This window comes from Anabaena sp. CS-542/02, from assembly GCF_028331085.1.
Classification (GTDB): Bacteria; Cyanobacteriota; Cyanobacteriia; order Cyanobacteriales; family Nostocaceae; genus Anabaenopsis; species Anabaenopsis arnoldii.
On record NZ_JAQMTM010000021.1, the window covers coordinates 1 to 43,674 of the forward strand.

Annotated in this window: 36 protein-coding genes and 1 pseudogene; 22 read left to right on the forward strand and 15 right to left on the reverse strand. The window is 42.1% G+C overall.

Translation table 11 applies throughout. The features are described 5' to 3' along the window. The coding region (locus PN447_RS02000; protein WP_271760386.1) for a hypothetical protein at nucleotides 1–185 on the reverse strand (185 nt) is incomplete at its 3' end. 347 nt (nucleotides 186–532) lie between these two features. Then, nucleotides 533–766 (reverse strand): DUF3134 domain-containing protein, encoded by a 234-nt coding sequence (locus PN447_RS02005; RefSeq protein ID WP_271760387.1) that lies wholly within the window; start codon nucleotides 764–766, stop codon nucleotides 533–535. Nucleotides 767–974: 208 nt separating this feature from the next. Between PN447_RS02005 and PN447_RS02010 the strand changes: the two genes are divergently transcribed. After that, nucleotides 975–1,895, forward strand: a complete 921-nt coding sequence (locus PN447_RS02010) for a class I SAM-dependent methyltransferase (RefSeq protein ID WP_271760389.1) — start codon at nucleotides 975–977, stop codon at nucleotides 1,893–1,895. A 324-nt stretch (nucleotides 1,896–2,219) separates the two neighbouring features. Next, nucleotides 2,220–3,086 carry a 6-carboxytetrahydropterin synthase gene (locus tag PN447_RS02015; protein ID WP_271760391.1) on the forward strand — a complete coding sequence of 289 codons (867 nt, stop codon included), beginning with the start codon at nucleotides 2,220–2,222 and terminating at the stop codon, nucleotides 3,084–3,086. 265 nt (nucleotides 3,087–3,351) lie between these two features. Here PN447_RS02015 and murJ read toward each other — a convergent pair whose 3' ends face one another. The 3 genes from murJ to PN447_RS02030 all read right to left on the reverse strand — a co-directional run bounded on the left by murJ (nucleotide 3,352) and on the right by PN447_RS02030 (nucleotide 7,092). Beyond that, nucleotides 3,352–4,956 (reverse strand): murein biosynthesis integral membrane protein MurJ, encoded by a 1,605-nt coding sequence (gene murJ / locus PN447_RS02020; protein ID WP_271760392.1) that lies wholly within the window; start codon nucleotides 4,954–4,956, stop codon nucleotides 3,352–3,354. 19 nt (nucleotides 4,957–4,975) lie between these two features. Next, the gene (locus PN447_RS02025) at nucleotides 4,976–5,482 is read right to left on the reverse strand and encodes a pentapeptide repeat-containing protein (protein ID WP_271760393.1); all 507 of its coding nucleotides are present in this window, start codon (nucleotides 5,480–5,482) and stop codon (nucleotides 4,976–4,978) included. 104 nt (nucleotides 5,483–5,586) lie between these two features. Continuing rightward, nucleotides 5,587–7,092, reverse strand: coding sequence for an LCP family protein (locus PN447_RS02030; RefSeq protein WP_271760395.1), 1,506 nt, complete (start codon nucleotides 7,090–7,092; stop codon nucleotides 5,587–5,589). 115 nt (nucleotides 7,093–7,207) lie between these two features. Between PN447_RS02030 and PN447_RS02035 the strand changes: the two genes are divergently transcribed. The 5 genes from PN447_RS02035 (at nucleotide 7,208) to PN447_RS02055 (ending at nucleotide 13,089) form a co-directional block, all read left to right on the forward strand. Next, nucleotides 7,208–8,272, forward strand: coding sequence for a mannose-1-phosphate guanylyltransferase (locus tag PN447_RS02035; protein WP_271760397.1), 1,065 nt, complete (start codon nucleotides 7,208–7,210; stop codon nucleotides 8,270–8,272). 197 nt (nucleotides 8,273–8,469) lie between these two features. Further along, nucleotides 8,470–10,116 (forward strand): ABC1 kinase family protein, encoded by a 1,647-nt coding sequence (locus PN447_RS02040; RefSeq protein WP_271760399.1) that lies wholly within the window; start codon nucleotides 8,470–8,472, stop codon nucleotides 10,114–10,116. A 235-nt stretch (nucleotides 10,117–10,351) separates the two neighbouring features. Beyond that, nucleotides 10,352–11,332 (forward strand): ABC transporter ATP-binding protein, encoded by a 981-nt coding sequence (locus PN447_RS02045; protein ID WP_271760401.1) that lies wholly within the window; start codon nucleotides 10,352–10,354, stop codon nucleotides 11,330–11,332. A 5-nt stretch (nucleotides 11,333–11,337) separates the two neighbouring features. Further along, on the forward strand, nucleotides 11,338–12,126 hold the full coding sequence (locus PN447_RS02050) for an ABC transporter permease (RefSeq protein ID WP_271760403.1): 789 nt from the start codon (nucleotides 11,338–11,340) through the stop codon (nucleotides 12,124–12,126). A 114-nt stretch (nucleotides 12,127–12,240) separates the two neighbouring features. Beyond that, the gene (locus tag PN447_RS02055; protein WP_271760405.1) at nucleotides 12,241–13,089 is read left to right on the forward strand and encodes a DUF6920 family protein; all 849 of its coding nucleotides are present in this window, start codon (nucleotides 12,241–12,243) and stop codon (nucleotides 13,087–13,089) included. 157 nt (nucleotides 13,090–13,246) lie between these two features. Here PN447_RS02055 and guaA read toward each other — a convergent pair whose 3' ends face one another. From guaA to PN447_RS02080, 5 genes are all read right to left on the reverse strand, one after another. After that, nucleotides 13,247–14,866 (reverse strand): glutamine-hydrolyzing GMP synthase, encoded by a 1,620-nt coding sequence (guaA, locus tag PN447_RS02060; protein ID WP_271760407.1) that lies wholly within the window; start codon nucleotides 14,864–14,866, stop codon nucleotides 13,247–13,249. 221 nt (nucleotides 14,867–15,087) lie between these two features. After that, the gene (cbiD, locus tag PN447_RS02065; protein ID WP_271760409.1) at nucleotides 15,088–16,203 is read right to left on the reverse strand and encodes a cobalt-precorrin-5B (C(1))-methyltransferase CbiD; all 1,116 of its coding nucleotides are present in this window, start codon (nucleotides 16,201–16,203) and stop codon (nucleotides 15,088–15,090) included. 16 nt (nucleotides 16,204–16,219) lie between these two features. Continuing rightward, nucleotides 16,220–16,519 (reverse strand): DUF7734 family protein, encoded by a 300-nt coding sequence (locus PN447_RS02070; RefSeq protein ID WP_271760411.1) that lies wholly within the window; start codon nucleotides 16,517–16,519, stop codon nucleotides 16,220–16,222. A gap of 5 nt (nucleotides 16,520–16,524) precedes the next feature. Beyond that, the gene (locus PN447_RS02075) at nucleotides 16,525–17,118 is read right to left on the reverse strand and encodes a DUF3177 family protein (RefSeq protein ID WP_271760413.1); all 594 of its coding nucleotides are present in this window, start codon (nucleotides 17,116–17,118) and stop codon (nucleotides 16,525–16,527) included. 352 nt (nucleotides 17,119–17,470) lie between these two features. Next, nucleotides 17,471–17,704 carry a Calvin cycle protein CP12 gene (locus PN447_RS02080; protein WP_271760415.1) on the reverse strand — a complete coding sequence of 78 codons (234 nt, stop codon included), beginning with the start codon at nucleotides 17,702–17,704 and terminating at the stop codon, nucleotides 17,471–17,473. A 379-nt stretch (nucleotides 17,705–18,083) separates the two neighbouring features. Between PN447_RS02080 and PN447_RS02085 the strand changes: the two genes are divergently transcribed. Further along, nucleotides 18,084–19,313: an FIST signal transduction protein gene (locus tag PN447_RS02085; protein ID WP_271760417.1), complete on the forward strand. Its 1,230-nt coding sequence runs from the start codon at nucleotides 18,084–18,086 to the stop codon at nucleotides 19,311–19,313. Nucleotide 19,314: 1 nt separating this feature from the next. Here the strand turns inward: PN447_RS02085 and PN447_RS02090 are convergent, their stop codons facing one another. Then, complete coding sequence (locus tag PN447_RS02090) at nucleotides 19,315–20,415, reverse strand: metallophosphoesterase family protein (RefSeq protein ID WP_271760419.1); 1,101 nt, start codon at nucleotides 20,413–20,415, stop codon at nucleotides 19,315–19,317. A 290-nt stretch (nucleotides 20,416–20,705) separates the two neighbouring features. Between PN447_RS02090 and trmB the strand changes: the two genes are divergently transcribed. The 3 genes from trmB to PN447_RS02105 all read left to right on the forward strand — a co-directional run bounded on the left by trmB (nucleotide 20,706) and on the right by PN447_RS02105 (nucleotide 25,711). Further along, the gene (gene trmB / locus PN447_RS02095; RefSeq protein WP_271760421.1) at nucleotides 20,706–21,353 is read left to right on the forward strand and encodes a tRNA (guanosine(46)-N7)-methyltransferase TrmB; all 648 of its coding nucleotides are present in this window, start codon (nucleotides 20,706–20,708) and stop codon (nucleotides 21,351–21,353) included. A 47-nt stretch (nucleotides 21,354–21,400) separates the two neighbouring features. Then, the gene (gene ygfZ, locus PN447_RS02100) at nucleotides 21,401–22,384 is read left to right on the forward strand and encodes a CAF17-like 4Fe-4S cluster assembly/insertion protein YgfZ (RefSeq protein WP_271760423.1); all 984 of its coding nucleotides are present in this window, start codon (nucleotides 21,401–21,403) and stop codon (nucleotides 22,382–22,384) included. Nucleotides 22,385–22,507: 123 nt separating this feature from the next. Then, on the forward strand, nucleotides 22,508–25,711 hold the full coding sequence (locus PN447_RS02105; protein ID WP_271760424.1) for a glycoside hydrolase family 15 protein: 3,204 nt from the start codon (nucleotides 22,508–22,510) through the stop codon (nucleotides 25,709–25,711). 66 nt (nucleotides 25,712–25,777) lie between these two features. Here the strand turns inward: PN447_RS02105 and PN447_RS02110 are convergent, their stop codons facing one another. Next, complete coding sequence (locus PN447_RS02110) at nucleotides 25,778–26,059, reverse strand: YkvA family protein (protein ID WP_271760425.1); 282 nt, start codon at nucleotides 26,057–26,059, stop codon at nucleotides 25,778–25,780. A 215-nt stretch (nucleotides 26,060–26,274) separates the two neighbouring features. Between PN447_RS02110 and PN447_RS02115 the strand changes: the two genes are divergently transcribed. The 3 genes from PN447_RS02115 to PN447_RS02125 all read left to right on the forward strand — a co-directional run bounded on the left by PN447_RS02115 (nucleotide 26,275) and on the right by PN447_RS02125 (nucleotide 28,215). Further along, on the forward strand, nucleotides 26,275–27,015 hold the full coding sequence (locus tag PN447_RS02115; RefSeq protein WP_271760426.1) for a MotA/TolQ/ExbB proton channel family protein: 741 nt from the start codon (nucleotides 26,275–26,277) through the stop codon (nucleotides 27,013–27,015). A gap of 44 nt (nucleotides 27,016–27,059) precedes the next feature. Continuing rightward, nucleotides 27,060–27,629: an ExbD/TolR family protein gene (locus PN447_RS02120; protein ID WP_271760428.1), complete on the forward strand. Its 570-nt coding sequence runs from the start codon at nucleotides 27,060–27,062 to the stop codon at nucleotides 27,627–27,629. Between the two features lie 223 nt (nucleotides 27,630–27,852). Continuing rightward, the gene (locus PN447_RS02125) at nucleotides 27,853–28,215 is read left to right on the forward strand and encodes a phage holin family protein (protein ID WP_271760430.1); all 363 of its coding nucleotides are present in this window, start codon (nucleotides 27,853–27,855) and stop codon (nucleotides 28,213–28,215) included. Between the two features lie 122 nt (nucleotides 28,216–28,337). Here the strand turns inward: PN447_RS02125 and psb29 are convergent, their stop codons facing one another. Together psb29 and hemF are read right to left on the reverse strand one after the other, a co-directional pair. Next, nucleotides 28,338–29,045: a photosystem II biogenesis protein Psp29 gene (gene psb29, locus PN447_RS02130; protein WP_271760431.1), complete on the reverse strand. Its 708-nt coding sequence runs from the start codon at nucleotides 29,043–29,045 to the stop codon at nucleotides 28,338–28,340. 326 nt (nucleotides 29,046–29,371) lie between these two features. Beyond that, a complete protein-coding gene (hemF, locus tag PN447_RS02135) occupies nucleotides 29,372–30,418 on the reverse strand; it encodes an oxygen-dependent coproporphyrinogen oxidase (protein ID WP_271760432.1) in 1,047 nt (348 codons plus the stop codon). A gap of 355 nt (nucleotides 30,419–30,773) precedes the next feature. On the opposite strand from hemF, the pseudogene PN447_RS02140 reads away from it, so the two are divergent. The 3 genes and pseudogenes from PN447_RS02140 to rodA all read left to right on the forward strand — a co-directional run. Further along, a pseudogene (locus tag PN447_RS02140) lies at nucleotides 30,774–30,920 on the forward strand (SRPBCC family protein); the annotation flags it as partial. Between the two features lie 79 nt (nucleotides 30,921–30,999). After that, nucleotides 31,000–32,070: an Mrp/NBP35 family ATP-binding protein gene (locus tag PN447_RS02145; RefSeq protein ID WP_271760433.1), complete on the forward strand. Its 1,071-nt coding sequence runs from the start codon at nucleotides 31,000–31,002 to the stop codon at nucleotides 32,068–32,070. A gap of 72 nt (nucleotides 32,071–32,142) precedes the next feature. Continuing rightward, nucleotides 32,143–33,459 (forward strand): rod shape-determining protein RodA, encoded by a 1,317-nt coding sequence (gene rodA, locus PN447_RS02150; protein WP_271760435.1) that lies wholly within the window; start codon nucleotides 32,143–32,145, stop codon nucleotides 33,457–33,459. 10 nt (nucleotides 33,460–33,469) lie between these two features. Here rodA and PN447_RS02155 read toward each other — a convergent pair whose 3' ends face one another. After that, nucleotides 33,470–34,513 (reverse strand): mechanosensitive ion channel family protein, encoded by a 1,044-nt coding sequence (locus tag PN447_RS02155; protein ID WP_271760437.1) that lies wholly within the window; start codon nucleotides 34,511–34,513, stop codon nucleotides 33,470–33,472. 74 nt (nucleotides 34,514–34,587) lie between these two features. Here PN447_RS02155 and PN447_RS02160 point away from each other — a divergent pair, with 74 nt between their 5' ends. The 5 genes from PN447_RS02160 (at nucleotide 34,588) to PN447_RS02180 (ending at nucleotide 43,560) form a co-directional block, all read left to right on the forward strand. Then, on the forward strand, nucleotides 34,588–35,505 hold the full coding sequence (locus PN447_RS02160; RefSeq protein WP_271760439.1) for a histone deacetylase family protein: 918 nt from the start codon (nucleotides 34,588–34,590) through the stop codon (nucleotides 35,503–35,505). 92 nt (nucleotides 35,506–35,597) lie between these two features. Continuing rightward, nucleotides 35,598–39,791 carry a DEAD/DEAH box helicase gene (locus PN447_RS02165; protein ID WP_271760441.1) on the forward strand — a complete coding sequence of 1,398 codons (4,194 nt, stop codon included), beginning with the start codon at nucleotides 35,598–35,600 and terminating at the stop codon, nucleotides 39,789–39,791. After that, the gene (locus PN447_RS02170; RefSeq protein WP_271760443.1) at nucleotides 39,769–41,565 is read left to right on the forward strand and encodes a hypothetical protein; all 1,797 of its coding nucleotides are present in this window, start codon (nucleotides 39,769–39,771) and stop codon (nucleotides 41,563–41,565) included. Before PN447_RS02165 ends, PN447_RS02170 begins: the two co-directional genes overlap by 23 nt. A 155-nt stretch (nucleotides 41,566–41,720) precedes the next feature. After that, on the forward strand, nucleotides 41,721–42,860 hold the full coding sequence (gene gshA, locus PN447_RS02175; protein WP_271760444.1) for a glutamate--cysteine ligase: 1,140 nt from the start codon (nucleotides 41,721–41,723) through the stop codon (nucleotides 42,858–42,860). A 229-nt stretch (nucleotides 42,861–43,089) separates the two neighbouring features. Continuing rightward, nucleotides 43,090–43,560, forward strand: coding sequence for a tRNA (cytidine(34)-2'-O)-methyltransferase (locus PN447_RS02180; RefSeq protein WP_271760446.1), 471 nt, complete (start codon nucleotides 43,090–43,092; stop codon nucleotides 43,558–43,560). Nucleotides 43,561–43,674 lie beyond the last annotated feature (114 nt).

The following is a 43,674-nucleotide window of genomic DNA, read 5'->3' on the forward strand; positions in this document are numbered from 1 at the left end:
GGACAATGGTCTTTTAAGGGGCTATTTTTCTTACTAAAAATACAGACTTTGTACTGTTTTTCTCCCTTGTCACCTTGTCCACCTTGTCCACCAAGTCTTGTCCTTGTAAGAGGAGGGGACTGGATTTTATTGTTTTTTGTGCGGTCGGTGAGCGAAGTCGATAGCGATAGCGTGGCGTTAGCCATACATACCGTGTTCACCAATCCTTCCCATTCCCTATTCCCTATTCCCTATTCCCTGTTCACCAATCCTTCGGTGTTCCCTGTTCCCTGTTCCCCATTCCCTAAGATAAAAATTACCTGTTGAAAACTTATCAAACATCCTCTTAGATTGTCTCTTTAGAATAACTGTAAGTTTGTCATCTATCCTAGGGTAGAGATAAAAGCCCCCATCTAATAGGTATAGAGAAGAGACAGGGGTTCAAAACCCCCGTCTCATAGCAGAAGTCGGATAAATCCGACTAGATTTAGGCGTAATTAACAAGTTAATTTAGAATATCCAGGGGTGATTATTCAGTTCCGTGAAAAATCTGCTAATCTTCTAAGTCCATGCTGACATCATCTTCATCATGATCATAGTGAATATCATCAAGCTCAATCATGTCAGAAATTTCTTCTACTGAATTCAGTCCCCGATATTCTTGAGGTTCACGCTCTATAAGGCGACCATTTGACTTCAACCATTCTAGTAAAACAAACTCATTACTAGTACGAATTACGGTAGCTCGTTGGTTACGAGGTGCTTCACTCAAGGGGCCATTAGACATAATATAAAAACCTCAATTTTTAGGATCAAAACTAGACTGGCTGCAACTGACGTCATCCCTTATTAAGCGTCTCGACCATCTGTGAGACTAACACACACTCAGTTACTACATTTAGGTTAGCTACAATGGAATGTATTACTAGAGTAAACCTACACAATTGTATCATAGGTAAACAAGGCTGTTAAACCCAAACCAAACCCAAAACAATATGACTGCTGCGACAACAACTTCTATTGGTTTAGCCTCCCGTTTGGTAAATGGTATCCTGGCTATCAAACCTTTAGCCAGTGTAGCCAAGCATCAAGCTAGACAAATGATGATTAAACGCGCTGAAAAAATTGGCGTTCCCTGGACACAAGAAGTCAAAAGCTTACAGTCCCGTGATTGGACACCAGAACTCACAAAAGTTCACAATCCCCAGGTTGCTTACCCAGACTACTATCTCACCTCATTTCATGCTTACGACAGTGGTAATCTCAGTTGGCAAGCTGCTTTTGAAGTAAAACCCGCAGCCCATGCTGTTCATGCTAAAATCTGGCAGGATGCAGATACCCAAGGTGATGCTAAACTACGTCAGAGTTACCACGATATTCTCACAGCTTCCCTTCCCCATCCTCCTCAAGATATTCTAGATGTGGGATGTAGTGTAGGACTAAGTACCTTGGCTCTACAAGCAGTTTATCCCCAGTCTCAGATTACAGGTTTAGACCTATCGCCTTACTTTTTAGCCGTTGCTGACTACCACGCCCAACAATCTCAAGCTCACATCAATTGGCTCCATGCTCCCGCAGAATCTACTGGGTTACCAGATGCATCTTTTGACTTAGTTTCTATTTTCCTAATGTGCCACGAATTGCCCCAGTCAGCAACCCGAAATATTTTCGCAGAAATGCGCCGGGTGCTGCGTCCCGGTGGTCATTTAGGGATTATGGATATGAATCCCCAATCAGAAATATACAAGAAAATGCCCCCCTACATTTTGACCCTGCTCAAAAGTACTGAACCTTATTTAGATCAATATTTTGCTTTGGATATTGAGCAAGCCTTAGTTGATGCTGGTTTCCATGTTCCCACTATCACCAGCAACACCCCGCGTCACCGTACAATTATAGCTCAAGTCAGGTGCTGATTTGTAGATGTTGACTTCCGATACTTTTTTGCTAACTAATGATCACAAATACATAAACTGAGCAAAAATGCTTTGTAAATACCAGCCAAAACCTTTTTTGTTAAGGATACGACAGGATCAATCCCCTTGAGTCGTGTTTCATCCCCTCGCTCAAGCGTAGGGGTTATCACGCTCCCACTATGTTTTGATAGCGCAGCGCTGCTGTAAGCAGATCGCACAGCTAGTGAATATATTCTCAGTCACACAGTGATCCAGGAACCCAATTAGTTTATGCTGTAAATAGTGAAACTTTAAGAAATGTTGAGCTAGGTTTACAGAATACTCATGCAATGTATTGTTAATCGTCGCGCTCAGTTTTCGGCTAGTCATCGGTATTGGTTACCGGAACTGAGCGAAGCCGAGAATATTGAGAAATTTGGTGCTTGCTCTAGATTTCCCGGACATGGACACAACTATGTTTTATTTATCTCCATGGCTGGAGAACTGGATAAATATGGTATGGTACTTAACTTGTCTGATGTCAAACACGTAATTAAACGCGAAGTTACCAGCCAACTAGACTTCTCTTACCTTAATGATGTATGGGCAGAATTTCAAGAAAATCTCCCCACTACAGAAAATATTGCACGGGTGATCTGGCAGCGTCTAGCACCGCATTTACCCTTAGTCCGTGTGCAGTTATTTGAACATCCTCAACTTTGGGCAGATTATACAGGAGACGGAATGGAAGCTTACCTCAGCATCAGTACCCACTTTAGCGCCGCCCATCGGCTAGCTCATCCTCAACTGAGTAACGAAGAAAACTCGCAAATTTACGGAAAGTGCGCCCGTCCCCATGGTCACGGACATAACTACCATCTAGAAGTTACCGTTAAAGGGGAAATTGACCCACGCACCGGGATGATTGTCGATTTAGGGGCGCTGAATCAGGCTATTGAAGACCATGTAGTAGAACCATTTGACCATACCTTCTTAAACAAAGATATCCCGTTCTTTGCCGAAGTTGTCCCCACCGCTGAAAATATCGCCCTATATATCAGTAACTTACTGCGATCGCCCGTTGAAGAACTAGGTGCTCGACTGCACAAAATCAAACTAACCGAAAGTCCCAATAACTCTTGTGAAATCTACTGCACACAGTCAGATACAAATACTGTCAACGCGGTAAAATCTGAACCAGTTTTAGTTTAAACCTCAACCGGGACTACAACCCCTCCCTTCCAGAGGGGAGGGGGTCAGGGGGTGGGGTGTTTATTTCCCTCTCCCTTCCAGAATGTACAAAAACTGCTGATAAATTATACAGAGGGTAGTAAAGCCCGCTTAGATGATTATCAAGTCACCCAATTAGCGGAAGACACGGAAAAACTAAGTTTACTGCTTCTGGAAGGAAATAAACGGACTAGTCTCAGCATTTGTTTATCAACTTTTTTACTGAGAACATAAGCTTTAATTATTACTATCTCTTCAGCAATCTTTGACGCATCCCCACTGCAAAACTATTCACCTCTGGTATTTTCAAGCATGAGGCCATGATAGCAAAAACCAAGATAGCCACTAAACCCGATACACATAACTGTAACAGTTGAATAATTAACCCCTGTGTACCCAACAACTGCTGTAAACTAACTAAAGTACCAAAACTAGCAAAACCAGCCGCAACACTACCCGCGGTTAAACCCAAAATTGGTATACTCCACTCACGCCAAGGTAAACCATTGAGTTTACGGTCAAGTAACCATAATAGCATGACTACAGAACTAAAGTTTACACCTACGGTTGCTAAAACAATCCCAGTCGCCCCAAAAGGTTTAACCAAAATTGCATCAAGTACAGCGTTAAGGAAAATGTTAAAAGTACTAATCCTAAAAGGTGTTTGTCCATCTCCTAGAGCATAAAATACCCGTACCAACACATCCCGCCCTAAATATACAAACATCCCCACACCATAGGCAATCAGCAGGGATGAAACCAGCTGTGTGGCTTGTTGTTGGAAAGCACCCCGTTGATAAATTATCTCTACGATGGGGACAGATAACACCACCATTAACGCTCCTAATGGTAACATGGTGACGGCGGTGAGTAAAATTCCTTGGCGAATGCGTAACTTTAGGTCTGGCCAATGTTCGGGAGCCGCTAACTTAGCAAACATTGGTAATAAAGGTAACAAAATAATATTAGAGATAATACCCAGGGGAGTTTGCACTAGGAGATTGGCATAGTTAAACCCAGCGGCCGCACCGGGTATAGGACTAGCAAAGTAAAGGTCTGTGACGACATTAATCGGCATCATCCCGGAGGAAATAGTAGCTGGTGTCATAATTTTGATCATCTCTTGCACTCCAGGGGATTTAAAATCAAACCGCAGGCGCAATGTACCTAGTCCTAAGCGCCACTGAACAATTAACTGGGCTAACCATTGGAGAATTGCGCCCCCTAGGGTTCCCCAAGCTAAGACCATACCACCAATGAAGGCGTATTCTGGTTTAATAATATCTTCACCTAGTTGCCAGGTTAAGATGGCAATGCCGGCAATCACAGTTACACTGGATAATAGGGGACTGATGGAAAGTAACCAATATTGATTGGCGGCGTTGAGGGTACCAAAACCAATACCTATTAAACCCGCAAATAAAGCCATAGGTGCCATAATGCGGATCTGTTGAATGGCGATCGCCCTGGTAGTGGATTCTAACCCATAACCAACAATATCAATGATGGTATCAGCAAAGAAAATTTGAGCCAAGGTCACCAGTAGGAGTAATCCACCTACCAGAGTTGTTACCGTTTCTACCAGGGGGGCGCTTTCTGAGCGTGAGCGCTTGGCTAGAACACTGACAACCGCACTGTGTAATGGTCCATTGACCCCACCCAGTAAGATTAAGAGAAAACCCGGAATAATATAAGCGTAACTATAAGCAGTAGCCGCAGCCCCAACACCAAAAGCCGCGGCGATCGCCTGCTGTCGCACTAAACCAAAGACTTTACTAATTAATGTAGCCGCCGCTACTATCCCCGCAATTCCCGCCAAGGAACGAGGGGGTTTCTGGTCTTCTTGAGTCACTTACTATACCTGACAACTATTACCGACATCCTAAACTATCCCGTGTCGCCACCCCTGTAACCGGATTAATCCCCTCAGCGCGATCGCACATTAAAGAAACTTGATAGCGGTCTATCAAAGCATCCGTAAAATCAGCACCAGTGATGTCCGCATCAAAAAACCGACTCCGGGTCATAGTTGCTTCTGTAAAAATAGCATTCTTTAAATTTGCCCCATCCATAGTCACCCGGTCAACTAAAGCCCCTGTGAGATTTGCACCTTCCAAATTAGCATTTAATAACACCCCCTTAGTCAGAATCGCATTGCTTAAATTTGCGCCTTGGAAATTTGCTCCCCGCATTTCCGCCGCCACAAAAGTTACCCCAGATAAATCAATGTTGGAAAAATCACGATCTTGGAGACTAGCATTACTATAGTTGATTGTGCTAATTTGAGCCAAAACTGGTTGAGGATTAATTAGCACCCATAACCAAGTCAAAACCACAATTACCAGCCAACTGAATAATTTAAGTAAAAACTTTTGCATAACTCTAAAAACTTTGTTGATGATCATTAGCCAATAGTTTAGTAGACTATGATCCCTAGAGGGAAAGCAAAGTCAAATCATGACTAATGACTAATGACCAATGACTATTTCCAATCTTGACCAATACGAATGGTGATATCCGATTCTAAATCGCCAATTGCCGAAACATTAATTTTACCCAAGCCAATAATGTCATAAAGTTCAACTCCCGTGCGTCGGTTTCCTCTGTGAACAATAATCTGAGTCTGTCTGTGGGGGTCAGTCCAATCCGACACAGCATGAACATTTGTAAAACCTTTTTGTTTGAGATAGTAAATAACCTTTTCAGTCATCTGAGGTTGATTGGAAGCATTTTGAATGGCAATTCTCAGGTTTTGGACTGGACGTACATCAGCGTCAACATCAGGTACATCTATCCCCACATAATTATTCAATAGAGTCTGCTGTTTATTCAGATTCAGCCAATAACTATTGGGATCTTGACTAAAGCGGCTGAAATTACCAGGTAGAATGGTCATTTGCAAATTATCATCTTCCAGGTTCACCGAATAATTTACCAAGGCCATCATTTCTTCTATTTTGAGATTGGTATCAAAATATTTCCGCATCAGACGGGTTAAATGAGGTAATCTCGGTAAGACAGTGGGACTATTGACCTGTTGCATTAAGGCTTTAATTAGCACTTGCTGTCGTTGTACTCTTGGTAAGTCCCCTAATCCTGGTTCGCGGTATCGAGCAAATTTTTCTGCTTGTTCACCGTTGAGGGTTTGCCAACCACTGGGCAAATTAATGGATTGATGGCTATAATCTTGATATTGCATACCTTGAGGTACAAAAACATCAACCCCACCCAATTGATCAACTAACTGCCTTAACCCACTAGTGGAAATACGTAGATATCTATCTATAGGAGCATTATTTAAAGTCCGGCTAACTACCCGTGCTGCTAAAACAGGCCCCCCTTGAGCATTGGCTTCAGACACCTTAGTTAAACCTCTTTCTGGGATACCAATCATGGTATCCCTGGGAATTGACAAGACCCGCATAGTTTTATTACTAGGGTTGAGTCTGACCAGCAACATGGTATCACTGGTTCCTGTAAAACTTTCCGGAGAGCCATCAATACTACCTGGCACCGGATCAACTCCCATAATCAAAATATTCATCGGTCGTGACAGCTTATACTGGGAAATTTTGCCCCATAATTCCCCAGGTAAGGGTGTTTTCTGATCATCTCCACCAGAAAATCCCAATTCTTCATCTGTTCGGTCAAGATTACTCCATAGTGGAGTCCACAGCGCCAAACTCGATACTAACAGACCTGAAAAAACGATCCCCACCACGGTCGTCAATGTCCACAGTAGCCATCGAGGTACACTCAAGCCTAACCTTTGGTAAATATCCCGGGGAATTACACCCACAGACTCAACAACACTCGGGGAAATAGTTTCTGGTTCGTGGGATACTATCTCCAGTTCGGATGGTGATGGCTGTTGAATCCCCAGATCATTTTCTCCCCATGATACCTGTTGAGTTCTTTCCTGTACTTCAAACTCTGGTAATTCTTGAAAGGTCACCTGATTTTCTAACCATTGAAATTGTTTAATCACAAATTATCTCCCCAATCAACCACTACCTTAAGGTCTGTTAATCGCATCCACAAATCCTGCCAGTCCAAAAGCTCACTGTACACTGATAATGATCTGACCTAAGTGTGTAGATAACATGAGTAATTCACTCTTCCCTGTAATTCTCGCGGGTGGCAAAGGTGAGCGTTTTTGGCCCCTCAGTCGCCAAAACCGACCTAAGCAATTTTTAAGCCTTGATGGTAGCTCTAGAAGTCTCTTACAAGCAACCGCCGATAGGTTATTAGCGGTTACCACTGGCTGGAATGACCTCTGGGTCATTACTTCTAGTCAGATAGCCGGAGGTGTCAGACAACAACTACCCCAACTGCCATCTCAAAATTTACTCATTGAGTCCCAGAGACGAGATACAGCCGCTGCTGTTGCCTGGGCAAGTTTAGAAATTAAGCGGCGTTACGGAGAAGATGCTATCATCGGCTTTTTTCCCTCTGACCACTGGATAGCTGACCAAGAAGCATTTGTACATACCTTAAGGGCTGCTACCGAGCTAGCGGCCAGCACAGAGGCCATTGTCACTCTGGGGATCAAGCCTACTTTCCCATCAACTGGTTACGGCTATATTGAACAAGGCGAAAATATTGGTAGATTTAATGATTTGCCAGCCTATCACGTCAGCCGCTTTACTGAAAAGCCTAACCGTGAAACAGCAGAAACTTTTCTATCTACGGGGCGTTTTAGCTGGAATAGCGGAATGTTCGTATTTCGAGCCGGGGTGGTTCTCAAGGAACTCTATACCCATGCGCCAGAAATTATTGAACCATTAGAACAACGAGGCCCTGATGTATATCCTCAGTTGCTTAAACAGAGTATAGACTATGCTCTCATGGAAAAAACAAATTTAGCATATGTCTTACCAGTTGAATTTGGTTGGGATGACTTGGGAGATTGGAATGCACTGGAGCGCTTACTGAAAAAACCTGAGAATCCGAATGTAGAACTAGCTACCCATGTGGCATTGGATACCCATGGTGCTATTGTTTATGCTACCAATTCAGAGGATGTAATTGTTACTATTGGTTTAGAGGATGTTGTGATTGTGCGCGATCGCAATGTAACTCTTGTAGTCAAGAAAGACCGCACTCAAGAAATTAAACAGATTCTCAAAACCCTTGCAGATGATCCCCGATTTACTGAACTGCTATAAATCCTAGGCTCTGAGAGTTAAAACCCCAAGCAGAGGCTAAGGATTGGTTGCATTCATTATAACTGATATGTGTGTTGGCAAGACTTAGGGAGCAGGGAATAGTAGCGCCCCGGTCATGAGACTTTGATTTTAGACCCGTGCTGTACTATCTCGATTCCCTACTTCCCCTCTTCCCCCTCTCCCCCTATTTCCCCAGAATGTTCCTTACCCAAACTGTTCCCCGTCAAAGAGAAATTATCGAAGTAGTCCTCCGCAATGGCTGGGACTATATGCGCAGACTACTCACCGGTGGTCAAGCTGATGAACCTCAACTACCCACACCTGCGGTTTTAAAGAATATCCTGGTGGATTTGGGCCCAGTTTATGTCAAACTCGGTCAACTACTTTCCACCCGGCCAGACCTACTCAGCGCCGCCTACATTGAGGAGTTATCCAGTCTCCAGGACGAAGTACCCCCAGTTCCCTGGTCAGAAATAGAAGTATTAATTCGTCAGCAGCTAAAAGACTCACTCGAAGAAACATTCAGCACAGTTAATCATGTCCCTGTAGCGGCCGGATCAATCGCTCAGACTCATCGAGCTACATTAGTAGATGGTCGAGAAGTTGCTCTCAAGGTACAACGTCCGGGAATTGATCTCACCGTTACTCAAGATATCGTTTTAATTCAAGGTATTGCTGATTTAGTAGCGCGCACAGAGTTTGGGCAAACTTACGAAATCAAAGCGATCGCCGCTGAATTTACCAAAGCTTTAGAAGACGAGTTAGATTTTACACTGGAAGCAGGTTTTACAGACCAGCTGCGAGGTAATTTATCCCGTAGTCGCTGGTTTGACCCCACCCAACTGGTTGTTGCACAAATCTTCTGGGAATTGACCACCCAGAAATTATTAGTCATGGAATGGCTAGATGGAGTACCTTTACTGGACGCGAACTTAATCCCCAAGCAAAAAGGTAACGATGCTCACACCCAACGCCGGGAAATCACTACTTTGCTATTTCGGGCTTTTTTCCAGCAAATATATATTGATGGCTTCTTCCATGCTGACCCCCATCCTGGAAACTTATTTTATCTCGCAGATGGTCGCATTGCGCTTTTAGACTGTGGAATGGTGGGCAGACTTGATCCCCGCACCCAGCAGATCCTCACAGAAATGCTTTTAGCCATCATTGATTTAGATGCGGGTCGATGCGCTCAACTAACTTTACAGTTAGCAGATTCTTCTGGTCTGGTGATTTTGTCCCAGTTAGAAAATGATTATGATCGCATGTTGAGGAAGTATCATCATGTCAGCTTGAGTGATATGAATTTCAGTCACATAATTTATGAAATTCTCCAACTGTCCCGTCAAAATAAAATTCGCTTACCCAGCAATATGGGCTTATATGCCAAAACCCTGGCTAACTTAGAAGGGGTAGCTCGTGTATTCAACCCACAGGTGAATTTATTTGACGAAATCCAGCCATTAATTACAGACTTGTTTCGACGACAACTACTAGGGAGTAATCCACTACCATCACTCTTAAGAACTGCCCTAGATATTAAGAGTCTATCATTACAATCTCCCCGGCAAATTGAACTATTATTAGAGCGAGTTACTTCGGAAACCTTACAGTGGAATCTCTCACTGCGTGGTTTAGATGGTATGCGGCGCACTCTGGATGACGCAGCTAACAGATTATCTTTTAGTATTTTAGTAGGTTCTCTGATTATGGGAGCCGCTATTATTTCCACCAAAGCCCAAACTACTCAACTGTCATTTTTAAGTAGTGTTCTGTTTGCTGCTGCTAGTTTATTAGGTTTGTGGCTAGTTATTAGTATTTTACGCTCTGGGCGTTTAAAGTAACTGTTGAAAAAAACCTCCTAAAATCTACTGATGTCAAAATGGGTCATATTTCTTGTATTTATAAGAGGATGTTTGATAAGTTTTCAACAGGTAATTTTTATCTTAGGGAATGGGGAACACGGTTCGACTTCGCTCACCGACCGCACAAAAAACAATAAAATCCAGTCCCCTCCCCTTACAAGGGGAGGGTTAGGGTGGGATAATTTTGGATCTCACCGCTACAGGAAAATGCTATATGTCAATTATTACTGTTGAAAATCTGTGTAAATTTTACCCAGTGGCGGTTAAGGATCCGGGGATAAAAGGCACGCTCACCCACTTTTTCCGGCGCACTTACCGCTCTATTAAAGCAGTAGAGGATGTTTCCTTTGAAATTTCCCCCGGTGAGGTGGTGGGTTTTTTGGGACCCAATGGTGCTGGTAAAACTACGACCCTGAAAATGCTCACAGGGCTGATTCATCCTTCTGGCGGTACAGTTAGAGTGGCCGGATACGTGCCATTTCTGCGCCAAGAAAGATTTCTGCAAAAAATTACCTTGGTCATGGGTCAAAAACAGCAGTTACTCTGGGACTTACCAGCCCTAGATTCTTTGAAAATCAACGCTGCTGTTTACAACATCTCAAATCAAGAATTTCACAGAAGGGTTGGGGAATTTACACAGATGTTGAATCTAGAAGGAAAGCTGACCCAACCAGTGCGGAAATTATCTTTAGGTGAACGGATGAAAGCCGAACTGTTAGCAGCACTGTTGCATCATCCTCATGTATTGTTTCTCGATGAACCGACACTGGGACTAGATGTAAATGCTCAGGTGGCGGTACGGGATTTTTTACGGGAGTATAATCGCCGTTATCAAGCTACTGTGTTATTAACTAGTCATTACATGGCTGATATTACTGCTTTATGTCAGCGGGTACTATTGATTCACCAAGGAAAGCTGATGTATGACGGTAGTTTAGATGGATTGGTGGCAAATTTCGCACCTTACCGCGAAATCCATATTGAGTTAACCGAGCCGCTACCTAGAGAAAAACTCATGTTATACGGTGATGTCCAGTCCCTAAAGGGGCGTGCAGTGAGCTTTATCGTACCACGAGAAACCCTGACCAGTACAGTATCTCAAATTCTGGCAGATTTAGAAGTCATCGATTTAACAGTGACTGAGCCACCAATAGAAGAGGTGATTGGTAGAGTTTTTCAGGCGGGAGTGGTGTAATTTCAGTGAAAAAAATTCTTAGGAAAATCTTGACTTTGCTGTCTGTTTACTACGCCTATATGGTGGAGTATCGGGCGGAATTGATTTTATGGGTTTTGGCTGGCGCTTTACCTATTATCTTGATGGGTGTGTGGATACAGGCGGCCCAGGGTGGCGAGTTTGCTCTGACACCTGCAGATTTTGCCCGCTACTTTATCACGGTTTTCTTTGTGCGACAAGTTACTGTTGTTTGGGTAATTTGGGAGTTTGAAAAGGAGATAGTGCAGGGTAAGCTATCATCCCGCTTATTGCAACCCCTAGATCCAGTCTGGCACCATGTCGCTGCTCATCTCTCCGAAAGGGTGGCTCGTCTACCTTTTGCACTACTACTAGTTTTTTTGTTTTTTACCCTCTATCCTCAAGCTGTTTGGTTACCTAGTTGGTGGCAATTATTACTATTTTCTATTGCATGTATACTCAGTTTTATTTTACGGTTTGTGATTCAGTATACTTTTGCTATGTTCGCCTTTTGGACAGAACGCGCTAGTGCTTTGGAAAACTTCTGGTTTCTATTTTATTTATTTTTGTCGGGCTTAATTGCACCTTTGGATGTTTTTCCCGAAACTGTGCGCACAGTAGTTATGTTTACGCCTTTCCCTTATTTGATTCATTTCCCAGTTAGTCTTTTGGTGGGGTTACCTGTTGATGTTGCGGGGGGATTTTTAGCCATTTTAGCCTGGATATTCATATTTTTCGCGGTAAACCGCCTGCTGTGGCGTGGGGGACTAAAACGTTATTCTGGTATGGGTGCCTAAAATAACGTCACATTTTACTAACCAAAGGGGAGGTTTTTGGTAAATTTTAAAGGTGAGTGGTGTCAAAACACACATTTATATGTTATTTAATTTATATTTATCAGGTGTGTTTTTATGTCTATCAACATCCTCATTGGCATTTTTATACTGTTGGCGATCGCATTTTTGAGTCTGATCATCCTCAAAATCAGAACTAATCGCCAGGTCAATCAAATGTGGCGATTGTGTTCCCTGTGTTCTTCACAAGCCTCCCCGACACAGGAATACTTCAGTGAAGACATGATTACCGGATTACCACCCACTGTACAGCGTTACTTTCTACACGCTATTGCTCCAGGGACACCCTTAGCTCATGCTAATCAATTAAAGATGCAGGGGCGCTTGAGATTGGGAGCGGATAAATCTTGGCTTTCCATGCGTTGTCAAGAACTCATCACCTCACAAGGATTTGTGTGGAAAGCCATCATCGGTGGTAAATTATTACAGCTTAATGGTGCTGATTATTACATGATTAATGGTTTAGGGCGAGTGCAATTTGGACTCTGGGGATTAATCCCGATTATCAACGTACATGATCGGAATACTCTTCGTTCTAGCATTGGGCGCTTAGTACAGGAATTTGTCTGGTTACCATCCGCCTTGTTACCCCAGCAGGGCGTAGAGTGGCGAGAAATTTCTGATGACACCATTGAAGCCAGACTGAAGATAAATGATGAACCCGTTACCCTCACCCTAGTCGTTGATACTGATGGCAAAGTTTTAGAAATTTCTTCACCCCGTTGGGGAAATCATACAAACAATCGCAAATGGCGCTATATTCCCTTTGGCGGTAAATGTCACGCAGATCAAACTTTTGGTGGTTTTACCATTCCTTCTCAGGTCAATGTTGGTTGGTGGTTTGGTACAGAACGTTACTTTGACTTTTTTAAATGCACAATTAAACACGCTAAATTTCAATCTTAGTCAATTGGCTTATGGTTCACGGAATTGCGACCAGGATGTTATGACTATAGACACCGTGGAGCATGGTGGCTGATGCTACAGGAAATTGAAAACAAGATGAGGACACAGACCTATGTGTGTTGATCTGTGTCCATCTGTGGTTGAAATTAACCCGACATCATTCCCACTCTATAGTTCCAGGGGGCTTAGAAGTAATATCATAAACCACACGGTTAACCCCCTTCACCTCATTAACAATGCGATTAGAAATTTCTTCCAAGATATCGTAAGGTATCCGCGCCCAGTCAGCCGTCATACCATCTTCACTCGTGACAATACGCAGAACGATAGGATAAGCATAAGTGCGTTTATCCCCCATTACGCCTACACTGCGAATTGGTAGTAACACAGCAAATGCTTGCCAAACATCATGGTATAAACCACGCTTGTTAATTTCTTGACGCACAACCAAATCAGCATCACGGAGAATATTCAACCGTTCGGGGGTGACTTCCCCTAAAATGCGAATTGCTAAACCAGGACCGGGGAAAGGTTGGCGTTGTACAATTTCTTCTGGTAAGCCAATGGAACGCCCAACTTTACGGACTTCATCTTTAAACAGTTTCCGCAATGGTTCCACCAGTTTAAACCGCAGGTCTTTGGGTAAACCTCCAACGTTGTGATGACTCTTAATTTTTACTGCTACTCGTTCCCCTGTTTGCGGGTCTACGTTAGTATCAGCGGACTCGATCACATCTGGATACAGAGTACCCTGGGCTAAATAGTCAAAATGTCCCAGGCGTTTAGATGTTTCTTCAAATACCTGGATAAACTCATGTCCAATACGCCGGCGCTTTTCTTCTGGGTCTGTTACCCCAGCAATCATCGACAAAAAGCGATCGCGAGCACTAACATATTCTACAGGAATATGAAACTGTTCTTTAAATAGTTTCAGTAACCGTTCCGGCTCCAACTTACGCATAAAGCCTTGGTCAATAAACACACAGGTCAATTGTTCCCCAATAGCTTTATACAACAAAAAGGCCAGGGTAGAAGAATCCACACCCCCAGACAAAGCTAAAAGTACCCGCTTATCACCTACTCTGGCGCGAATTTCCCGAATTGCTTCTTCTACAAAAGCCTCTGTAGTCCATGTGGGTTCGCAATCGCAGATATGATAGACAAAGTTACGAATTAAGGCCAGTCCCCCCAGAGAATGTACTACTTCAGGATGGAACTGGACACCATAAAGTTTTCTTTTGTGGTCAGCAATGGCGGCACAGGGTGTATTATCTGTGTGTGCCAACACTTCAAACCCTGGTGGCATTTTGGTCACTGAATCTCCGTGACTCATCCACATGGTAGTACCATCTTCCACATTAGTCAGTAAGTCTGTGGGGTCATCTATATATAGTGATGCTTTACCATACTCTCCTCGCTCTGCTTTAGCCACTTCCCCATGGAGTTGGTTAACCATCAACTGCATACCATAGCAGACACCCAGGACAGGAATACCTAAATTCCAGATTTCTTGGTCGCAATGGGGGGCGTGTTCCACATAAACTGATCCCGGTCCACCAGAGAGAATGATCCCCTTGGGATTTAATTTGCGTAATTGTTCGGATGTTGTGCGATAAGATAGCACTTCTGAGTATACTTGAGTCTCGCGGATTCTGCGCGCAATCAGTTCAGAATATTGGGAGCCGAAGTCGAGAATTACAATCATTTGACGATCTAGCCCCCCCAAATTGTCTATTTGAGGTGCTTGTTCGGTTGGTAGAGTCACCGATGTATTCATGGGGAGTTGTAAATGTAAGGTAAACAGTCGCTCTATAGCCTAAGTGAAAACCATTCATTCCCTGCTGATGCTGGTAAATGGCTGAGTTGATCCCCAACAAACGCAAGGTTAAATGCGCTTGCTAGACAATGTTGATGGCATAGTTTTAAAAGAATAACTGATCCAAGGATGGATACTGAAAAAAATATTTATGGGGATTATTTATGATTATTCATATTAAACTAACACAATTTTTCCATTAACATGCAACCGATTTTGCTCTTGATGAGAATTTGCCGATCGCGATCAAACAGAACCGAGCCGCACAGTGTTGCTGCTGCGCCTCTGGTACTATGACTTTGAATGTATGCTTGGGAACGAGTATCAATAGCCTGAGCGATCGCAGTATAAACTTGATTAACCCAATCACTACCCGTCACAGTATCCAAGGTTCTTAAGTATTTTAATGCAGCCTCAGCCGTAGGACTTTCAAAAACAGACTGTATATCGTGGGAATTTAAACCCACGAAGGCACAATGGGCGGCTAAAATTTCCCGACGGCCATCAGCCAACTGGTGATGAGTATGAAAAATCCCCCCAGCCAATTTCATCAGTTTTCCGTGATAACCAAATAACAAGATTTCCTTCACACCCAACACATCTGCTGCTACTAACATTGGCCCCAACCAGTTAGCAGTTTTTACCATTTGTTCAGGATTGATTCCCAGTTGACGCGCCAAATCTAGACCATTTTCGCCGATGCAAAATACCAAATTTTCAAACCGACTGGCTTTATGTTCTAACTCAGTGCGGAAAGCTGTTAATTGCTCTGGTGTGCTTAAAGGTTGAGAAATACCAGTTGTCCCCAACAGCGAAAGACCTTCCACCACACCAAAAGCAGGATTAGAAGTGCGCACAGCCAGCGATCGCCCGAATGGTAGAATAATATTGACAGTGATTTTCTCATCAGCTGCTAGCATCCGCCGTAGATTTTCTTGTAGCAACCTGTGAGCATAAGCATAAATCGCCGGCTGATAGTCCGCATTTAGCTGTTTACCAATTCCTTCCCCACCTTGAATAATTACAGGCTCCCCATCGCCCACACGCCATTGCACCAGGGCCCAAATTGGTGTATTTCTGGTTAAATCCAGATTATCACCTGGTTCGCTGCGGGTAATTGCCAAAGCCATATGATCAGATAGACCTGCTACCTGTTCAATGGGTATTTCTGCCATTTCTGCGGGTGAAATCAAGTCCACCGACACAGATGTTAGAGCTTGGTCATGGCGTAACCAGTGTAACGCCGCCATAGCAGAAGCACAGGCAAAAACCGGGAGAGTGTATCCAGAAACAGACATGATAATTAAATGATTATTACACACCAACTGCTGACAGTAGATCTTCCATAGCTTCCCCAGAAAGTCCTTTTTGGATATAATTGGGAGCTTCAGGATTGTAAGGGCTTTGGATGCGGTCAATATTCAAAATTACCGCCTCGTCCGGGATAACTTGTACATCCGGGTCAAATGCAGTTGGGCGCATCAAGGAACTAGAGAAACCTTTAAAAATAGCAACTTTATCTTGATAATTGGCGATTTCCAATGTTACCAGCAGAACTTCTTGGGGGCGTTTGGTGGTGTATTGTTCCAAGCGTTTACCAATGCAATTATTCATCTCAACTAGTGTTGTACTGCTGAACGTCCTTGTTTTCCTAGCTTCACAAGTACAAAGTAGGTTAAGTACACTACATAGATTAATAAACTCAGTATAGCCAAAAAACCGAGAAACACAGGTGTGCTATTCTCATGGAAATATTGTTTAAACAGTAAGGGCGCTTCCAACCAAACTTGACAATAGGGAGTTTTGATAGCACTTTCCGAGACAGCACACCCTAAAAAAGGCACAAGAGCAATTGCACCCAAAATAGAATAAATAGTCACACCCCAGCGCCAAGAGGTAAAAATCAGTTTTAAAGGGCTACTTTGCTGGTAATCAATTTCATCATTGAGGTCTAGCCAAAACCAGAGGGAAATAGGAATGAGAATCCGCCCGATGAACCCAGATATAAAGCTGATTGGGTACTGACCAATCATTAAATAGACGGTGATGGCTAATAGACTGGATACCCGCCAGTAAATGGTCAACAGGTGCTGTATTGCTTCGGCTTTTTGTACAAATGCCCAAATTAGTAGAATTACAGGAATAAATACTAAAAATAATAATGCCAGTCGATAGTCAACCCAGACATACTGGCGAAACCAAACTTCATTCATAATTTTTTCTGAGGTTAGCAATAATAAATTTCAATCAATTATTCACCGGATGGGTTTAATTTCTAGTTAAAAAAAAACAAGCAACTGGGAGAAGTTAAAGTTTAATATCTTGCATCAGCCCAAAGCATCATCGGCACAGTTAAGGAACTTGCGCCGAATTTATGAACTAGCAACCCCAGGGAAGCCCAACCTTAACCTCTGGTATCATATGAATCTAGTATAAATAATATACTGACCCAAACCTCAGATGATTAAAAGAGATGGATTTCGATTTAATCTAGGGTTAGCTTCAAGGAGCAAGATAACAGTAAGTAGATATAGTTGCTTGCTTATTCTGATAAAACTTTACTTTTTAGTCGTCGTAAACCCTGCACTCAAGAGCGTCTGGGTTATCATCACAGTACTGTTCTAGTGAATTTTTTGGCTTCTTGTTACGCTGGTGCGAGGCTTCAGCTTGCAGTTCTTCGACTGCATCCCAAGCAGCGGCACACTCAGCAGAGTTACTACCGGAAATATCACAGACAGCACGAGCTTGTTCTATTTCGCCTTGGATTTTATCTTGGATTTTTTCTTGGGTGTCGCTCATAGTTTAGTCTCTTTGTGTGCTTTGCGTCCTAGTATATAAAAACTTTCAGAATGGAGTCTTGTTGTCGGCTCGTCCACCATTCTAACTACTTAACCTGTTACGTTAAGTATTTTAGCTTAATCATCCATGATCAATACAAAATTAAAGGAACAACAACAAGGTAAACTAAAGACAGGCATTTTTAAGAGTCCTGATGGCAGGGGGTAAATATCAGCCAAGAGTAGAATTAATCGCGCTGTTATATTGTATAATAAGTTTCCTAAGTACCAATATCAGATCATCTGGTGTCAATGTATGGTACTTCAATATATGTAGTAGGGGAAAAATCACATACTACTAATACTACTAACTATAGTAACAAAAAAACAGCCTAAAATTCATGGCAGAGCAAATGCAGTGGGCAAATGCCCTATCAACCCGTCCTTCTTTAGAAGCAGCTATTACAGATGTAGTAGAACAGGCTATGTCGTCATTAACAGTACCTGCGGATTTGGGGGTGATCTTCATTTCGTCTGCTTTTGCGAGTGAGTATTCCCGAGTTTTACCCCTGTTGGCTGAAAAACTTTCCGTACCTGTAATCATTGGGTGTAGTGGTCTGGGGGTAATTGGGACTACAGCTACAGGCGAACCTCAAGAATTAGAGGGAGAACCTGCTATTAGTCTTACCTTGGGATATCTACCAGGTGTGAATGTGGAAGTTTTTCATGTGCTCGGAGAAGAATTACCTGACATGGATAGTTCACCAGATGCTTGGATAGATTTAATTGGTGTGCAACCATCACCTACCCCCCAATTTATTTTACTGTCTAGTGCCTTTTCTTCAAGAATCAATGATTTATTGCAGGGGTTAGATTTTGCCTACCCTGGCTCGGTAATAGTCGGGGGACAGGCTAGCTCTGGGGGTGGAAGTAGTCAAATATCTCTATTTTGTAGTCATGATGCCCAGGGGATACATCAACGCCTGTATCGTGAGGGGACGGTAGGCTTGGTTTTGAGTGGCAATATTATTTTAGAAACCATTGTAGCTCAAGGATGCCGACCCATCGGCCAGCCAATGCAGGTCACAAAGGCTGAACGTAATATCATTCTGGAACTAGATCAAAAAGTGCCGCTGATGGTTTTACGAGATTTGATTGCTAGCCTGAGTGAAGAAGAGCGGATATTGGCACAGCGTTCTCTGTTTGTGGGTCTAGTGATGGACCAGTTTAAGCTATCTTTACAACAGGGAGATTTTTTAATTCGTAGCATCTTGGGGGTAGATCCGTCTGCTGGAGCGATCGCCATTGGCGATGTCATCCGTCCTGGTCAACGCCTACAATTCCAACTGCGTGATGCCCAAGCCTCCGCTGAAGACTTAGAATTACTCTTAGAAAGGTATCAAAAGCAAGAAAATTTACCACCGGCGGCGGCTTTCATATTTTCCTGTCTGGGTCGTGGTCAAGGTCTTTATGGCCAATCCAATTTTGATTCGGAGTTATTTAGTCGCTACATTCATCATATACCTATAGGTGGCTTCTTCTGTAATGGGGAAATAGGGCCTGTTGGTGGGAATACTTTTGTACATGGCTATACCTCAGTTTTTGCAATTTGTCGCCCGATGATTAGTTAACCTACCCTAACAGGAGAGTGCTGTGGTTATCAATTAGGGTAGGAATACCACTAGTCATCGCACCATAGGTCTGAAGATGGCGACGTACTTCTAAGGGAAATTGCGGATACTCTAATAAAGCGTCTCCATCGGCAACATTGGCCCAAAAGTCCCGCAGATCAGGAGCTATTTTTTCTGCTACTGTCAATGGGAGGTTTAAGGGGTGCTGAGTTAATAACTTCACCAGGAAGGGGAAAGAGCGATCGCCCATCCACTGACGTGATAAATTTTGCAGATGGGGGAAATCAGGTACTGTTTCTACCCGGTGTGATTGAATTTGTAACCACTCTCTACCGTAGTTATCCTCTTGAAACTGGAAAACCCGGTACGGATGAGGATAACTCACTAAGGAACCAGTGGTAATATCATAAACCCCTTGGGAGTAAGCAACATCCTGAATGTGTAAATGCCCTGTAAATACTAATTTAACGCCATAATTACGCAGAACTTGCAATAATTGCCCAGAATTTTCCAACATATAGCGCTTACCTATAGGATGGCGCGATTGTTCCGGTAGATGCTCAATCACATTATGATGTACCATTACCAGCACCAATTCATTACCTGCTGCTGTGAGTACCTCTTCTAACCATGTCAGTTGTTGAGTATCCAAACGCCCTACTTGCTCACCCTGTTCATTAAAAAAGTTAGAATTGAGTCCAACTAGTCGTACTCCTGGCAACAGTTGCTGTGTATAGTAAAGTTGGTCAGGATTTTCGTAGCCAAACTTGCGGTAATATTGGGGAAAATCAGCAAACCCAATTGATTGCTCATTGGCCATCACCACAGGAACATCATGATTACCAGGAACAACATAGGTGGGAAAAGGTAGCTTCCCTAATCTTTCTTGCAACCAGATATGATTTTCCGGTTCACTGTGCTGAGTTAAATCTCCGGGAAGCAAGAGGAAATCTATATTAAGTTGTGTTAAGTGTTCTATGGCGCTTTCAAAAGCAGGGATACTCACCTCCACCAGATGAAATCGGCTAGGATGATCCCAGATAGTATGAGGAAGGGTAATATGTAGGTCGCTAACTACGGCAAAGCGAAAATTTAAAGCCATTGATTTGGAGGATAATGTTAAAAACTAGATACAAAAACTCTTTTATAAAAAGTATAACCCTTGCTGGTAAAACCTGTTATAAGTGATCATTTGTAACGGTTTCCTAATTCGTGAAAACAGTTAAAATAGCTCAAAGTATTAAAATATCAACTGATAATTATTGAGTTATCTAATAGTTGTAAAGCCCAGAAAGTGTAAATTCATGGGAAAATGACAGGCTATAAAATGGCAGAATTAGAAGATTTGTCAGATTAAAATAAAGTTGGTAACTAATAAAAGGAGTATTAATTTTGGCAGTAGTCAGAGTGCGACAACACGTTAACCCACTGGCAAGAAAGTATCAAACGCCGGCAAATGCTATAGAATGGGAAAAGGTTTATACACAGCCAAACCAACCACTACATCTAGATATTGGCTGCGCTAGGGGCAGATTTTTGTTGAAAATGGCGCAGATAGAAACCAACTGGAATTTTCTGGGTTTGGAAATTCGAGAACCTTTGGTAGTGGAGGCGAACCAGTTACTATGTGAGTTTGGTTTAACTAATCTCCATTATTTATTTTGCAATGTAAATAACTCATTGCGATCGCTGTTATCCTCGTTAACTCCGGGAACTTTACAGCGTGTAACTATTCAATTTCCAGACCCTTGGTTTAAAAGCCGCCATGCTAAACGCCGGGTAGTACAACCCGAACTAGTGGCTGAATTAGCTGATTATCTGACCGTTGGGGGGGTTGTGTTTTTGCAGTCAGATGTTGAGTTTGTCGCCACTCAAATGCGCGACCAGTTTGCTGAAAATCCCGCATTTGAGAGACTTGGTACAGAAGAATGGTTAACAGAAAACCCTTTACCAGTACCCACAGAAAGGGAAATAGCGACTCAAAACAAAGGTGAATCGGTATATAGGGCTGCATTTGTGAGAAAAATTGTAGTAACCTAATTAAATGTAAGCCTAATAACTGTAAAACAGGGCAACTCTTCATCACCATGTCAACATCTGCAACTGACGCTCAACACACAGCAGCCATTCAAGCCGCAACAGAAGGGGTTGCTGTATGCGATCGCTCCCACTGGGGGCGTATACGAGTTTCTGATGATGACCGAATCCGGTTTTTACACAATCAAAGCACCAACGATTTTCACAGCCTCAAGCCAGGCCAGGGCTGTGATACTGTGATGGTATCATCCACCGCTCGCACCATTGACCTGGTAACTGCATACATTTTAGAGGATGCAGTGCTGTTACTTACCTCCCCTAGCCGTCGGGAGTTGCTGATGCAATGGTTAGACCGGTATATCTTTTTTGCTGATCAAGTGCAATTGACAGATGTCACAGATGAAACATCGACATTGAGCCTCATGGGTGCCAAGAGTCATACTATTGTAGAACAGCTGGGTGCTGGTGCAATTATCGGTCAGGCCTATGGTAATCATCAACTAGTTAACGGACTCATGATTGCCGTGGGTAGTGGCTTGACGACACCGGGATATACAATTATTATGCCAGCTGCACAGAAAGAGAAAATATGGCAACAGATTGTAGCACTAGGGGCGGTAGAATTGAGGAATAGTGCCTGGGAAACATTACGGATTTTACAAGGAAGACCAGCCCCCGATGCAGAACTAACAGATGATTATAACCCCCTAGAAGTTGGCTTATGGCAAACAATTTCCTTTAACAAAGGTTGCTACATCGGTCAAGAAACCATCGCCAGGCTCAATACATATAAAGGTGTAAAACAGCACCTATGGGGCATAATTCTGAATGCACCTGCATCAGTGGGGAGTGCGATCGCCATTGGCGATGAAAAAGTCGGTAAACTTACTAGTTACACCGCAACCGTGAATGGTCACTTTGGACTAGGTTATATTCGCAGCAAGGCTGGTGGTATTGGCTTAAAAGTCCAGATAGGACAAGCAGAAGGTGAAGTAGTAAAAGTACCCTTTGTTTCTCACCAATACCCTCAATAACCCAGAGGGCTTATATACAAAATCTGTCAATCATGACAGACCCATCTGTGGTTAATTGCTCTCCTGTGATCCATACAATTTACCCCACATATTCTTACGCCTGAATTTCCTAAAATTAAGATTATGCAAACAGTCACCGAACTGCAAACAAGACTCGAACATTACTACCAGCAAATCAAGACAATCATCCTCGCGCGTCAGAATCCAATTACCGGGTTGCTTCCTGCGAGTACAGCCATCACCGCCCACGGTGATTATACAGATGCTTGGGTAAGAGATAATGTTTACAGCATTTTAGCAGTTTGGGGTTTAGCACTGGCATATCGCAAGACTGACGAAGACAAGGGACGTACCTATGAACTAGAGCATAGTGTCACCAAATTGATGCGGGGACTACTATTTGCGATGTTGCGTCAATCCCATAAAGTAGAGACATTTAAACATACTCAGTCACTCCTGGATGGCTTACACGCCAAATACAACACAGCTACCGCCGACATTGTCGTTGGGGATGATGAATGGGGACATTTACAAATTGATGCTACATCTATATTTTTACTGATGCTGGCACAAATGACCGCTTCAGGATTGCAAATTATTTACACCATTGATGAAGTAAATTTTATCCAAAATCTGGTTTACTACATTGGACGCGCTTACCGGACACCAGATTATGGCATTTGGGAACGAGGTAATAAAATTAATCATGGTAGTGCTGAACTCAATGCTAGTTCCGTGGGTATGGCGAAATCCGCCTTAGAAGCTATCAATGGTCTAAATTTGTTTGGTGTGCGTGGTGGTGAAGCATCAGTTATTCATGTCCTACCAGATGAAATTGCTCGCGCCCGAATTACCTTAGAATCTTTATTACCTAGAGAATCAGCTTCTAAAGAAATTGATGGCGCACTGTTAAGTATTATTAGTTATCCTGCTTTTGCAGTAGAAAATGTGCAATTACGCGATCGCACATTTAATGATATTATTCGTAAACTCCAAGGAAAGTATGGCTGCAAACGCTTCTTGCGGGATGGACACCAAACCGTTTTAGAAGACAGCCAACGCTTGCACTATGAACCTTGGGAACTGAAGCAATTTGAGCATATTGAATGCGAGTGGCCGTTATTTTTTACTTACTTATTTCTCGATGGGTTGTTCCGTGGTGACAGTCAGCAAGTCAAAGAGTACCAGGAACGTTTGGAGTCATTACTCATTCAACGTGATGGCGTGGGTTTATTACCAGAACTATATTATGTCTCAGCCGAAAATGTAGCAGCGGAAAAATTAACGCCCCACAGTCAAACTCGCTTACCTAATGAAAACATCCCCTTAGTCTGGGCGCAAAGTTTATATTTTCTCGGTCAACTATTAGATGAAGGATTAATCGCAGTGGGGGATATTGACCCCTTAGGAAGACATTTATGTATAGGTAAAAAACGCGAGGCTTTAGTACAAATCGCCTTACTAGCTGAGGATGAGGAATTACAAGCTAAACTAGAAGTCCATGGAATTGAAACTCAAACACCGAAGCAAGTAGAACCAATCCAAGTCAGAAAAGCCGAGGAACTTTCGGCTATTTATACTCAAATTGGACGTAATGATAAACTGGGTTTAACTGGTCGTCCTGTGCGGCGGTTACGGAGTTTGAACACATCTCGATTTTTTCGGATTCACGGAGAGACAATTGTATTTTTACCTTCGTTTTTAGATTCCCAACAGTTTTATTTAACCCTTGATTATCATTTTTTACTGGATCAAATCAGAAGTGAACTCGCTTATATTCGAGATTATTGGATTGATTTAGGTCGTCCTACTCTAACTTTAATGTTAACCCATAGCATGTTAGAAATCGGTTCTGAGGCTTTATTAGAACTGATGCAGGAACTTAAAGATGGTGTGTGTAATGGTGTAAAGGTAAAATTGGGACGACTCAATCAACTGATGCTAACAGCGGGGATGCAAAGAATTGATTTTCTCCCAGATGCAGATTTCTCCCAATCGCCAATGCAAAATGCTGCCCCCCCTTGCTATTATCTGGCTTATCATCCTGGGGGACGGTTAGGAAATACCCAAGAATTTCAGATGGAGTGCGAGACTAACTTGCGATTTTTGCTGGCTTCTTTGCGCTCATCGTCAAATATCTATGAACAAATAGAGTTATTACAAACTTTAACTCGGTTGGAGGGATTAACTTTTGATACAGGTATTGGGGGTCCACAGCATACTGTAACCGTGGCTGATTTACTGGATGAAGTCTACACCAAAGCCGGTAATTTAGGTATTTGGGCGGTGGTACGTCGCGCTGCTGGATTAAGACAAATGGTTGATATTGGCTTATCAGATACAGTCACGAGTATTTTGGTCAGAGGTAAACAAATTGCTGTGGGTAGAGCTTACAGTCAGTCATCACTGATGATAGTGCCTATGTCCCACCGAGAAATTACTGAGAAAATAAATCATTTCTGTCGGGAAGATATCCGCGATCGCGTCCTCACACAAGAAATTATTATCTATCTTGGGGTGTTAATGCGATCGGAACCTCAACTGTTTAAAGGTTTACTAACTCTGAGAGTCGGCTATCTGATCTTATTAATTACCAGTGAATTAGCACAAGAGTTGGGTGTCACCCAAGATGAAGCCTATGAACAATTGATGGAACTGTCACCCTTTGAAGTGAAAATGCGCTTGCATCAAGTATTAAGAGGTTATACAGGTATTAGTAAATTATTACGCCAACAGGAATCACTGCACATCAAGCAAAAAGAAAGCGATATTGCTTGGGTAGTGCTACCGACAAACGAAAAAGAACAAAGCACAGTCCCCCCTGGTGGTTGGCGGAGATTTCGCCAAGCCGAAGGAGCATTAAACCGAGTCCCTAAAGACTTCTTCCAGCAGGTTTGGCTATTAATGAAACATTGTAAAGGAATTGTGATTGGCGATAAACTAGAGCGTCGCAATCGTTTAGATAGTGAATTAATTTTATCAGAAATGACAGCCGGGGAAAAGAACTTTGCCCTGAGAGTTGAGCATTTACTCAATAAAATTGAGGCTCCAGAATACCGCCAAGTCAATGTTGAAGCCTTGATGGAATTAGCCACAATTGTCGCCAATAATCCCAGCTTACAAATTGAGGAGTATATAGTTTTAGATGTATTAATTGGTCATGCTGTGCGATTAGCATGGTTAGAACAACATCCCGAACGAGGCGATCGCTATGATGAAGATAAAGCTTCAGCCTGGCAATGCTTTTATAATACCTCTCCTCAAGATTGTGTAAGTTATATATTGAAAGCCTTAAGATTCTTAACAGAATTTGTCAAAGATATTTAAATCTAGATTCACGCCAAGGAGTCGCAGAGAAATATCCGTCTTTGCGTACCTTGGCGTTGAAATTTTTCAATCCACAGACACCGCATCAACATCAACAGTTTCAGTACTAGGTTGTTCAGAACCCTGACGCGCCTTCCAACCTGAGAGAACTAACCCAGACACCTCGGAAAAAACTATAGACAGAAGTAAAAAGTCATCAATTTGTCCGAGAATGGGTATGAAGTCGGGAGAGATATCTATAGGGCTGAGAATATAAACCAGTGTCCCTAAAATCACCCACCAACGATAAATAGGATTACGTAGCAAATTACGATACCAATTGTATAGTAATTGGATTGGAAATTTCATGTGTTTACCCTCCAGTTATTATTGATTTTGACAAACTTTCAGATAAATTCCCGGTAGGAATAACCGTCCCAGGTAGTATGGAAGACGCTAGTAATTTTCCTGGGCTAAATATTTGCCGGAAGATTTTGTACACGAATATGTAATTATGCATTAATCTTGAGAATTAAAATGCTTTGGAATAGTTGCTGTTGAAATCGAAAGAGGAACCCTAACCAGTGGATATTTTAGATTTGTTTGAAAAGGGCGGCCCGGCTATGTGGCCTTTGCTGGCGCTGTCGATTCTATCTATAAGTGTGATTTTTGAGCGTCTGTGGTTCTGGCTAAGAATTATGACCCAAGAAAACCAAATTGTGGATCGTGTATTAAATACTGCCAAAGATAGTTGGGAAGTAGCGGCGGATATTGCTAGAAAGTCCCGCCATCAACCCATTGGACGCTTTCTTTATGCCCCCTTAAGCTTACACAAAAGTGATCCGGAAACCTTTAGATTAGCACTGGAGTCCACCGCCGAAGATGAATTAGCCGGGATGCGCCGGGGTGAAAAACTCTTAGAAGTTATCATCGCCCTGTCTCCTCTGTTGGGATTGCTGGGTACGGTTTTGGGTTTGATCCAATCTTTGCGTTCAATTCGCATTGGTGATTTAGGAACCGAATCTACGGCTGGTGTCACTACTGGTATTGGTGAATCTTTAATTAGTACCGCTACTGGCTTAATAGTGGCCATTATCAGTTTGGTCTTTTATCGCCTATTTCAAAGTTTTGTAGTTGACCAGGTGAAAATTTTTCGTAAAGCGGGTAATGACATGGAATTGTTATATCGCCAGTCTCCCCCTGACTATGAAAAAATTCATTCTCTCATGGTTGCCGAGTCTTTACAAGACAGTAATACTCCTCCGCCCAGGGGAGATAAAAACCCTTTTGGTGAAGCTCCTCAACCCCCCAATGCAACTGAGTAGTTAGATTCTGAGAAATAGTTAAAAATTCTACACCCAAACCAGGTATGAAAATTAATTTACAGAGTCCAGTTGAAGAAACACAAATTCAAATCCTCCCCTTAATTGATGTCGTTTTTTGCATCCTGACGTTTTTTCTGTTGGCGGCTTTGCAATTTACTCGACAACAGGCGATTAATATTGATTTACCTAAAGCTAGTACAAGTACAGCCACTGGTCTCACCTCACAGAGTGCGACTCGTATTATCACTCTTGATGCTATAGGTAATCTTTACATAGAAAAGCAGCCTGTACAACGAGATCAGTTAGTACAAAACTTAAGGCAATATCTCGCGGCTAACCCTAGTGGAGCTTTGGTGTTAAATGCATCTCGTACAGCAACCTATAATGATGTAATTTCAATTTTAGACTTGATGCGGCAAGTAGGTGGCGATCGCGTTTCTCTGGGAATTATACCAGGACCCGCCCCATTAACCAGTGACTCATTTAGTCTACCTAATTTTCCCATGGCACCAGTTCCAGGGGTGAATCCTGATGTCCTGTCGCCAGTGTTACCCAATGAACCAGCACCCCAAGTCCCTATAGCACCTGAAACTACTCCCACACCGCAAAGGTAATATAAAAGTATAGAAATTCTCCCGTAACCCCTCTCCTGAGCCAGCAGAGGGGTCTATTTTCATTCCAATTCCCAGGGGTTAAAGCTAAAGATATCTGGAATAAAGTATGTTTAGATAAAAATATCTGTTAATTTATAAATAATTGGTTAAGCTTCAAAAATTTATCCCTGGTCAGACTTAGTAATTTAGCGCCGATCACCGTTCACGTTTCAAGGGTTGTGGCATGAATATTGTGACGCTTTTAATTGTTTGGGTAGTAACATCTATCAGCTTATTGATTATTAGTAAGCTCCCTTTGGGAGTGGAAATTGACTCTCCACAAAAGGCATTTTTTTCCGCAGCAGTTCTGGGTATTGTCACAGCAGTAGTGAGACCTATTTTAAGCCTCATATTTACAGTACCCGATTTACTGACCTTCAACTTATTATCCGGCATTTTCACCTTTATGATTGCCGTTGTGTGTTTTAGTATTGCGGCTTGGTTAGTAGAGGGGTTCCGCTTACGTTTTGGCATCTGGAGTGCTGTACTAGGAGCTTTTGCCTTGACTATCATCAACAGCCTGATTTACAAATTATTAGGTGTTTAGGAAAAAAGGATTAATTCGTAGTTCGTAATTCCTAATTAATTGAGGTAGCAACTCCTCAACTTATGAATGGAAACAATCAAATTTGTTCCTGAGCAAGAACTACGAATTACGAATTATAGTGACTATTCGGTTACAGATGGGGGAGCAACTGGGGTAGTAGTTTGTTGTTGACGCTGTTCGCGTTTCTTGCGATCAGCAGATACCATATCTGCCATAACTACCAGGGCTTGAGCCATCTTTTCCAGATTAGAACTGTATAGTTCCAAATCCTTAGTAAGTTTTTCATCAGATAGATGTAAACCAGCCGCAATGCTTTTTAATGCTTCGGTTCGTTGTTTTTCGTCCTTGACTAGCTCAGGAGCCGACTGTTCTAATAATGTGAATAAACCAACCGCAAATAAGCGGCTGTATTTAAACTGGGAATTGTTAGCGATCGCTTGGAGTTGTCCTTGTAAATCAGGATCTCGATCTAAATGAGTGGTTTGGCTTAACCAAGCAATTAAATCCTGTACTAGTAGGTCTTGGGCTAAGGCTTGCAGCCGTTGGGCATCCTCTCGGTAACGTTGCGGTTCTTGTTCCACAGCCTGACATAAGGCATTAAAAATCGATTCCTGATCTCGTTCCGGTTGGTAGCCTTGCATAAAGCGGTCAAAGCTGGTGACTACACCCAAGGCATAAATTGGATTGTAGGTAAAACCACTATTGACTGATAGCAGATGCATTTCCACCATCAACTCTTCTACTACCCGACGATAAATGGTGTTAATCGGTCGGGTGTGCAGCGAGTAAAAAGTTCGTTTTGTATCTGAGACAGTACGGACGTTATTCACGAATAAAATGTTAAGAATGTTAAGAGCGACGTTATTACATTTTGTCGCTTAAAGGTGACTTTGCCAAGTTCAGGTTTCCGATCCGTATCATTTATAAGTTTTTGTCCAAATTTAATTGCCTTGGGTAAGTATTGACTTTGGTTTGTCTATGGACATCTTTAGCCCTTGTTTGGCGAGCCAGCTAATATTTTGACAATCCCACAAAGATTTGAGATTTTGAAACGGATACAGGAAAACCACAGGAGGATTGATTTGACACTCTGCTCCCCATCCCTGGACGTTGATCCCCATCTGACATGAGTCTAGATGGGGACTTCCCTGCGGTTTTATTGAGTTTTAGTTGTCCAGTTGACCCAATCTTGAGGTTTGAGGAAAATTTCATACAACTCGGCTTCTGGAGTATTGGGTTCTGGCTGGTAACCGTATTCCCAACGGACCAAAGGAGGTAAAGACATGAGAATAGATTCTGTACGTCCGTTGGTTTGGAGTCCAAAAATAGTGCCTCGGTCATAAACCAAGTTAAATTCTACATACCTACCGCGACGATAGAGTTGGAAATTCCGTTCGCGATCGCCATATTCCATTTCCCGTCGCCGTTCCACAATGGGCGTGTATGCAGGCAAAAATGCCCGGCCACAATCTTGCACCAAAGCAAATAAATCTTCCCAATTGCGGGTTGATGGTGCCCCCACTTGTTGGCTATAAATAGCTGCCTGTCCATTGGGGTCATGACCGCGATATAACATACCCTGGCCATCTTGGTAATCCAAAAATATCCCACCGACACCACGGTTTTCGTTCCGATGTTTCAAGTAAAAATATTCATCACACCAGCGCTTAAACACCGGGTAATACTCCGGGTGATGTTGGTCACAAGCTTGCTTAAGTGTGTTATGAAAATGCGCGGCATCTTCAGCAAAGGGGTAATAAGGAGTTAAATCAGCACCGCCACCGAACCACCACACTGGGCCGGCTTCAAAATAGCGGTAATTCAGGTGAACTGTGGGCACATAAGGATTGCGGGGGTGTAGTACCAGTGAAGTACCTGTAGCATAAAAACCCTGTCCTGAGGCTTCTGGGCGTTGGGCTAAAATTGATGGGGGTAGATGAGAACCCCAAACTTCAGAGAAATTTACACCAGCTTGTTCAAATACTGCACCATCACGCAGCACACGCGATCGCCCGCCACCTCCTTCCGGACGTTCCCAACTATCCTCATGAAACTTACCTACACCATCTACTGCTGCCAGTTTTTGGGTAATTTCATCTTGTAACTGTTTCATAAACTGACTTACCCTCGACTGAGAATCAGTTGGAGGTAAAGACTGGGATGGTGTTGCGTCTACAGTTGGCGTTTGCGAATTAGTCAACATAGATTCCGAGACTTAAATTACATTTTCTAAAAAGCCACAAACTTGTTAATTCTCAAATTTGTGGACAAATCCAGCCAATTTATCGGCTTAATTTGCCTAATCTGCTTTTGTCTTACTTGTCAGCATTTACAAGATTGATGGGCATGACTAGAGTTATTTTCCCTCAAATGCGTATAGGCTTGTATATTAACTGAGTTTTTTTTGTACTTCTTGATGTAAACATTCTGGTATCAACACTAGACTCTGGTGAATGACTCTATGAGCGATCTCTACTTTGAGGTAATCTGATTCACCATACCAGAGTCATCAGCAGGTGCATAGGAAGGAGGATGAGGTAAATGCGAAGTTGGTTATCGGTTGGTTGTCCCCTCTGATTTGGTCATTATCACGCCCTTATGCAGATCGTGTGGCACGTTCCTTAGTGGAATACGTAGAAAAGGCTGCATTAGCAACAGTCTCAGGGAAGAAAAAATCACTCCATGATAGTTGTTTTGATTTTTAGGGAATCCAGACCACTTTCCAAACAAAGTTAAGATCATGTTAGATGATCATAAAATTTTCTTAAATTTTGTTACAAGAGTATGTACGATGTTCTTGATTCCGAGTCAGTTTTAGCAGTTTTGCGACCAGTAGAAGACCCAGAACTCCGCAAGAGTTTGGTGGAACTGAATATGATTCGCAACGTCAAAATTGAGGATGGCAAGGTTAGCTTTACTTTGGTGTTAACCACACCAGCTTGTCCCCTACGTGAATTTATCGTTGAAGATTGCAAAAAAGCGATTAAACAGCTACCTAGTGTTACAGAGGTAAGTGTAGATGTCACCGCAGAAACACCCCAACAAAAAAGCTTACCAGATAGGACTGGAATTACTGGTGTGAAGAATATTCTGGCTGTTTCGAGTGGTAAAGGCGGTGTTGGTAAAAGCACAGTAGCGGTGAATGTAGCTGTAGCTTTAGCACAAACAGGGGCAAAAGTGGGATTGCTAGATGCCGATATTTACGGACCTAATGACCCAACTATGCTGGGGCTAGCTGATGCTGAAATTGTTGTGCGTTCCACAGACAACGGTGACATTCTCGAACCGGCTTTTAATCACGGTGTCAAATTAGTCTCAATGGGCTTTTTGATTGACCCAGACCAGCCAGTGATTTGGCGCGGTCCCATGCTCAATGGTGTGATTCGCCAGTTTCTCTATCAAGTGGAATGGGGACAACTGGATTATTTAATCGTCGATATGCCACCGGGAACCGGTGACGCTCAATTAACTTTAACCCAGGCAGTGCCGATGTCAGGGGCTGTAATTGTTACTACACCGCAAAATGTCGCCCTGTTAGATTCACGTAAAGGTTTGCGAATGTTCCAGCAAATGAATGTCCCTGTGTTGGGAATCGTAGAAAATATGAGCTACTTTATTCCCCCAGATATGCCAGATAAGCAGTATGACATCTTTGGTTCCGGTGGCGGTTCCAAGACAGCATCCGAGTTGGGAGTACCTTTACTGGGATGCATTCCTCTGGAGATTTCCACCAGAGTAGGCGGCGATATTGGTGTACCAATAGTTATAGCAGATCCAGATTCAGCCTCAGCACAAGCATTAAAAGCGATCGCTCTAAATATCGCTGGTAAAATATCAGTTGCCGCTCTGACATAATCAAGTAGTTCTTTTTTTATTCCTGGGTAATAGCCCAGGAATGCAGATTCAATATTAAAGATAAATTTGCACATGATCTTCAAACGTTTTATCCCCCAAACTCGCCGGCAATATTGGCTTAATTCCTGGCAGCAAATGGATTGGCTGCTATTTTGGCTGACTATAGGCATTAGTACATTTGGTGGCTTAATGATATTGAGTACGGAATTAAGACAACCGGTGACTGACTGGTTCTGGCACTGGTTGGTAGCAGGCATTGGCGCTGTGATAGCCTTGTTTTTAGCTCGTAGCCGTTATGAAAATCTGATTCAGTGGCATTGGGTAACATACGCACTCACAAATCTCAGTCTGATCGCGGTCATGATCATTGGTACCAGCGCCAAAGGAGCGCAGCGATGGATTAGCATTGGTGGGTTTAACGTCCAGCCTTCGGAATTTGCCAAAATCGGAGTGATTATCACCTTAGCGGCTGTATTGCACAAGCGCACAGCGTCTACCTTGGAAAGTGTATTTCGGACTTTGGCAATTACTGCTATTCCTTGGGGATTAGTATTTTTACAGCCAGATTTGGCCACATCTTTGGTATTTGGCGCCATCGTCTTAGGAATGCTGTACTGGGCAAATGCTCATCCTGGCTGGCTGGTGCTGATGATTTCGCCGATAATTTCTGCTATTCTGTTTAGTATAAATTGGCCTTTGTCAGAGCCAGTAAATGTATTTAACATATTATCTTTCGGAGTTTTAGGGTTAGTTTGGGTAGTGGCTATGGGTATTGTAGGGTGGTATACTCTCCCCTGGCGTAAATCTGCCCTCAATGGTATTGGCGCATCAGTTCTCAACTTGTTAGGTGGTGAATTGGGAGTTTTTGTCTGGGAGTATATATTGAGGGATTATCAGAAAAACCGCCTAACTGTATTTCTCAGACCTGGACAGGATATTTTTGGAGTTGGCTATCATCAACACCAGTCTCGCATCGCTATAGGTGCTGGTGAAGTTTGGGGATGGGGTTTGTTTAAAGGTCCGATGACACAACTAAATTTTGTTCCCGAACAACATACAGACTTTATTTTCTCCGCCGTGGGGGAAGAACTGGGTTTTGTGGGTTGTTTAGTGGTGCTTTTCGTCTTCTGTTTGATCTGCTTTCGCCTATTGCGTATAGCTGAAACTGCTAAAGATAACTTTGGCTCATTGTTGGCTATTGGTGTTTTGTCAATGATTCTCTTTCAGTTATTTGTTAACGTAGGAATGACTGTTGGTTTAGCCCCTGTAGCAGGAATTCCCCTACCTTGGATGAGTTACGGACGTTCGGCTATGTTGACCAATTTCATTGCTTTAGGTTTAGTGGAGTCGGTAGCTAATTTTCGACAACGAAAAAAGTATTATTTTTGACGGCGGTGAATTAGTTTACATCAAGATTTGAATTTTCAGATCCCTGATTATGGAAATAAACCTCTCTGATAGGAAAGGGGATTTGGATTCCTTCTTGTTGATAGCGTTTATGTAATTTTTTAATTAGTAAGTGTCTCGCAATGCGCTGGTCAAAATATTCATTTACCCGCATAGATAATTTAAAATCTATACTAAAATCATTAAAGGTATGAAATCTAATAATAGGTTCATTTTCTATTAACTCCGGGGCAATTTCTGCCACCACTTCTTTGGCTACTTCTACAGTCACTATTTCTACTTTTTCTAAATCACTTTCGTAACCGACACCGATATCCATGATTAAAGTAATTGCCTTAGCTGGTAGGTGATAGTTAGTAAAAATCGCTGATGCTAGGCGAGAATTAGGAACAACAATAATATTATTTTTAATCTCTTTAATAGTTGTATTCCGCCAATTGATATCTGTAACATACCCTTCATATCCATCATCTAATTTCAGATAATCTCCAGTTCTCACTTGCTTAGAGATAATCAGATAAAAACCAGAAAATAAATTAGCCAATGTATCTTGGAGCGCCAAACCAACGGCTAAACCACCAACTCCTAAAGTTGTGACTATCGGTGTAATTTGCACACCTATAGTTTGCAGGAGGATGAGTATTCCCAAGATGAAAACACTAATCTTAGCTAAATTAGAAATTAAAGATGCAGGTACTCCTGCTGTTCTCTGTATGAATAAATTTACAAAACCAGCAGTCAATCTAGCTAAGACTAAGGTGACTGAGTAAAGTAATAAAATGGTAATTATTTTTTGCAGGATAATTTTAAGATCATTGTTGATATTCAGGGAAGAATACAAAAAAGCACCAGAGAAACCTGCTAGCAAAAACCAAAAAAATGTCATGCGGTGTAAAGCTGTAAATATGATTTCACCGCCTGGTATCTGCTTTTCAAGAACAAATTCTCTGAGTTTTTTAAAAAAAACTTTTTCACCAATCAATCCAGCCATCCAGCCAAGGAGAATAAATACTATTGGTACAATCCATTGCTGCATAATTAATTTAGAGTTTTATATTTTTGCTAAATTCTAGCTTGTCTATTTGCCTGATTTACTGGTAATTTTAGATTATGGAACTGCCAATTATTTACCATCCAGATTATATTACATCATTACCACCAGGGCATCGCTTCCCGATGTCCAAGTTCCGACAACTCTATGAATTGCTGTTAGCTGACGGTGTAGCGCAAACAGCACAATTTCACACACCATTACCCCCACCCCGCGAGTTAATTAAGTTGGTTCATACTCCAGAATATGTTCAAGCTTACTGTGAAGGAACGCTAGAACCAAAAGCACAGCGTCGTATTGGCTTACCGTGGAGTCCAGCACTGGTAAATCGTACTTGCGTCGCGGTTGGTGGTACAATACTTACTGCCCAGATGGCACTGAGTCAGGGTTTAGCTTGTAATACAGCTGGTGGTACTCATCATGCTTTTCCTAGTTATGGTTCTGGTTTTTGTATTTTCAACGATTTAGCGATCGCTTGTCGAGTGTTACAAAAACTCGGACTTGTGCAAAAAGTTCTGATTGTGGATTTAGATGTGCATCAAGGGGATGGTACCGCTGTCATTTTCCAAACAGATGAGAGTGTATTTACTTTCTCCATGCACTGTGAAGTTAATTTTCCTGGTACTAAACAAACCAGTGATTTGGATGTTCCCCTGAGGGTCGGAATGGAAGATGATGAATATTTACAAACTTTGGCGAATTATTTACCAGATTTGCTGTCCAACATTCGCCCTGATTTAGTATTATACGATGCAGGGGTAGATATTCATATCGGCGATCGCTTAGGAAAATTAGCCCTGAGTGATACGGGAGTTTTCCGCCGGGAAATGCAGGTTTTAAGTACCTGCGTGGGTGCTGGTTATCCTGTAGCTTGTGTTATTGGAGGGGGTTACGCTGATGATATGAGGTCTCTGGTTTGGCGACACTCTTTGTTACATCGTGCTGCTACTCAGGTTTATCATCAGTATAGGCTATAAATTAGTTCCCCACCTTGGCGCAGTGGTTCTTTGTTTTTTTTCCCAGGTGCTAAACTATATTATCTCACACATCAGTAAATTCCAGTGTATCTATGCCCACTTTTTCCCACACGCAAAATTACCAAACATGGAGTTATAAATGTGTTAATTCAGTGGCTCAAAATGAGATAATTGATTTACTGGGTGAGGAAGTTTGTCTGTTTTATGTGCGTCGTCAAGGTCTGGGAAAACATCAAGATGAGGAAATTTGGCAGTTAACAATTGCCACTGATAAAGATGATTTTCCCTTACCTAAAAAGCTGGAAAACCAAGGCAAAACATTAGGTTTGATTGCTGCTATTTCCCAGGATGGAATAGGCGGTTTAAAAATTTTATCCATTCGGTTTTTGCCACTTTCCCGGGGACAGGCTGATGGTTACTCTGTTGGTTTTACCTTACGTTTGCTGTCTCATGCTCAACATCGTTTAGGTATTCCTAAAGTTGCATTAGCACGCATGGGCAAAATGCCTATTTGCGGTGATCATATACCGACAGAAGAACAGTTACAAGCCTGGAAAGCATTTTTACAAGTTGAGGAAAATATTGCTAAATCCCGTCAGTTTTGTGTGGCGTTTATCAGTAATAATTATGGGCGGAATAGCAGAGATATTACCTTTGAAGTAGATGTTACCTCGGCTACTCTCGATGGTGCTGAACAAAATTATTTAAATGTCTCCAGTTTCTGGGAACGGGTAAAACGTTCCAAAAACCAAGAAGTTAAACTTTCGGAAACTGTTCCTACAGGAAAACTAACTTACAAAATTCCTCAACTAGGTACAATTGATCAAGTTGATGTGAAAAATTGTTTAATCAAAGTCAAGTTAGAACGGGAAGTATCGGAATATATCGCTACACAACGTTATCAAATACCAGTGAAGGGATTTTTATTTTTTGATGCTGCTGGTGATATTCAACAAGTTAGGCGCAAGAAGGAAGCTTTGGAACAATTAAAGCAGGGACACACTCAAAATCCTTACTTGGGTAACTTTTTATTCGATGCTTCCCAGTCCAGGTGTATTAAAAAAACTGTGTCACTGCAAGGGGATGATTTATTATTATCTTCTGCTAATGCTGGACAAAAAGCAGCTGTGGAGAAGGTCTTAGCAGCTGAAGATTTAGTTCTCATCCAAGGTCCCCCCGGTACTGGTAAAACTACTGTAATTGCAGAAATTTGTTATCAAATAGCCCTGCGGGGTGGACGTACTCTTATCGCTTCTCAAGCTAATTTAGCGGTGGATAATGCTCTGAGTCGATTAGTTCACAACCCAGTTATCCGCGCGATACGCAAAGGACGCGCCCACAAAGTGGGGGAGGAAGGACAGCCATTCTTAGAGGATCAAGTTATTGGTACATGGCTAGAAAATACGGCGAATGACTGTGAAAATAGTCTGGCTAAACGTCGGGAAAATGTGAAAATATTTGCTGATTTGTTGTTAGCATTCCCACAATTTACAGATTATTTACAGTTAGAAGAGGAACTAAATCAGCAACAAAATCAATTAAATCAGCAAAAGCAAATTTTAGCAGCAACCTGTAAAAATATAGCAGACATTTATCAGGAAAGTTTATCTGAAAAAATTCAGCTAGAATCTATTCGATTAGGCTTAGATTATGTACTCAAAAATGCCCCCAATATTAATTGGGAAGCACCAGAAGTTAAAAATTATTTACCACAGCTTCATTTATATACAGAAAATAATAGTTCGGTCGCGGATTTCTTGACAAATGTGGTTAAAGCTATCAAGTGGACTGATAAACTGGGTTTAGTCCGTCCTGCTCATGGTGCATTTGGTTTAGGATTTTGGTTGTGTGAAAATGTAGCTGTTCAATTAGCTGATTTTAAAACAGCATTCCATTACGCCCAAGATATAATTGTGGCAATGTCGGAGGTTGTCAACACAGTATCTCCGATTTCCCAATATCCTTCAAAAGACATTAATGAGCAGGAATTTGTAGCTAAACAGCAAAATTTACAGCAGACAATTCAAGGTTGGCAAAACCGCAAACGCGAGATTGATTATGTGATTGCAGCTGTTAAAGAATGGAAGTTTACAGCACCTATGGTATTATATCAAATAATTAAAGAATGCCAGCAGTCGGGACAAATATTAACGCCGGAATTGCTACAGTTACCACTGGGTTTGTTGCTGTTCGCCCAGCAGTTAAAGTTACCTATATTACCTCAAAAATATCAGGTGAATTTGCCAGACTTGTCAGGTTTAGCAAAAGCCTTTATTTATGAAACGGAGGGGGGCTTTGTTGATAGAATCGGTAAACGGCACAGTTTTAGTTACTTTGTAGAGCAAAGTTTTAGTCAAATTCCTATCGTGCTATCTGGGAGCGATCGCACTCAATGGCGTAAAATATACGAAGAGTTTAGTAACTATCAACTCCTGAACCTACATCAGCGCCAATTACTGGTGGAAAACACCCAGTTGTTTTTGCTGAGAATGCAGTCAGTCTATGGTACAGTTTGGGAATTAAATCACCTCGACTCTACCCTGAAGCGGGTTAGTGAAGAATTACTCGCGGATATTCTCACCAATGCGCGTCAATGTGTCGCACGAGTTAAAACTGAAACTGAAAAACACCTGGAGTATCTCCAACAGCAACTAACTCAACTGGAGATAACCACCCAAGAGCAAATATCCGCTACTTCATCTCAAATAAAAGTAGAACAAGTTATCAAGATTTTGCAGTTACTCAACCAACAGCAAAATGTCCCTGATAAATTACGCGGTTTAGTTACAGAATATCTGACAACACCATCAAAAATTTCGCAACATCCCCAAGAATTTGCTACTCATGTCAACACTGGGTTGGGTCATCTCCACAATTTAGAAACTGTCATCAGTTCCATTCAACCTGTTGCAGTCTTGGAGGTAATTAAAAAATCTTTAGATGACCAACTGCTAATTATACAACAACAAAACACACAGGCTCAACACAAACTACAAGAAACCCAAACCCAACTGGAAAAATTAAATCAACAACCCGATATACAACCCACAGAAGATTTAATTTTCTCCAGAAATTGGTGGAAACAGTTCTGGGAAACCATACCTGATAAATTTAAGCCAAAAAATCTTGATTTAGGCTTATTTGATCGGGAATTTTTACAGACTATCACAGCCCAGTTTGATGCTTGGCAAAACCAACTGAGTCAAGAAGAAACTTATCTCAACCGCTACCAAGATTTTACCCAAGATTGGATTGCTAAAGTCAAAAATCCCTCAGAGCGCGATCGCAACGACTTAAAACGCATTTACTTAGATAACGCGAACGTTGTCGGTATCACTTGTGTCCAAGCTGCAAATTACAACTTTACCCAAGAATTTAAAGCCTTTGATGTGGTCATCATCGATGAAGTCAGTAAATGTACCCCACCAGAGTTACTCATTCCAGCTTTAAAAGGCAAAAAGTTAGTCTTGGTAGGTGACCATCGCCAATTACCACCCATGCTTGATACTAGCACAGTAGCAGAAGTTGCTCAATCACTGGGGAGCACAAAATCAGAACTGCAATTTTTAGAAGAGTCATTATTTAAAATTCAGTTTGAAGCTGCTGACAAAAGCATTAAACAAATGTTGACTACCCAATATAGAATGCACCCCTCCATTATGGCAGCCATCAATCAATTTTATCAGGGTAAATTAGAATGTGGGCTTTTAGCGCCTGACAGCCAACGCGCCCATAATTTGACAGGGGAAATTATCGACCAAAATCACCATCTTATCTGGGTAAACATCCCCAGGGATCTCGAATTCCAAGAAGAACGGGAAAATACTTCCTATTTTAATCCTCGCGAAGTTGATATAATTGAACGACTGTGTCAGCAATTCGAGCATACTTGGGCTACTAAAATCGCCAATGGTGCAGCCAAAAAGGAAATTGCAGTCATTACATTCTATGGCGCACAACTGAAAAAAATTGAGCAACGTTTACAACCAGAACTATTTCCTTCTTTGGAAATTCGCACAGGGACAGTGGATAGATTTCAGGGAATGGAACGCCCTGTGGTCATTGTGAGTATGGTTCGGAATAATCATCAAGGTGATGTTGGTTTTGCGAATAAACCAGAACGGGTAAATGTAGCTTTTTCTCGCGCCCAAGAACTACTAGTAATTGTAGGTTGTCATGATTTATTTACCCGTCAAGGTGGAAAAGTTGGAGATATGTATTTAGATATTTCCCGTACTGTAAATCGTCAAGGAGGTTTCGTTGATGTTTCTAGGTGCTGCGGCTAAACCTATTGACAAAAAACTCATAAACTTAGTAGAGGAAATTACCGCCCAAAATCCTCACTTATCAGTTTTAGCAGCCCATGAATTTCGCTATAGTTTACATCAAACTCCTGTAGAAATATCTATCCAGGAACCCCGGGAATTTAATGTACTCGAAGAATTTATTATCCGTGCTGGAATTGAGTTTTCACCTCCACCCACAGAAGATCAATTAGCATCCATATTAGGACTTGACCCTATATTTGTCCGCAGTACCGCAGCCAATTTGCAAAGGTTGGAAACCTTATCCGCAACATCCCCCATTACAGTTACAAATCAAGGACGAACTTTTTACTCCCAAGGTTCTGTACCACAACCTGCATATCCTGTAGAAATATATGCTGTTTCCGATGCTTTGGAGGGAAAGCTGATATTTTCTACTGAACCCTGGGATGATGTGTCGTTAAATTTACCTGATTTAGCAGATTTTATCAAAATTGCCCGTAAAATTAATGATATACCTGCTTTAAGCATTGAAAAAATCCAGAAATGTATTCAGTTATCAGGCTTAGATTTTCATGTCCCCGAATTAGGTAAAATTGTTACTCACTGTAAAGTTTTAGCCCCAGCGCAAATTATCTGGAAAAGTATATCTCTGTTTGTAATTTGCGATGCTGTCACACAAAAACTCAGGATCGAAATTAGAAGCGGTAAGCAAATTTTGGCATCAGCATCACAACGCATGGAAGTATTGCAAGGTAAAGGTAAAATACCATATCTTGCTTTATGTCAATTATCCGATGAAGCCGTTAAGGAGCGTGAAGCTACTCTTAATTATAAAAATACTCAAATAGAATCTCGATTACAAAAGCTTACCCCAACAGCTTTAAAGTTAGGCGATGGGGAAATTACTCCCACTTTTCGGGAAATTTTAAATTCTGCTAAACGGCAAATTATCATCTATTCTCCTTGTTTGAGTCAAGATATTATCAATAACGAATTTGTAACGCTGTTGCAAAAGTTGACTAATGATGGAGTGCGGGTTTTAATCGCATATGGAATTTCACCAGCAGATGTTATAGAAAAATTACGCTCTCTCAAAACGCCTCACTGTTTATCATCTGTACAGGTTTTCTGTCTGGCTGATTCCCATGTCAAAGAGGTTATAGTTGATCAAGAAACTTATTTTTGTGGATTTTATGACTGGGTTTCTTGTGGTGGGGAATATTTACCACAGGGTGAGTCTGTCTATAAAGTCACTGCTCCCCAGCAAATTGAGGAAGCATATCAATTTCTGCTTGATCGTTGCCAAAATCATGCACGAACTCAATGGGATATAGCTTTAGAAAACCGTGATTTGCAATTAGCTGTAGAGTCTTTGTCTGTGTGGGGTTTCCTGGGTATGCAAAATATCGCACTCAGGGAGATAGAAAAAAGCAACTGGTTGGAACTTATGCCAGTGTGGTTAAATATTCTACTTACAGATTTAAATTCAAAGAATTTACTACATGATTCTATAGCTTTGGCGCTTTCCCTGTTGACTCGGGTTTCCGGGGAGGAAACCTTTATGGAATCCTTACAGCAGGGATGGCGTAAAACCATCACGAATATAGCATATTATCAACCTGAAACTGCTTTAAACTTACTCAGTAGTCAAGTATGGGCTGATTTTGTCCGCCTAAATATTGCTCAGGAGGATGATTCACCAGATAAGTTCATTATACCACAAAATTTACCGCATCAGAAGAAACAATCAGTCTCACGCTCTGGGGTTAAGTCTAAAAATTCCAGAAAATAGGCTTTAAACAGCCTCTGCATTGTTTATACTCGCTGTCTTTGTGCTTCCTGAGATTATTATTAAATAATTGTAAATTATAAGTTAACTTAAATGTAGATGCAAAAATTCGTCTAATTCGATACAATTCTTACATTAGGAGAGGCGAGGAGAACAAAGTGGTCCTATTAAAAGGCTTTGAGATTGAGATGTATACTGGTACGCCTCAAGGTGAAATAGTCGGTCTCTCCGACAAAATTGTAGACTCTTTGGATGGATTTGTGCGGGAACCGGATAGCCGTAACGTGGAATACACCACCCAGCCATTGAGTGATTATGAGAAATTGTTGTGTGCTTTGCTGTGTCCCCGCCGCAATTTGCGACGCTACCTGCATAAGTTGGGTAATTATACTTTAATTCCTGGTAGCACTTTATCATTGGGCGGCAGCGATCGCTTTTTTCGTTCCAACCCCAATAACCCATATCATGAATACATTGAAAATACCTACGGGACAAAAGTAGTTACTGCCAGCGTTCATATTAACATCGGCATCAGTGACCCTGATGTGTTAATGCGGGCTTGTCGGCTCATTCGTTTAGAAGCTCCTTTATTCCTGGCTTTAAGCGCCTCGTCCCCGTTCCTGGATGGCAAAGCTACGGGTTATCATTCCACCCGTTGGGCTGTGTTTCCTCAAACTCCCGCCCATGTGCCCTTATTTACTAGTCATGCCCATCATATTCAATGGATGGAAGGACAAATAGCTGCGGGAACTATGCAAAATGTCAGGCATTTATGGACATCAGTCCGACCAAATGGCGATGGTCGTCCTTATGACTTGAATCGTCTGGAATTACGTATTTGTGACTTAGTTACCGACCCCATTGCTTTGCTAGCCATTAGTGCTTTGCTGGAAGCGCGTTTGTTACAGTTAATTGCAAACCCGGAACTCGACCCGTTAACCCAAAGTAGTTTTTCCCCCGAAGAATTGCTGACTATCACCGCCAGCAACGAAGCAGCTGCAGCTAGTGCTAGTCTTGATGCTCAATTACACCATTGGCAAGACGGTAGACCTATCCTTGCCAGAGACTGGATCGCCCAATTATATCAAGAAGTTTGGGGGATGGCTAAAGAACATGGTTTTAGCTGTTTCTTATCTCCTGTGCAGAAAATTCTCCGCGCCGGGAACGAAGCCCAACAATGGTTACAACTGCACGCGGTGGGTTTTGACTCTCAGCGTGTCCTGACTCAAGCTATTGTCGCCACTGAAGAACGGGAAGTTGAATTAGAAAACAAATTATGTTCGCCCCTGGTAGCTTAATGGTTCCGTCTTCATCCTGAAGGTAGATTTGGACAGAGAAACCCCAGAATTATTTTCTCTCCCCAAGATTCTTGGTGTCTGGGGTTTTAGGGAATTTGTTTTTTGTTTAAAAAAATTAATATCGAGGTGTTACTGAAGATTTATTAGAAAAACCTATGAATCGACTCTATCTAATGATAGACTTATAAGGATTTAAGTATAGAGGTATACAAAAAGTATTTTACAGACAATGCCCCAGATAGTTTTAGTTTATCCGCAAATACCACAAAATACAGGTAACATTGCTCGGACTTGTGCCGCTACGGGTACGGAATTACATTTAGTGGCTCCTTTAGGGTTTGAAATTAGCGATCGCTACCTCAAAAGAGCTGGTTTAGACTATTGGCCTTATGTCAAACTACACTATCACGAATCCCTAGCAGCCTTTCAAGCCACACATCGACAACGTGGAGGCAGATGCTTAGGCTTCACTGTGCGAGGTAATTTTAATTATGCCAGCTTTCAATTTCAAGCCGATGATTGGTTGCTTTTTGGCAGCGAAACCACAGGGTTACCATCCACAGTGCTGTCAGATTGCGATGCGAAACTGTATATTCCGATGTCAGAGCCTCATGTTCGCAGCCTGAATCTTTCCGTCAGTGTCGCAGTCAGTTTGTTTGAAGCTCATCGTCAGTTGGGCTATTTACTCTCACAATCCTGATGCGATCGCAAATCTTGATCTCAGAGGTTGTTTGATAAGTTTTCAACAGGTAATTTTTATCTTAGGGAACAGGGAACAGGGAACAGGGAACAGGGAACAGGGAACAGGGAAGGA

What these genes read in the sequence shown, in the direction of transcription:
- PN447_RS02005 (WP_271760387.1), bottom strand. Translation starts at nt 766, where the DNA reads ATGTCTAATGGCCCCTTGAGTGAAGCACCTCGTAACCAACGAGCTACC.
- PN447_RS02010 (WP_271760389.1), top strand. Translation starts at nt 975, where the DNA reads ATGACTGCTGCGACAACAACTTCTATTGGTTTAGCCTCCCGTTTGGTA.
- PN447_RS02015 (WP_271760391.1), top strand. Translation starts at nt 2,220, where the DNA reads ATGCAATGTATTGTTAATCGTCGCGCTCAGTTTTCGGCTAGTCATCGG.
- PN447_RS02025 (WP_271760393.1), bottom strand. Translation starts at nt 5,482, where the DNA reads ATGCAAAAGTTTTTACTTAAATTATTCAGTTGGCTGGTAATTGTGGTT.
- PN447_RS02035 (WP_271760397.1), top strand. Translation starts at nt 7,208, where the DNA reads ATGAGTAATTCACTCTTCCCTGTAATTCTCGCGGGTGGCAAAGGTGAG.
- PN447_RS02040 (WP_271760399.1), top strand. Translation starts at nt 8,470, where the DNA reads ATGTTCCTTACCCAAACTGTTCCCCGTCAAAGAGAAATTATCGAAGTA.
- PN447_RS02045 (WP_271760401.1), top strand. Translation starts at nt 10,352, where the DNA reads ATGTCAATTATTACTGTTGAAAATCTGTGTAAATTTTACCCAGTGGCG.
- PN447_RS02055 (WP_271760405.1), top strand. Translation starts at nt 12,241, where the DNA reads ATGTCTATCAACATCCTCATTGGCATTTTTATACTGTTGGCGATCGCA.
- guaA (WP_271760407.1), bottom strand. Translation starts at nt 14,866, where the DNA reads ATGAATACATCGGTGACTCTACCAACCGAACAAGCACCTCAAATAGAC.
- cbiD (WP_271760409.1), bottom strand. Translation starts at nt 16,203, where the DNA reads ATGTCTGTTTCTGGATACACTCTCCCGGTTTTTGCCTGTGCTTCTGCT.
- PN447_RS02070 (WP_271760411.1), bottom strand. Translation starts at nt 16,519, where the DNA reads ATGAATAATTGCATTGGTAAACGCTTGGAACAATACACCACCAAACGC.
- PN447_RS02075 (WP_271760413.1), bottom strand. Translation starts at nt 17,118, where the DNA reads ATGAATGAAGTTTGGTTTCGCCAGTATGTCTGGGTTGACTATCGACTG.
- PN447_RS02080 (WP_271760415.1), bottom strand. Translation starts at nt 17,704, where the DNA reads ATGAGCGACACCCAAGAAAAAATCCAAGATAAAATCCAAGGCGAAATA.
- PN447_RS02085 (WP_271760417.1), top strand. Translation starts at nt 18,084, where the DNA reads ATGGCAGAGCAAATGCAGTGGGCAAATGCCCTATCAACCCGTCCTTCT.
- PN447_RS02090 (WP_271760419.1), bottom strand. Translation starts at nt 20,415, where the DNA reads ATGGCTTTAAATTTTCGCTTTGCCGTAGTTAGCGACCTACATATTACC.
- ygfZ (WP_271760423.1), top strand. Translation starts at nt 21,401, where the DNA reads ATGTCAACATCTGCAACTGACGCTCAACACACAGCAGCCATTCAAGCC.
- PN447_RS02105 (WP_271760424.1), top strand. Translation starts at nt 22,508, where the DNA reads ATGCAAACAGTCACCGAACTGCAAACAAGACTCGAACATTACTACCAG.
- PN447_RS02110 (WP_271760425.1), bottom strand. Translation starts at nt 26,059, where the DNA reads ATGAAATTTCCAATCCAATTACTATACAATTGGTATCGTAATTTGCTA.
- PN447_RS02120 (WP_271760428.1), top strand. Translation starts at nt 27,060, where the DNA reads ATGAAAATTAATTTACAGAGTCCAGTTGAAGAAACACAAATTCAAATC.
- PN447_RS02125 (WP_271760430.1), top strand. Translation starts at nt 27,853, where the DNA reads ATGAATATTGTGACGCTTTTAATTGTTTGGGTAGTAACATCTATCAGC.
- hemF (WP_271760432.1), bottom strand. Translation starts at nt 30,418, where the DNA reads ATGTTGACTAATTCGCAAACGCCAACTGTAGACGCAACACCATCCCAG.
- PN447_RS02145 (WP_271760433.1), top strand. Translation starts at nt 31,000, where the DNA reads ATGTACGATGTTCTTGATTCCGAGTCAGTTTTAGCAGTTTTGCGACCA.
- rodA (WP_271760435.1), top strand. Translation starts at nt 32,143, where the DNA reads ATGATCTTCAAACGTTTTATCCCCCAAACTCGCCGGCAATATTGGCTT.
- PN447_RS02155 (WP_271760437.1), bottom strand. Translation starts at nt 34,513, where the DNA reads ATGCAGCAATGGATTGTACCAATAGTATTTATTCTCCTTGGCTGGATG.
- PN447_RS02160 (WP_271760439.1), top strand. Translation starts at nt 34,588, where the DNA reads ATGGAACTGCCAATTATTTACCATCCAGATTATATTACATCATTACCA.
- PN447_RS02165 (WP_271760441.1), top strand. Translation starts at nt 35,598, where the DNA reads ATGCCCACTTTTTCCCACACGCAAAATTACCAAACATGGAGTTATAAA.
- PN447_RS02170 (WP_271760443.1), top strand. Translation starts at nt 39,769, where the DNA reads ATGTTTCTAGGTGCTGCGGCTAAACCTATTGACAAAAAACTCATAAAC.
- PN447_RS02180 (WP_271760446.1), top strand. Translation starts at nt 43,090, where the DNA reads ATGCCCCAGATAGTTTTAGTTTATCCGCAAATACCACAAAATACAGGT.